The following is a 57,671-nucleotide window of genomic DNA, read 5'->3' as shown; positions in this document are numbered from 1 at the left end:
AGGCGACCGCCATTTTGCTAACCATCTGTTATTACAGGAAATATTAATATTCTTCAGTAGTACTCACCCCGCCGGGCTGCTTTCAAAAAGGGGAAACTTTAGGTATTATATGTTGGCGGTATTATTTTGGCGTCCTCGTGATAATCTGGCTAATCGCGGTGCCGGTCAGCACCGCGATTCTCGGCGGCGCAGCCGCCGAGAACGCCGCAAATAACCGGCTGGCGTATATAAGCGGCAAAGGCTGAAAAGGAAATAAAGTTTGTGAAACTAAAGTGTTGCAAAAAGAGCCGCAGTAAGCCAGTCCGTGTTAATTTGTCTTGTTGGGCTATTTTTTTGCTGTGATTTTTTATACTTATAGGTAGTTATGAATGCATCACATTTTGAGCAGCATGAGTTAAAAATGATGACCGTGACATACCTCTTTTTTTTGCAGTTACATCTATTTGATGCAATATATTTTCCGGTAATGTGATATTCACTCGAACAGTTTTTGATTTTACTTCTGGGGCAGATACAACAAAAAAAGCAATTGCATCCGAATAATCTTGATCTGCAACAATGTCATCTAACTTTGTTGGATTAGGGATTTTTTCTCCGAACTCTCTCATGGTCTGAATATGGCCAGATAATGCTTCACTTGAAAGGTCTTTCACTGTATCAATAGATTTATCTCCTGTTATACAACCAGGAAAATCAGGAAATGATACCCCATAATCACTTGAAGAATTTTTATGCACTACCGCGATATAATTAGACATTACGAACCTCCTGCTTAAATTCCATATTGGCTTGTTTCTCAATACTTTTTAGGGTGCCGATAGGAATATCTTTTTTGGGGTGGGGCACAGTGACAATTCCTGCTTGCTCAGGATGATGGAAATGCCAATGACCTCCAGTTGTACGGATATGCACCCAGCCTTTCTTTTTTATTGCCTTTATGATTTTTTTGCTATCCATATGTGTAATAATACACACCGAACACCAACTGGTCAATAAAAAATGAAGTTTTTGGAAAATTATAATTGTTTTTTGCTTGCTGGATTTTCAAGCCCAATCGGGATAGGGAGGAGCCTCACGACTCCCCTCCTCCCACACCACCGGGCATACGGATCACGTACCACGGCGGTTCGGTTGATTAAGTCGGTTTTACAAACAGTCTTGGCAATCCTAGACGTGCGAAATACTTTGCCGGTAATGCAAAAGCTAAACCCGGACTGCGGCTCAGCCTCCATGGACCATGCGCCGATTTCGACGTATTCCAAGCAAGATCTCTACTCACTCCACGCTTTCTCAACTCCCAATAGCCACGGCGACCCCATTGCTTCCAGAGGTAACACCGAAGACGTCTTTTAATCCAGGCGTCCAGTTCTCTTAGAACGTGCCGCACCTCTGTGAAATTAAAGTACGCATGCCGGCCTAACATAAACCGGCGAAGCTCCTTCACAATTACTTCGATACGTCTACCACGTGTTCGACAGGTGATTTCTCTAATCCTATCCTTGAAACGTTTGATCGCCTTCAAGCTAATGCGTCTGTTCTGGCGAGAGCTGAGAGTAAACCCTAGAAACTGACGTTTCCATGGCCGATCAACCGCACTTTTTGCCTCATTAACTGAGAGCTTTAAGTGACAATTCAAAAATCGGCTGATACTTCGCAAAACCCTCGTTCCGGCCCGTTTACTTCTGACATAGATGTTACAGTCATCCGCATAACGCACAAACCGGTGACCTCGTCGCTCAAGTTCACGATCCAGCTTATCAAGCAGAAGGTTAGCCAGCAACGGAGACAACGGCCCTCCTTATGCAAAGAAAGTAATTATGCAAAGTAAGCCATAAAATTCGTCTTAATTCAAGGGTTTCTTTTTGATTTAATAAGCATAATCTCCGCCAATGAGACTGAGCAAAAGCTCAAAAAATCATTATAAGGAGATACTTTTTATGCAAAAGAAACCATTGGAAGAGCTTTTACAGGATTTGGAGCAGGAGCTACTTCGGCTCGGTTACACCGAAGGCTCCATGAAGTTTTACCGCAACCGTTGGAAGAAAATTATTCAGTTCGCTGAAGGGCGGGATGAGATTTTCTATTCCGAGCAACTTGGAATCGACTATGTCGAACACCACTACCAGATCCTTGAAAAGGATTTTGATAAAACCCTATCCCAGAAGGATACGCAAGAACTCCGCATCATCCGTATGATTGGAGACTTCCAACTCCACCACACTGTTCTTAGACGGTACTATAAACATAGGAAACTGCTTACAGATTCCTATTACATAGGTGTCATCAAGGATTTTAAAAGATACTGTGAGCACAAGGATTATTCCAAAGTAACCGTAAATCATTACGTGAAGCAATCGGAGCGTTTCATGGATTATCTTGTTTCCCAGGGAATCCGTGATTGTCACGATGTCGAGCTTCCTGTTATCAACGGGTATATACGAACACTGGCCGGTTACACCTATAAGACTGTGGAACAAAACATCTGCTCCATACGTTCTTTTTTAAGGTATTTGCAGGAACAGAACATCCTACAAACGGATCTGGCTTCTAAAACACCAATGATTCAGGCTCGTAAACAGACACGCATCCCATCCGTTTGGACGAAAGAAGAGTTGGATGCACTGATAGGCGCCATTGATCGAGGAAATCCAAAGGGAAAACGGGACTATGCCATTATCCTCCTTGCCTGCGTGTTGGGTCTTAGAGTCACTGATATCAAAAACCTCACTTTTGGTTGTTTCGACTGGGGAACGAAGAAACTGACATTTATCCAATCAAAAACAAGGGAAACAGTAACCCTGCCGATTCCTTCCGAAGTTGGATGGGCTGTCATTGATTATCTGAAATACGGCAGGCCAAAAGTGGATTTGCCTGTTCTTTTTGTAAGGCACGTGGCGCCATTTCTTCCCTTTTCGGAAAATGATCATCTGTATCAGATAATCCGTGATTATATGCGGATTGCACATCTGCCTACTTTGAAGAAGCACCGTGGTATGCACTCTCTTCGTCATACGGCAGCTTCAAGAATGCTTGAGCATGACACACCGCTTGCTGTCATCTCGGATATTCTGGGTCATACGGACACGGACGCTACAGCAGTCTATTTGAAGGTGGGCATCAATAAGCTTAAAGAATGCTGTCTGCATACTCCGGAGGTGGGCTCATGAGAAACTACCCGTTCAGAGGTCCATTTGCAGAGCATATCAAAAACCATGTCGGCTTGAAGCAAGCGGTCGGGTATAAATATGAGGCAGAAACGGCGCATCTATCAAGATTTTCCTCCTTTACCGCTGAAAAATATCCCGAAGCATCGATCCTTTCAAAGGAAATAGTATTGGAGTGGTGCTCAAAAAGGAACTATGAGGCACAGGCCAATCAGTGTGCAAGAGCCTCTATCTTGCGGCAGCTTGCCGTGTATATGGAAAATATTGGAATTGGCGCATACGTCCTCCCAAAAGGATATTACCCGGCGGGACAGCAGTATGTTTCTCACATCTATACGGAAAATGAACTGAAACGATTCTTCCATCAGACGGATCAATGCTGCTACGTCGGTGAATGTCCATATCGCCATCTCATCATGCCGGTATTTTTCCGGCTAGTTTACGCCTGCGGCCTTCGGTCTTCCGAAGCAAGACTTCTGAAGGTCGAAAATGTGGATACGGATGCAGGCATACTGAGCATTCATCATTCAAAAAAAGACAATAGCCGTTTGGTTGCCATGTCAGACGAGCTTACCGGTCGATGCCGGAACTACTCTGAAAATGTGCATAACCTTTCAAAGGGGTCTGATTGGTTTTTCCCAGGACTTAAAGGAAAGCCAATGACTGTAGGAAATGTTTACCACAATTTCAGGCGATTCCTGTGGAGAGCCGGCATCTCTCATGGCGGAAGAGGAAAAGGTCCGAGAGTACACGATTTTCGTCATACATATGCCTGCCAGTGTCTGAAAAAATGGGTGATGGAAGGGAAAGACATTGCCGCATATCTTCCTGTACTGAAAACATATATGGGACACGATTCCTTTGAGGAAACAACCTATTACCTCAGACTTACAGCTGATATCTTTCCAGATATATCCATCAAACTCGAAGGGTGTTATCCTGATATCATTCCTCGACTGGAGGGTAATGGCTATGAAACCTACTGATTTTGCAACTCACCTTACTGGATTTCTTTCCGTGTATCTGCCTCGACAGAAAAATGCCAGTAACAATACGATAGCATCCTACCGTGATACCTTTAAATTGCTACTCCGTTACTGTCAGGAAGAGAAGGATATACCTGCCGAAAAGCTGAACATGGGCATGCTGACCCATGTAATGATTGCTGATTTTCTCGAATGGCTTGAAAAGAAACGTAAATGTAGCACTGCAACCCGTAACCAAAGGCTTGCAGCCATACATTCCTTTTTCAGGTATGCTCAATACGAGGAACCATCAGGAATCCTTCATTTCCAAAAGGTCATTGCCATACCGGTCAAGAAGGCCTCCAAGCCGTCGGCGCCACATCTGACACCGGAGGCGATGAAATTTTTGCTGTCACAGCCGGATAAAATGACCGTGAAAGGCCGACGAAACCTGACGCTTTTGAGTGTTCTTTATGATTCAGGATGCAGAGTGCAGGAATTAGCCGATCTCAGGGTACGGGATGTTGTAGTGGACAATCCGGCACTGCTTATCCTCACTGGAAAAGGCAATAAGATGCGCAGAGTTCCTCTAATGAAAAATACTCTGACCTTGCTTCAACATTACCTTCAGGAGCATTCCCTTGATAAAGATTGGAAAAAGGACTATCCGCTTTTTGTCAACAAGCATCGTAGCAAACTCACTAAGGAAGGCATTGCCTACATCATCTCTCAGTATGTTGTTTCGGCGAAAAAGATATCTGCAAGCATGCCGGAAAAAGTGACGCCACATATGTTTCGCCACAGCAAAGCAATGCACCTGCTGCAGGCTGGCGTTAGCCTTATCTATATCAGGGATTTTCTCGGACATGAGGATATCAAAACCACCGAAATTTACGCAAAGTGTGATACCGAATTGAAACGTCAGGCCATCGAAAACGCCTATCCAACTCTGGTAGATAGCAATCTTCCCGATTGGAATAAAGACGCTGCATTGTTGGAATGGCTTTCAAATCTGAAGTAGTCGTGATATTATGCAAAGTAAATTCAGTGCATGTGTTGGAAATATTGTACATTAAGCGATTTACTTTGCATAATCGCGAACTTCGCATAAGGCGGATTATGCAAAGCTTTGCATAACCCGCCTTGTGGAGTTCCCATTTCCGTTTTAACTAAACTTCCTTCATGCTCTACTACGGATCGTAGAAAACTTTGAATCAGATCATTTACCCGCCTATCTCTAACACGTTTCAGGACCACGCTCATCAGCTTATCGTGATTTACTCGGTCGAAAAACTTATCGAGATCCATGTCAACAACCCAGCGATATCCCTGTTTGAGATACCTTTGGGACTGTTTAATGGCTTGGTGGGCGCTCCTCTTGGGTCTGAATCCATAACTGAAATCAGAAAAGGTTGAGTCCCACTCTTCCTGCAATACCTGCAATAATGCCTGCTGGATAAATCGATCCAGCACGGTGGGGATACCAAGCTGTCGTATCCCTCCGCCAAGCTTAGGTATTCCTACTCGTCTTACTGGTTGCGGTTCATATGTCCCGCTCAGTAATTGACCACGGATCTTTGGCCACTTCCCTTCTCAGGGAACCGTTCGGGCCTTCGTCGGGTGAGTCCTCCGCTTCTCACGGCTCGTTTCCAATCACGCTTTGGCGTGACTTCCTAGACTACTATGCCTTCTGCTGACTTCTGTACAGCGCTCAGAGTGAATTACTCCACCCTCAGTCTTTATATTTCAAAAGACACCGTACAGATCTCCCGGGGTAAGACACAGAGCTTTCTGGTAACTTCTCAAAAAGTCCGGGTCAATAGGAGCACCTATGGGCCTGACTGAGCCACTTGAAATTTCATGAGATCAGAAATTGGAGGGATTTTATTTTTGTTTGAGATTCGATCATTGAGATAGTCCCAAAAAGAAATTTTTAGCTTCCGACAGGTTTTCTTTAGGCTGGTAAATGTGTCACGGCACTTTTTCCCGATGTCACTTCGAGTTGAACCACTTATTTTTCGTTTTTTTACGTATTCTCTGATATCTCGTTCACTTAAATTATTGTGTAGTGGGATATCCGGCCTTTCTAAAACCAATAAAAGTTCTGATTTGTTTAGATATATTCTTTTCAGAGCTAAATTCAGTGTGGCAAAATCGGTTTTGCGAGTAAAAAGTTCATCAAATCGATTTTCTAACTCAATTTTCATGTTGTTGTCCGGTTGAAGCTGATATTCTTTTAAATCTCGATACAGTTGCCAGATATCTGATCGAGTCGCTGTAAGGAGTTTCTGTTGCTCAGTTGTAAATCCAATTAGTTTATGAATAGTCCTTTCAGCGTGAACCCAGCACAGGGCATGAAGAAACACATTAAACTGTCCGGCATCATCGCTGATAATGGCTAAGTCTTTGTTGTAACCATGAGATATGATACTTCCGACAAGGGCGCCTTCTGTGGCAATCCGGATATGGAGGTTCGAGACAATCCTGTTAGAAGAAAGAAAAGCGCTCCACTGTTCTCTATCATTGAATGTTTCGCCTTTGATATGCATAAACTTGGCAACCTGGTAATCAGGAAGCCCATGGACGGACATATATTCTATTGCGTCGCTATTAATTACATAGTCCGTATGTTCAGCACGAAGAATTTCCAGAAAATTAACGCGATTTTTCTTTGGCGTACTTTCAAACCATGCAAAATATTCATTGCCTATATGAGTACAGTAACCATTTTGACCCTTATGCCTGGCACCGGTATCGTCAACATTGATATAGTTTGATATTTGGAGTCCAGTTGATAAAATTAGAGCCTTTTCGTTGTGAAATCGCTCTTTATTGTTGATTATGATGTTGTTGACTTGACCGGATGAGATATCTACGCCTAATTCATGTAATTGCTCAAGGATCAATGGTTGAGTCACGCAACAACCGTAATGCTGGTATAGAACAAACGAAACAAGGCTTGAGCTAAAGTGGCCATCGACATCTTTAGGCAATTGGCCGATGACGTAGTCTCCCAAAGGAGTTTGCCATCTTTCCCTTCGGTATCTGATATTCCAGCTTGCGAGGACAAGGTCTTGTACAACATAATCTTGATATCCTTTGAACTTACTGCCTGGAGGTAAATTTTCAGGTTTAAGAGGAATATCTTGATTGATTTCGAGTTTTTTGGTCTTTGATTTTTTATGAGACTTTGGCTTTTTTTTCGATGACTTCTTTTTATCTGTCTCCTTCTCAAGGTTGGAAGGTTTGATTTTAGGCTTAGGCTTTTGACACTTTAATCTGGCTATTTCATCTTTTAAAAGCTGCATCTCCTCCATTTGCAGTTGGATGGTTCCAAGCAATTCGGCAACGAGAGGAGTAAGTTGATCCGAAGGAATTTTTGGAAGTCGTGTTAATGGGTTCATGCATTGTTTTCATAATACAACGCATCGATGTTGTCCAGACTTTTTTTGCTCTTTACCCGGACTTTTTGAGAAGTTACGCTTTCTGCGCGTAAACGCCGGATTTATAAAGCACACCCCAATTGCGGATGGAGGACTTCGTGGTCACGTGCCCACTCGTCCCGGATGTACCACACCTCAGATCCGGTTCCTGTTCGTCGCCCCGCGCTTTCGGATTGGGCTTCCTCCAGACCCCGCCTCACGACGACGCCCTTGCCCTTCTCCTAACCTTAGGCTCCGCGATCACCTGGTACGAGGACTTGCACCTCGCTAGTTCTGTGCCATGCCCGGCACACACGCTTAAGTCACCTGCCGGCAAAGTTATGATGAAGCCGGCAAATGCAAAGTTTTGTGAACACAAGGTAACTACGGAAAATGCCACAAATTTTCCGGTCAGGTGAACTGATTTGTTCTACCTTTCTCTTCCTTCTCGAATAATATCCACTATTTCTTGTGTTGTAATACGCGCTTTAATTGAAGGAACATCTAAAGGTGAAGAAGCGATCTTTTCCGGAACCAATGCAAAAGTTCTTCCGTCTTTCCTCCGAATTAGTACCTTTCCAGTATTTTCAGCCTCTTCAAGAACTATAGCAAGCTTTTGTCTGGCTTCTGAATAAGTATAAACTTGCATTTTAAACCTCCATGGTTTCAACGTTGAGATTTTGAGAAGCTCTCTTTAGCTTTTGATCCAACGTTAATAGCGGTGCTTTATGCCTAATAGCACAATCCAGGAAATAGGCATCGTATGCATACATATTGGCTTGTTTGGATATTTTCAAGGCATTAACAAAATCTGGTTTAATATAGCGCAAAGGGATACTATCGAAAATCACAAGACCCTTCCGAGCTTCATCAAGTGTCAACCTGTTCTGCTTGAACATTGCCGAGAAGGCATTGCCGATTTCCCAGGGAATAGAACCAGGCCCGATAAGTGTATTTCCAGTAGTAAATTCGATAATCCTACGACGTTCAGGTTCGCCGGCAATAACTGCAATCAATGCAGATGTATCAATTACAACATCCATGTTTACCTCCAGAATATGTATTCTGGACAATTGTACAACAGTGAATTTGTTTGTCAAGTAGCAAGAGGTAGAACGCCGCAAATCAGCCGCGCGGTTTTTGCGTCGGCTGAATTTGCATGGTTGTGTGCCGGGCACGGCACACATCTTAAAAGTGAGCCAAGCATATCAGTCGGTTGGATCGCTTGGCAAGTCTTAGACCCAGCCCGATGGAGGCGAAGGGTGTAGCGACATGGCAACTGGGTATCCGGCAACGGTGCCTGGGGAGGAAGCCGCCCTGCTGCGGCAGGGCCGTCGCGAAGGTACGGGGTGACGAACAGAAATCGAGTCAGGCGCGCATCTGTGGGACCAGCCTGCAACACAAGGTTAAGTCCTCTATCCATCTCAGGCAGTGCTCGTATACTCGGCGCTTACGTACCGAAAGATGTGTGTTTACCCCGGGAGGCCCGCTGCATCTCGGGACTTGTCGTGTGAAATTGCCGGTAGGGGGGATTCCGGCCACCAAAACCCCCGGCATCGTCGGAAGACCGGCTCCTGACCGGCGATGAGCCAAACTCCGCTATGGAGAGGGACACGAAACCAAAGGATCCGGCGGCGGCAGATGATCCGAGTGAGCAAACCGCAAGGTGCGCCCACCGTGCAGCGGGAGTCAGCAGAGGGCATAATGTAACCGGAGGAAACGAGATGCGCGAGCTACCCGCGGGTCAAGCGTAACAGGAGGCTCACCCCGGTGAAAGGCCCGAACGGTGCCCGGCCCGAATGGTACGGGTAAATGAAAATGACCATTAGGAGACGTGTACTTATGAACATAAAGCCACAGCAGATGGAAATGTTTGTAGCGTCGCGGCTTGCCGAAAGTCTGGGAGGCAGAGAGCAGTTGTTGGAGTTGATTCTCGAACGACGTAATGTGCTCAGAGCAATGAACCAGGTCGTTGCCAATAAAGGCGCCCCGGGTGTGGACGGCATGAAAACCAACCACTTGAAAGGGTACCTGAAAAGGCACTGGCCGAAGATCAAGCAGGACCTGCTAAATGGGGATTATCGTCCCTTACCGGTCAGAAGGAAGGAGATCGACAAACCGGATGGCGGTGTCCGCCTGCTTGGTATCCCCACGGTATTGGACCGCCTTATCCAACAGACGATAGCTCAGGTATTGGAGCAGATCTGGGACCCGACCTTTTCTGAGTACAGCTACGGATTCAGACCAGGACGATCAGCCCATGACGCTGTCCTACAAGCCAAAGGCTATCTGCTGGACGGGTACACCCACGTGGTTGACATGGATTTGTCCAAGTTTTTTGACCGAGTTAACCACGACCGGCTTTTAAGCCGGCTGGCCACCAGGGTCCGGGACAAACGGGTCTTGAAATTGATCCGCCGGTACCTTACGGCCGGAACGATGATCGGGGGGCTTGTCAGTCCCAGCATAGAAGGAACGCCCCAGGGTGGTCCTCTGTCGCCGTTGCTCTCCAACATCGTACTCGATGAACTGGATAAGGAATTGGAGAAGCGGGGTCACCAATTCGTCAGGTATGCTGACGACTTCAGGATCTACTGCAAAAGCCGGAAAGCCGCCGAGCGTGTGAACAAGAGCATCACGAAGTTCATCACCGCGAAGCTCAAGCTCAAGGTGAACGAGGAGAAAAGCGCAGTGAGCCGACCATGGCTCCGCAAATTCCTGGGATTTACCTTTATCAGTATGTGTGGACAGACCAAGATCCGGATCCACCGGAAAACAATTTCACGTTTCAAGGAGCGAGTCCGGGAACTGACGAACCGTAATCAAGGGAGAAGTCTGAGCCAGATTATCAAAGATCTGAATCAGTACCTGATTGGCTGGTGGAACTATTATCGCCTGACAGAAGCCAGGCACCTGTTCAAGTCACTCAATGGCTGGATCATCCGCCGGCTGCGGTGCGTTGTCTGGAAACAATGGAAAAACCCCAGGACCAAGGTCCGAAACCTCAAAAAGCTTGGCATTGCGCATAAGGACGCCATGCTTTGCGGTAACGCCCGCAAAAAGTACTGGCGCATGAGCAAGGTCAAGTGGGTGATATTTGCTCTACCAAACCGTTACTTCTTCGAACGAGGACTATTCCTGCCTGCTCAATAACCTTCCTGATCAGCCGAACCGCCTTGGTACGCGATCCGTATGCCGGGTGGTGTGGGAGGGGGTGGCCGCGAGGCTACTCCCTATCCCGATAGGCAAAGATTTTTCCAATCCACGCTATTGACAAGACAACACCTACAGATATCAAAAGCACAACCATCATGACAGAAAGACATCCTTTTGGCTCACTTCTATCCTTTTGATTTCCATCTCTTGCGTGAGCTGAAGAACGCACCTTTTTTTGTTCATTTTTAGGGAATTGTGCTCGTTCCTTAAGCATTGAAGATACTTGTTTATATGCTGCTGTGCGATTACTTCCTCCCGTATGCACATAACCATCAGGTGAAGTCCATTCACCGAACCAAATTAGCTCACTACCTTCATAGCGGCGAACTGACTTTAAAATTTTTTCGTCAGTTACAAGTTCTTCTGCAATTTCTTCAATTATTGGGTCATCAGGAGCGTCAATTGGCGCGTTGTCAGCGCCGCTTATTAGTTCTCGATAAACTCTGAACGTAAACCATGAAAGAAGTTTCTTTTCACGACCTGGAGAAACCAATGCTGCTTGAATTCGATTAAATAGAGCTTTCTTTCCAATATAGTCTGTGAATTCGATACCATACGCTCTTGCGAATTTTTTATGTCTCTCGGTAGAAGGTTTATCTCTATCTACTTTTAGAGAAATCAGATCGCTCACATCATCTTTCGTTGCGTTTGCAGGAATGGATATACCTAGGTCTTTTGCGTAATCGATCTGCCTCTGCGTTGGGGGATCAGGCGGAATTTCGGTGACTTCTTCAATCAATGTGCCATCCTCTTCAGCTAGTTGCCTTGCCTCTGATTCACTCGCAGCGGAGTAGGTACGCTTTCTTTTTCGCCCGGTATCCTTGCCCTTACCTTGTATTTCATATCTTGGCATAGTTACTCCTACTTGGTGTTTTCCTAACGGGGAGCTGAGGGGCCAGGCTTTTAAACCCAAAAAGCTCCGATAAAAGTTTAAATTTTCCTGAAGCAGGGACTTCCGAAAGGCCGCTCTGTAAGCCTGGTCCCTCTCCAGCGTTTTGTTGTGCAATATTTTTCCGTAACAATCATGAAAATAATGTATGATCCTTAATTTCAGCTAATCAATCTTTTTATAAGCTTGATTCCAATTCTTTGCTTTTGATCCATTGAAAATATTCTTCATACAATTTTTCAATAAAAGTGGAAGCAACCTCTAATGTTTCATCAACAAATTCCTTTTCAAGCTCTAAATGCCGTTTCCCTTTGAGTGACAACCATTTTGAAGTTTTGACAAGATCTTCTAATACAGAGATCTCTTTTTTCTCTTTGGATAATTTTATATCCCCGCCACAATGGATGATACAATTCCGAATTTTACATAAATTTTTCAATTTGCTCCATTCAGAATTGAACTTTAAAAAATCCATTTCAGTATAAGTTGTAATATATTTTCTGGCCTTTGTAATTCCTGTGTCCTTTTTTAAGTCTGTGTGTTTTTCAGGGTAATTGTTTTTTTATACAAGCTCCGGCAAAGACCATTTAACTTTGTTTCTATGAAGGAGCAAAGCGATACTATCATGTTCTTTCTGTGCATTAACATATAGGTTTTTATTGCTAAAGTTTCTCCTCCCAAAAAATCTGCCAACTCCTTTTTTTGTGAGGCATTTAATTCTTTTATTTGATTCTCATATTTTCCAGATATCTGCACAATCTCACGTTTAAAGTTACTTTCAATTTGTAAATGAAACTCTTTAAGTTCGAAAAGATCCAATAGCGCAATATGTCTGCTTATTGATAAACCGACTGCAGATCCAAGGGGCTTCCGTTTTTGCTTCATTGGTTAACTCCATATTTTGCGAATCTGAAAATAAGGATTATTGGATTATCCGCTCCCGTTTGAAAGCACAACGTCTAAATCAGCGGCGCAGCTTTTTGCGTCTGCTGAATTTATTGGTTATGTTTTGCTTTTACCTATCCATTTTGATGTAGACAACCGCCCAACAAACATAGACGACATATATTGTGTAAGGTCTGGTGGTTCTATAAATGAGTTAGTAATGTGCAACAAAAGATTGTAGTACAATAAGCCCAAATGGTTTCCTTCGGGAGAACCAGTTTCACTCTCGCCATTTAGATGATAAAAAAGCCAATCAAACTCACTACCATCCTCTTCATCAGGGTACCTTGCGGTTTTTAGGCCGTTTTCGGATAAGCTAGCGTAGCAAATGGCACCCCTGTCAAGGAGTACGGTCAAATTTGGTAAATAGCTCAATGGTGTGGTTTGGTAGTGCTCTGCTATTTCGTCTGGGTTAAAGTCGCCGCCATCAATATAGATCATGAATGAATAGAGTTTATTTAAAGTTTTGTTGGCTGAGCCTATATACATATCTCGCATAATTGTGTCATCATTAAGAACACCATTGTATGCAGTATTGGGAATTTCTTGATGAGCCATCTCTGTTTTGATTTGAGTGACTACTTCACAAAATCGTTTTTCATATTTTTTGTTCTTATAGTAAGTCGATTTTATTTCACCGATAGCATAGATGCTATCAATAGGTATATATTCAGTACCATCCTTGGTTGTAAGCAGTGATGGCAAGCTTGTTTTTTCTGCAATTATTACGTCCAGCTGGGGGCTAACAAAACCATTTCTGTCAATCAGATGACCTTGTGTAACGTAAAGACTTTTAGGTAGCATTCTTTTCAAAAAGCTGCGCACTTCCATCTCAATTTCATTACCGGCAGCTTTAATGTCAGCAGTTCCATGAATTTGAATAGCTGTCTCTCTGGCCTTTATTAAGTCATTAGCCTCTGATTTGAATATGTGTGGGATATCAAGCTTATTCATTTAGAACCTATATTACACATAACGGTTGAATTCAGGGGCAAGCGGGATTTACAGCTATGAATTTTGAATAATTTGGGAGTTGGCCAGCAAGACTAAATTTCAAAAAACCACGCTGTCCGCTTGTCCCTTGTAATGATTTGTTAGCAACTTTATTATATCACTATGCCTTTGATTTAATAGTACTTTTTTATTTTTTTTGAATATTTTTGTTGTGCGATAACCTTTGCATCACCGTGTATTTTTTTGTAAAAGTATTCTTGGAATCAGAAAATATTTTTTTATTTCCTTTGGTCTATTGAGATTTTTATATTTGCGAATTCCTTTCGCTCTACTGCAATTTTTTTTTCGTTTTGCTTCAAACGTTGCAGGAGAATTCTTTTCGCACTATTTTTTTTGTTTTACTTCAAACTTTTTTTGAAAGAATTCTTTTCGCACTATCTTTTTTTCTTTTGCTAACGGCTGAGTTCAGGGGCAAGCGGAATTTACAGCTATGAAGTTGAATAACCTGGGATTTGGCCAGCAAGACTGAATTTCAAAAAACCACGCTGTCCGCTTGTCCCTTGAAACGATTTGTTAGCAACTTTATTATATCACTATACCTTTGATTTAATAGTACTTTTTTATTTTTTCCTGAATATTTTTGTTTTGAAAAAATCTTTGCTTAACTACGAACTTTAATTTTTTCGTTTCATCAAGACCTTCGCCAAATTGAAAAATAAGAGAAAATCAACTTTTTTGTAATTTGTAACCTATTTGATTTTGTTTGTTTTTTCAAAAGTAACTTTTGATTAAGATCAGCCAAAATGCAAAGTGACAAAGGTATTGTTCACCGTATATTTTTTGTAAAAGAATTCCATGGAATCCGAAAAGATTTTTCTTATATCCTTTGATTTTATCGAGATCTTTATATCTGCGAATCCCTTTCGCGCTGCTACAATTTTTATTTTTTTGTTTTACTTCAAACTTGTTTAGAAGAATTCTTTTCGCGTACCATGTTTTTTATTTGCTAACGGTTGAATTCAGGGGCAAGCGGGATTTACAGCTATGAATTTTGAATAATTTGGGAGTTGGCCAGCAAGACTAAATTTCAAAAAACCACGCTGTCCGCTTGTCCCTTGTAATGATTTGTTAGCAACTTTATTATATCACTATGCCTTTGATTTAATAGTACTTTTTTATTTTTTCTGAATATTTTTGTTGTGCGAAAACTTTCGCTTTACCTTATTTTTTTTGTAAAAGGATTTCCTGTAATCAGAAAATATTTTTTTATTTCCTTTGGTTTACCGGGATTTTTATATTTGCGAATTCCTTTTGCTCTACTACAATTTTATTTTTTCGTTTTGCTTCAAACTTTTTGTAAAAAAATTCTTTTCGCGTATTTTTTTCATTTGCTAACGTATAGAGTTTTATCCGTCGTCCCGCCAACCATTGAAACGACAGACCCCCCAACAGATGACGGTGCTGATTCAATGCCGAAGATCTTTTAGCGCGATGCGGGATGATGGATAAAACTGGTTGGACTAAGACAATTTGGAACACATTCTTGAAATGACTACCATTTAATATGGGGATTGTAAACAGAGGACTGCCTCGCTGGTTCTGGTGCAAGGGCAGAATCAGAATCCTGGGGGTGATCGTGATTGTTGAATGGGTGAAAACACCGGGTAACCAAGCCTTTTCGGCATCACTCACAATTTATGGGAATGCCGATTTCGATCGTTTCATGACCTGAGGGCAAACCGATCCCATCACTTTCAGCGCCTTGGAAATGCACGCTCAAGCTATCCCTGGAAAACAAGCTCGTGGATCGATTTGCTAAGGATCCTTATCGGTTACCGACACCGGCCTCAAAATATGGAATGAACTGTTTCCGGACCCTTCCGGGATTTCGTATATCTTTCTCATCATTCCTTGTTTGCAGCTTGGGCACCTCAATATGTCGATACCGGCCTGTGCCATCATGATTGCCTGGACGGACTGATCCCGCACCTCGGGGATATCGGGGGACAAGTTCATCAACAAACGGCACAGGCCAATGTTCTTTTTCTTGCCACGGTTGGCCAAAAAGCCATAATGCCGGATGCGTACGAACCGCTTGGGCAGTACATGCAACAAGAACCGCCGGATGAATTCGACCGCATCGAGGGTGACGGTTTCAGTCGTCTTGCGTTTTCTGTTTTTGATCGTGAACGTCACACGGCCGTCAGAAAAATCAGTGATGCGATGATTCGATATGGCAATGCGATGCGTATAGCGCCCAAGGTAATCGAGCACCCATTCCGGGCGCTCAATGGGCGGCTTGGTATAGACCACCCAGTTTTTCGACCACAGCTGTTTGATCAAGCGCCGGAACCCTTGGCGGGTCCCTAACGCACGGGTATTGCCGGGAAAGCACAACTGGTTCTTGCTATATGCATCTTCCAGATACGATATGAACTTTCCCCGGAAAACCTTCGAAAGCGCTTTGACCGGAAAGAGAAACTCCCCTTTGCTGCTGATCCATTCCTTTCCATTGCCAGCAATCGCACCGCCAGGCACCAGGCAGTGCAGGTGAAAATGATCCATCAATGTTTGCGTCCAGGTGTGCAAAATAGCGATGATCCCCAACTGGCCACCGAGTTCGTTCTTCGGATTTTTGCCGAAATCGAGTAACGTCTGGCTCGCGGCCTGAAACAGGAATCCCAGCATGAGTGGTTTGTTGCACAAAATCAAAGGATTCAATTCATGGGGAAGGGTAAAGACATTGTGAAAATAGCTAACCGGCAAAAGTTCAGCCTGCCGGGCGGACAACCAGCGTTGCTTGGTGATGGTCTGGCATTTCGGGCAATGCCGGTTGCGGCACGAGTTGTAAAGGATGCGTTCGGCTCCGCATTGATCGCACATTTCAACGTGCCCGCCAAGATAAGCGGTCCGGCAATTTAAAATGTCGTATACGACCCTGTAATGCTCCGGCGGCATATTGTATCTTTTGAGATAGTCACCGATGTGGCAGCGCAAAATATCCGCCACTTCCACCTGTCGGTTTGCTGGTTGAGGATAATTATTGATTGGATTCATCGTCATCCTCCCACGGCGGCGCCTGTTGTTCCGGCTCTTCGATGAAATCCAGCGGGCTCTGGACCTTGGCCAACCCGTTTCTGGAAACGTGAAGATAGACCATGGTGGTGGACAACGAGCGATGCCCCATGAGAAGCTGTATCTTGCGCACATCATAGCCGGCTTCCAGCAGATGAGTGGCAAAGCAATGGCGAAGGCAATGAATGCCCTTGCCCTTGGTGATGCCGGCGTCGCTCTTGGCACGGCGGTACATTCTCTGAATCGATGTGATGCTCATGGGAGTGTCGCGACGTTTACCGTAAAACAGCCAATCTGTCGGGCGATAGACCTTCCAATAGCCCCGTAGTTCCTCCAGCAGTTTTTTAGAAAGCAGCGTATCGCGGTCTTTCATGCCTTTGCCCTGATAGACCCGGATCACCATCCGTGCACTGTCGATGCTTTTGACTTTCAGTGCTGCCACTTCACTGACTCGAAGCCCTCCAGAATAAGCCGTCATCAATATCAGCCGATGCTTAAGATCCGCCGGAGTATCGATGATCATGCGAACCTGCTCTCTACTGAGAACTTCAGGTAGGATTTTTGGTTTACGACGACTTGGCATATTCAATGCGATTTCGCTGTTTATCAGTGTATGCTGGTAGAAAAACTTCATCCCGGAAATGATAACATTGCGTGTGCTTGCGCTCTTCCCTTCATCTTTAAGGTGAAGCACGTAGTCTTCGATTTCTGTTTGCGTTAGACGATCCGGTGACTTCCGATGAAATTTTGATAGGCCTTCAACAGCAGACAAATAGGATTGCTGAGTCCTCGGTGAGAAATCCTTAAGTTCCATTGCCCGGATCATCTTTTGACGTAGTTCAGACATGAGTTCCCTCCTTTGATTAATGAGATAAATATGAGATTTTCGGAGTTATACCGATGGAGGGAATTATAATAAAATCGGAGAAAAACCGGAAATGAGGAAAGAATTACAGAAATTCTGGTGGGTTAGCTGCCGCGTAGCGGCTTAGTCCAACGTTCAGGATATGCTGCAAGCCGGGTTTAATAGTAGGTCTATGCCTTTTGGAAACAGCTTGCAATAAATCCTCGATTTAGCAATTAAGAACCAAGACCAGGCTTGTCAGTATCATCCTGTTGGTTGGACGATGCGTCAAACGGGAATCCAGTATATGGATTTTTCTGAAATCCACAATCTCCCAAAACAAGCTCTTTCTGATGCCATGCCTGCCAGTTTCACACAATGTTGATCCATGTTTGAGGAAAAATCATTTAAACGCGGGTGAACTTGTGTAAATGCAGCCGGCTTCTTCATGTTTTTGGCGCAACGATGCCATATGCGATCTGCATCGGTTGAAAAAGTGGACGTTGATGGTGTCATGCGGCCAGCCTCCAGGGCTCGGTATGGCCGCCACGGTAGACAAAAACGGTGCGAAGTATCTCCCCGCAATGCGGACAACGGGTTTCAGAAAGATCCGGGAACATTTGGCGCAGCAACTCAATGGTCGTCGGTCGCTCGATTCCGGGGACATACGCCTTTTGGCCCAGACACGCTCGTGCCAGATTCAGTTTTTCCAACTGGGTTGGATGGAAAAGACCGTAGGATCTGACCAGATGCGTTCCCTTCTCCGGTACATGATCCAACAGGCGACGGATAAATGTCTGTGCATCCAGCTTGAAGGTCGGCCTCTCATGCTTTTCCGGATGCGCATAGGCGATGGTTACCTTATCCCCATCATAACCCACAATCCGCTTTTCAGAGATCGGTCCCCGGCGGATGTACCGGCCGACGTATTTGAAAATCCCGTTGGCATGCTCGTAAGCCGGCTCGATGTCGGCGTGCCAGCGAACCCGGCCGAGCTTGTTGAGTAGATTCAGGCATTGTTGAACCCTTTTGCCAGGCGGCGGAGACAGTAACTGCTCCGACGGCTTCGGCCGGCCGGTTTTAGTCAGGGGGTTGAATCCTTGCCTGAGGGAATCCAGAAACTTGCCCCTGAACTTCGACGCGAGCACCGGCGTGTATACCAGCATGTCTTTCCTGGCGCTCACCCACCGGCCATCGGGGGTCAAGCCGCCGGCGGTCACGATTAAATGAAGATGGCAATGCTCGCGAAGGTCATCGTCCCAACTCTGAAAGACCGCGATCACCCCGGGTAGACCACCCAGCCAGCGACAGTCACTCAAAAGCTCCTGCAAGGAACCCCATGCGCTACGCATCATATGCCCCGTGAACAGCTTTCGATTGGCCCTCCAGATGCCATGCAGATCATGACTGATCGTTATCACCACATGAAAATAGGGACAGTCAAGGGCTTGAGACCGTCTGCGCTCCAGCCACAATTGGGTCTCGGTCGAACCACACCGCGGACACGACCGGTTCTTGCACGAATTGGGCAGGATCACCCGGTAATCGCCGTTCGGGCATTCATCCACATGGTATCCCTTTTCCGGCGTCTGGCAGGTCATGATGTCCCAGGCCGCCCGCCATTGCCGGGCATCTAAAATGCGGCCTTTCCGGTATTCCTCGAAATGATCGTTGAATATCTGCTGAACAATCCCGGCTTTCATTTTATTTCCATGTCTGTCTTTACTTCCGCCTTGCATTCCCTGATGAGTTCCAGGGCACGTTTTTCACCATACTGGGCAACAATTTCATCCCACAATTCGGAGTTTTTCAACTCTTTCTGGAAGTTCCTGGTAAACGTCTCCTGAAACTTATCAGAAAAGGATGCTTCGGATGTTCTTCTCAACTTCTTAAGTCGCTTTCCTTTGCCCATTCTTTCAATCTACTTCCTGCTGCTCGGCAGCATTCGTCCAACGATTGCTTCACCGGCCGGGCGGTGGGTAAGGGGGATGGGTCAAAAAACTTTAGAAATAAATGAAAAAAAGGCTACCCAAAAAATGCCTGGACCCGCCCGGTCGAGTGTGAAAGCAGTGGTTATACGGAAATTAATAATACTCATCAAAAGCTTGCTCAATAATTTCTTTTCTTTTTTTCATCTTTTCCATTCTTTTATCAATGCTATCAGTGTATTGCTTTAATTCAGCCTCATCTTTAATAAGATAATATCCACGGCTACTACCTCCGATTGGTATCCTTAATTTCTCAATGGCTTCGCGAATGAGGTTTCGTACTTGAACGTGGGTTGCATCCTCTTGGATACCGATTTGGGGGCCAATATCTCCAGAACTTATCTGATTTTCTTTTCCGACATGATTTTCAAGTATTTCTTTTATTTTGTTTAGCTGATCCATAGACATTTTCTCTACCCCCCTATTACTTTTTGGTACGACGTATAACGATTTAATCAGCCGCCCGGCTTTTGGGGTCGGCTGAATTTATTGGTTGGTTGCCCTTTGTTCTTTGAATCTTTGCATAATATGATTGATTCTATCCCCGATCTTATTGAAACGTTCCAGATCTCCGTTAAGGATGTCGGTCCCATGGTCTTTGAGCAATACTGCTGACCGCGCGATCTGTTGGTCTTGGTTTAGGATGTTTTTCTTCTTTTTCTTTTTTCGTTTTGCGAACGGTTTCCAGCCGGGTACCAAGCATCTGACTCCAACCGAACGATCGTGTTTGTCTTCAAGGGAAACCATGGCATCCATTCCGTAACTAACGCCCTCAACAACTAAAGTGATGGCCCCATTAGACAAGCGAAACTGGAACTGATTTACATACTTGCCTTTAGGCAGGGGCGCCGAAGCAAAGCCGAATTCGTCAATAAGAAACTGGAACTCACGCCTGCAAACAGATCTGAAATGTTGTAAAGCTTGTTCATTCATTTTTCATGCAACCAACGCCAGCATCACCAGCCGGTGTGGAGCGGCAGCGTAACACCGGTCTGAGTGAATGCATTTGTTGGCCGTTTAAGGCTTCTTTAAGGCTTGAGCGATTTTTCTTCCCAGTTCGGTTGCGGCTTCAACTGCTATTGATTGATCTTCAAATGTTTTTATGCCAACGGTATCGACGGTTGCGTTTTCTCCATAAAGCATTTTTATGCCAGACATTTTACATTCGTCTCCACTTCCACATTTTACACATGGGACATTCCCTTGAACTTTCACAGCACCTACAAAGTTCATTCCTTCTTCCATCATGTAAAACTGGACAGCGTTAACACCCATTTGGCATGCGGGAGGTAATGCATCATTACCTTCTGAGACACAGCACGTAATGACGGCACCTCCTGGTTTGGTAGCCATAAATCCATTTTTATGACGTAATGGATACAACCGTTCGATAAAAGCTTTGGTGCGTGAATCGAGCGAGGAGTATGGGGTGAACCCCGCGATTACTAACGCATCTGCATTTTTTGCTTTCTCAGCTAATTTAATACCATCATCTTTTATAACGCATTGATTGGTTTCGAGACACCCTAGACAAGCTCTGCAAGGAGCAACGGTGTAATCTATTAGCTTAATAAATTCCGATTCACATCCTGTTGCTGATAGGACTGCTTTAAGCGCTCTATCAGTGTTACTGTTTTTTATAGGCGACCCTGACACACCTAATACCTTCATTTTTCCTCCTTTATTATTTACGGTCTATGACTGCGGCCAACCTAGTTTAGACGGCCTAATAGCCGCCTTGTAATACGACCATTTTGCAGACGAAATCGGTTTAGAAGCCCAATTGGGCTTCTATTTCCAGCACACGCCGGATTAGCAGCCCAAATGGGCTGCTAATAGTTTGACTATTGGGGCCACTTGGTCTACCATGTGAACAAATGTTACCATTCGGTCTTTACAAGAATGAATTATTGGAACGAATCGGGCATATGTAAAGTACAGTTATACCAATTTTCCCCATAATTCAATAACATTATAGGCATGATACAAATCCCGGAGGCGCCATGGCAACACCGTTAAAATCATCAACCCTGCAACGGCCTGAATCCGCAATTGACACTGACCGAACCGGACTTAAGCCGAGGCTTCTCGATCAGGTACGTGATGTCATAAGGTGCAAGCATTATAGTATTCGCACCGAGAACACGTATACAGAATGGGTAAGACGCTACATCCTATTTCATAACAAACGGCATCCCAAGGACCTTAATGAAAAACATATCAGTGCGTTCTTAACCCATTTGGCCGTTAACCGAAAGGTAACTAGTTCCACCCAAAATCAAGCCTTGTGCGCCCTCGTTTTTCTATATCGGCAGGTGTTAAAGATGGATCTCGGCAATTTTGAAAATGTTATTCGGGCCAAGAAACCGTCCAAGCTTCCAGTCGTTTTCACCTGTGAGGAAGTGAGACAGATCCTGCTGCAGCTCAATGGCGTCCACTGGCTCATGGGGCAATTATTATACGGTGCCGGATTAAGGGTAATGGAGTGCGTTCGATTGCGGGTTAAGGATGTGGATTTCGGCTACCATCAAATTGTTGTCAGAGATGGTAAGGGGCATAAAGACCGTGTGACCATGCTTCCCAAAATCATTGTCGATGAGCTAAAGCGGCATTTGCAACGGGTTAAAAAGATTCATGAAACCGATTTGGCTGATGGCTTTGGGGCCGTGTATCTGCCATATGCACTGGAAAGAAAATATCGCAACGCCAATCGGAGTTGGCCGTGGCAGTATGTTTTTCAGGCCTCTCGTCGATCCATCGACCCGAGAACCGGCATCGAACGGCGGCACCATATTTCCGAAACCGTCCCCCAACGGGCAATAAGGAGCGCTATCCGCAAAAGCGGAATCACCAAGGCCGGAAGTTGCCATTCGCTACGCCACAGCTTCGCCACCCACCTGCTGGAAAGCGGGTATGACATAAGAACGGTTCAAGAGCTCCTCGGACACAAAGACGTATCCACCACCATGATCTACACCCATGTGCTCAATCGTGGCGGTAAGGGCGTGCAGAGTCCTGGAGATACCCTTTTCAATAAAGAAAGCATGGCATCCGTATGACATCCGATCTCACCCCCAGGCAGCAAAGCGTATTGGAATTCATTATTACTTTCCAGCAGGAGCATCGCATGGCCCCCACGGTGCGCGAAATTTGCGCCCATTTCGGGCTGAGCGGTCCGGCCGGCATCCACCGCATCCTGAACCTTCTCGAGGACAAGGGCTACCTTGTGGCCGAACCGGGGAAAAACGCGCCTGGCGGTTTAACAGAGATGTGTTCGGTCCCGGCATTCCGTTGATTGGAACGATCGCCGCCGGCCAACCCATGGAAGTCATCGAAAACCTTGAAAAGGAAGATAGGGGGTTAGGCCGTAGGTGTTTAGGGAAAAGATTGGTCGCGGTTAAGAACCGCTCCTACAAGGCACGGCAGGTTAATGCAGCGCCGTCGTTCATTCATGCTCCGGTTGTAGGAGCTGCCCCTGGCTGCGATAAGAATAGATAGGCAGGGGTTCCAGGCTGTAGGCATTTAGGGAAACGATTTGTCGCGGTTAAGAACCGCTCCTACAAGGCACGGCAGGTTAATGCAGCGCCGTCGTTCATTCATGCTCCGGTTGTAGGAGCTGCCCCTGGCTGCGATAAGAATAGATAGGCAGGGGTTCAGGCTGTAGGCATTTAGGGAAAAGATTGGTCGCGGTTAAGAACCGCTCCTACAAAATACGGCAGGTTAATGCAGCGCTAAAGTTCATCCTTGCCTCGGTTGTAGGAGGAGCTGCCCTTGGCTGCGACAAGCTTTTTTCGCGGCCATGGGCCGCGCCTACTGCGTAAGGCGGAGATAGGCGGCTTCGGCTGAAGGAGGTTGAGGCAGGCGGTAGGAACTGGCCACGCCTGCGACCGATCAAATTTTCGCGGCCAGGGCCGCTCCTACGGGTCCGCGGTAGACTGGGTTTCCGTTTTTGGTGACACAGGTGGCCTTATCCCAATCCTTTGCTTGAGTTGAACAAAGCATCCCCGCCGCTGGTCACCATCCATGGTTCCGGACACGTCGACGGCCAGCGGACCATCCTTCCTAATACGGATCAACGACCGTTAAAAGAAAAGCACCGGGAATCATGACGCATGGCTTGATTTCACCGAGAGATATACCGTATAAGCCACTGTTGACGATTTCAGGGGATATTTATTGTTTTCCGCGACCCTGATCTTTCCGGCAACCGGTCCCACACGCCGTGCCGGACAATGCTAACCACTGAAACCAAAAACAGGATGGATTCATGTCCAAACAGATCGTTCTGACCGGTATCACCACCACCGGCACACCGCATTTGGGAAATTACGTCGGCGCCATCCGGCCGGCCATCGAGGCCAGCCGGGATCGCAATGTGCAAAGTTTTTATTTTCTGGCCGATTACCACAGCCTGATCAAATGCCACGACCCCGAGCGGGTCAACCAGAGCAGCATGGAAGTGGCGGCGGCCTGGATCGCTTTGGGGCTGGACACGGACAACGCCATTTTTTATCGCCAGAGTGACATCCATGAAATTCCGGAACTGACCTGGATACTGACCTGTATGACCGCCAAAGGTCTCATGAACCGGGCCCATGCATACAAGGCCGCGGTGGCGGAAAACGAAACCGCCGGCACCCGTGACCCGGACCAGGGAATCATCATGGGATTGTTCAGCTACCCGATTCTCATGGCAGCGGACATCCTCATGTTCAAGGCATCCAAGGTGCCGGTCGGCCGCGACCAGATCCAGCACCTGGAAATGGCCCGCGACATTGCCCTGCGCTTCAACCATCACTTTGGCGAACTGCTGGTTCCGCCCGAGGCGGTGGTGGATGAAGACTCGGCGGTCCTGACCGGCCTGGACGGCCGCAAGATGAGCAAAAGCTACAACAACACCATCCCGTTGTTCCTACCGGAGAAAAAACTGCGCAAACTGATCATGAAGATCAAAACCGATACGTCTCCGCCGGAAGCGCCCAAGGACCCGGATACCAGCAGTCTGTTTTCCATCTACCGGGCCTTTGCCGATGCCGATGCGGTCGCTGCCATGCGCCAGCGCTATGCCCAGGGAATCGGCTGGGGTGAGATGAAACAGATTCTGTTCGAAACCATCAATGCGGTTCTCGAAGCGCCCCGGCGCCGCTACGAGGAACTGGTCGCCGACCCGGGCTATATCGAGTCCACCCTCCAGAAGGGGGCCCAGCGAGCCCGGGAATACAGCGTGCCTTTTCTGGCTGAAATCCGCCGGGCAACCGGAATTCGACCCATCGGGGGATAGTCCTCAGAAAAATCAGCCATAGAGAAACTTGGAATTCGGCATGTAAAAAGCCTTTTCGAGTTGTAAAAAGATCTGACGATATCTCGGATATATTGTTCCGATCATTTACAACCTGTAAAAATTTCTGACAGTCAAGTTCTTTTACACTTCACCAACCTATCGCGGAACATTTAATTTTATAAATATTTTTCAAATAGTTACAATTATAATCGGTTTTTTTCGGATATGGCATCGAACTTGATTGAGTAAGAAGCGGCGGAGGTTGTTAACCATTTACTCAGAATAGTTTTACACCAGGATGGCCCATGAACCAGAAACCCAAATCCTTATCCCCGTACTACCGATCACTGACCCGTAATATGGTGCTTCTGGTGATGATCATCTCCCTGGCACCCATGGTTATCGTCACCGCAATTATCCTCAACCAGTTCAGTGCCTCCTATCATGAGAAAGTTTTTGACCATCTCGAAGAGCTGGTTCTCAAGCACAAGCAAAATATCGACGGGTTCCTGGAAGAGAAACTTCAGAATATCCGTTTTCTCGCCGACAACATCGACTTCGGCCAGCTTGAATTGAACGGCATCATCGGTAAACATTTCGCACGCCTTCAAAACGTCTACGGAACCGTCTTTGTCGACCTTGGCATCATTAACGAGCAGGGTGACCAGATCGCTTACGCCGGCCCCTTCAAGCTGGGGAAAGCGCGTTACGCCGATGCCGACTGGTTCAAGAAAGCCATCGAGAGCCGCTATTTCACCAGCGATGTATTTCTGGGACTGCGCGGCACCCCCCACTTCATTATTACGGTCAGAAAGACCTGGCAGGGTCAGAAATACATTATCCGGGCCACCATCGATTTTGTATCCTTCAACCGTCTGGTGGAGAACGTGCGCATTGGTGAAACCGGATTTGCCTATATTCTCAACCGGGAAGGCCGTTTCCAGACCAAACCGATTTTCGATTTCACGCCCACCCTGGATATCTACACTCGCTACTTTTCCAGCCTTGAGCGCATGGCCAAAGACGTTGAGATCGAGGAGCGGCTGGACGGCGCGGGCGTGAAAAGCCTCTATGTCTCCGCTCTTCTGAAGGATGGCGACTGGCTTCTGGTCTACAAACAGGCCAGCCGGGACGCATTTTCCGATTTGGGTAACGCCCAGCTAATCGCCATCGTTTTTTTCGTTCTGGGTGGCATCGTGATCGTTGCCCTGGCCATCTCCATGTCCGCCAAAATGGTACGGCGCATCTCCACATCGGATCGTGAGAAAGAGATCATGAACCAGCAGGTCATCGAGACCGGCAAACTGGCCTCGGTTGGGGAGCTGGCCGCCGGTATCGCTCACGAAATCAACAATCCGGTTGCCATCATGGTCGAAGAAGCCGGCTGGCTCCAGGATCTCATGGAAGATGGGGCCTTTAAAAGCGAAGAAGATATCAAGGAGTTTGAACGCGCATTGAACCAGATCCGCACGCAGGGCCGGCGGTGCAAGGCGATTACTCACAAACTGCTCAGCTTTGCCCGCAAGACCGATTCGCGGATAGAAGACTTCGAGATCGGACCGCTTATCGAGGAAGTAGTTTCCCTGTCCGCCCAGCGCGCCAAATACAGCAATGTGGAGCTGGTGACCCACCTGGAGCCGAAACTGCCGGCCATTTCCGCCTCCCACTCGGAACTCCAGCAGGTTTTTCTCAATCTGATCAACAATGCGCTGGACGCCATGGACAAGACCGGCGGGAGCCTGGAGGTCAATGCGCGGCAGGAGGAAGGCAATATCATCATCGATGTGGCCGATAACGGACCGGGAATCCCCAAAGCCAACCTGGCCCGTATTTTCGATCCTTTTTTTACGACCAAACCGGTGGGCAGCGGAACCGGTCTGGGACTCTCTATCTGCTATGGCATCATCCATAAAATGGGCGGAGAGATCGTCGTAAAAAGTGCCGTGGATGTAGGCACCACCTTTCAGATACGCATCCCCGTGAAAACTGATGAGCCGGAAGCAAGCGATGCTCAAATCCAATCCGATGCCATTAATTAGGCCTAACCCAAAGAAAGGAGAACCCCCATGGCAATTGCAACCATTATGCTCGTGGATGACGAGGTCCCGTTTGTCGAGGCCATGACCAAACGCCTGACCAGGCGGGATCTTGAGGTCGACCAGGCATTCAGCGGTGACGAGGCGCTGAAGAAACTGACGGACGGAACCAAAACCGAAGTGGTCATCCTGGACGTGAAGATGCCCGGAATGGACGGCATTGAAGCATTGAAGGCCATTAAAACCAAGGTCCCGCTGGTGGAAGTCATTATGCTCACCGGTCACGCCACGGTCGAGTCGGCCATCGAGGGCATGAAGCTTGGTGCTTTCGACTACCTGCTGAAACCTTGCGACATGGATCACCTGATCGCCAAGGTGACCGAGGCCGCGTCCAGGAAGCGTCAACAGGAAGAGAAAATCATCAATGCCCGGATCAAAGAGATCACGGCGCGCCTCGCATAGGAATAAAATGGAGCCCAGGAACCAAGATCAGCACAGCGAAAAGCCTATTCGTCTGCTTCTGGTGGATGACGAGAAAGGATTCGTTGACGTGCTGGCCAAACGGCTGGCCAAGCGCAACATACGAACCACCCGGGCCTTTTCGGGAAGCGAGGGGATCCAGCAGCTCAGGCGATGCGATTTTGATGTCGCCGTTCTGGACCTGAAACTGGAAGATATGGACGGCATTGAAATTTTGAAAATTTTTAAAAAAATGGATCCTCATATGCCGGTCATTATGCTCACCGGACACGGTTCCGAGAAGGCCTCCAAAGAGGGCATCCGCTTCGGGGCGTTCGACTATCTGACAAAACCACACGAACTGGCGGAACTGGTGGACAAAATCCATGAGGCCGTCCGTCACAGGGAGAGTACCGATGGCACCGATGAAACTGCTTCTGGTCGATGATGAATCGGATTTTCTCAACACCCTTCTCAAACGCATGAAAAGGCGTGATGTGGACGTCCAAGGCGTTGATAGTGGGGAAGCCGCCTTGGCCTGGCTGGAAACAAACGCTGTGGATGTGGTCATTCTGGACGTCCGCATGCCCGGAATGGATGGCATTGAGGCGTTGCGGGAAATCAAGCAGCGACATCCGCTGGTTGAAGTGATCATGCTCACCGGCCACGCCAGCATGGAAGTGGCCATCGAAGGCATGGAGATGGGTGCCTTCGATTATCTGATGAAACCTATGGATATGGACGAATTGCTCTATAAGGCAGAAGACGCGTTCAAGAAGAAAACGATCCATGCGAACAAGATCCAGCGGATGGTCAAAGACCTGGTGTGAAAGCGGCTGCGGGTTTCGCCGCGACACTCCGTCGGCTGGTATCGTGTTTACTTATCATTATTAACCGTTCAAACCGGAAAAGTGAGGGGAGGATATGAATTTCTTCAAACAATGGGGTCGATTTATGATGGAGGGGGCCAGGGCTCATGCTCGCTGGGAGTTGCAAATGTCGGCGAATATCCTTGGCGACCGCAAGCGGGTAGTGGTGCTGCTGATGCTGCTGATACCGGTCATTTTCGGCGGCTTCGTATTCGCCGATCAGTTGGGAAATTCGATTCCGGACATTCTGGGGGGGAAGAAGGCTTATAGCCCGGCCTTTTACTCCACCGGGATATTTATTGTATCCATTCTCATCGGGCTGGGAGCCGGCCTGATCACCGGATGCATCGGTGCCGGTGGCGGTTTTATCATCGCGCCGGCGCTGATGAGTGCCGGCATCAAGGGGATCCTGGCCGTTGGGACCGATCTGTTTCACATCTTCGCCAAAGCGATCATGGGCAGTATTATTCACCGCAAACTGGGCAATGTGTCCGTCCCCCTGGCAGTGGTTTTTCTCATCGGAGCCATCCTCGGAGCCACCGCCGGGGGCCTGATCAACCGCATCCTGTATGAATTGAACCCGGTGCTCTCGGATGCCTTCATCACCACGATCTATGCGTTGATGCTGGGTTTTCTGGGATGCTATGCCATGTTCGATTTCATCAAGGCCCGCAAAGCAGGCGATTCGGGGGACGCCCATGGCGGCGGTAAATCCGAAGGCGCCGATATCGGGGGGTTGCCGAAAAAGCTCCAGGGGGTGAAAGTCCCGCCAATGATCGGCTTCGATTTTGATTTCACGCCCGGTGGCAGAAGCATTTCCTGGATCTTTCTGGTACTTTCCGGCGCACTGGTGGGGCTGGCTGCCGGCATCATGGGCGTCGGCGGTGGTTTTCTCACCTTTCCCATCTTCGTCTACATGCTGGGGGTGTCGTCCATGACCACCGTGGGCACCGACATTTTCCAGATTGTCTTCACTGCCGGATATGCGTCCATCAGTCAGTACGCCATCTACGGATTCATCTTCTATACCCTGGCCATGGGCATGCTGCTGGGATCGCTGCTCGGCATCCAGATCGGCGCCATGGTCACTAAGGTGGTGCCCGGCATCACCATACGCGGATTTTACGCCATGGCGGTCTTGGCCGGATTCGTCAACCGCTTCTTCGCCCTGCCGTCCAAAATGGGAGAAATGGGGGTAATCAAAATCTCCAAAGGGATGGCCGCCACGCTGGACAGCATCGGTGTGTGGGCCTTTTTCATCGTCATCGGCGGTTTCGGAATATGGGTCATCGGCACGTTTTTGAAAAACATCGGTACGCTCAAGGGGGAGGGAGAACACGTATGATTGCCCAGAAAAGCAAATTCGTCACCGGTATGGTGTTGATGATTTTTTTCGCTGTCGTTTTCGCCACCATCTTCATGCCGGTTTTCGACGGCAAAAACGGCCTGCAGTATCTTGACAACCTTTACAACTCGATCTCAAAAGGGTCGGCCTACTACATTGATCAGGTTCGCGAAGAGGTGCAGACCATTCAGACACCGGAGTTGACCCTCAACCTGACCATGAAAAGCGAGATGCAGGCCCAGCAGACCGTGCCTCTGTTCATGAAGGCCGGCGCCCAGGTGGGTCAGGATGGTGCCATTCTGACCGTCAGCGGAAATATCGTCCAGATCCTGGGCCATTGCCTGGACGATGCCCAGTATATGTACGACAACGACGGCGCGGCCGTAACAGCCAAATATGGATACGCCGAAAAGGCCGCCCTGTACAACTGGTGGAGCGCACTCAAGGCCATGGATTTCGACCTGAAAAAACAAAAACAGTTCAACGTGGCCAAGATCGCTGAAATGGTCAATAAAAAAGCGGTTGAAACCGCCTACAACTATTATGGTATCGAAGGCCAGCATATTTCCGAGCGCCTCGGGGTGGTGATTTTCTCGCTGATCTTTTACGTTATCTACACCCTGTGGTATGGTTTCGGCATCATGTACCTGTTCGAAGGCTGGGGGCTGCAGTTGGAGCATTAACCCAAGCGCCGCTGTATCCATCCACAAAAACCCCGATGATGCCGGACCGGCGGATGTTTTCCGGTTCGCCGATTCGGCATCCTTTTCCTTTTTTCCGGCGCTCTGACCAGCAAGGCTCCGGAAGGACGCAAGCATTCATCATGGGCCGTTGGCAACACGTTCTTAATTGGTTCCGATCCGGTAAGATACCACTCGACGAAGCCGAGGCCAATGCATTGCGCATTGATTTCCAGGCCCGTTATCACCAGTTCAAACTGCTGCTCAATGCCAACAACCGTGCCCTGGAAATCATGACCGAGCTTGAAAAGGCCCTTGAGGGCAACACGCCCTTCGGCATGAAATTCATCCGTTCACGGACCATGGGCGCCTATACTCGGGTCTACCAAATCGTCAAGCACCTGCATGCGCTGGCCCCGGGAAAATACAAGCCCCTGTCCGACCGGCTGCAGGCGATCCGTGTTGAGCTTGAAGCCCTGGTCAATCCTCACCTGGGCAGTGATTCGGAAGGCCCGTTAACTATTCCCTTTGCCACACTGGACAAAACCCAGGCCGACCAGAGCGGCATGAAAATGGCCGGTCTCGCCGATGCCGCCAACCATTTGGGAATCCGCGTGCCGGACGGTTTTGTGATCACCGCCAGGGCCTTTCGATATTTCCTGGCGCACAACGACCTGGCCACCGAAATCCAGCGCCGCATCCAACGCGCGGAAGAGCACGGCCATCACCGGTTTTACACCATCAGCGCCGACATTCGCGGGCTGATCGAAAATGCCCCCCTGCCCGAGGATCTCGAGTCGGCCATCATGGACGGATACACCGAGCTGGCCCGGCAATGCGCTGCCCCCCCCCACCTGGCCGTACGCAGCAGCGCGCTGAACGAAGATCGCGAAGGCGTTTCCTTTGCCGGTCTTTACCACAGTGCCCTGAATGTCTCCCGAGATCAGCTTCTGGATACCTACAAGCAGGTCGTCGCCGCAGCCTACTCACCAGCGGTCATGGCCTACCGGTTCAGCCGAGGGCTGGCCGATGAGGAAACGGAGATGTGCGTGGGGGTGATGGAGATGATCGATGCCGTCAGCGGTGGCGTGCTCTACTCGGTCAACCCCATGGACATCCGCGACCGGTCACTGACCATCAATTCGGCCTGGGGCCTGCCCAAGGCGGTCGTGGACGGCACCACGGCCACGGACCTGTTCTGCGTGACCCGGTCACCGGCGCTAAAGGTGACATCACGCACCATCGCCCGCAAGGAGCAGAAATATGTCTGCTACCCCGGAGAAGGCGTCTGCCGCATGGACGAAACCGGACCGGACCAAGCCATCCCGTCCCTGACCGACGATCAGATCCTGGCCCTGGCGGCCATGGGCATCCGCCTCGAGGCATATGCCGGACAGCCCCAGGACATCGAATGGGCCATTGATGCAGCCGGGGAAGTTGTCCTCCTGCAATGCCGACCACTTCAGACCATGTCGCCCTCACCCGATGGCGAATCACAGCAACCCATTGATGGCCTGCCGCCGGCGCTCTACCAGGGGGGGACAACGGCATCACCGGGTGTGGCTGCCGGCCAGGCGGTCCGGGTGCTGAAGGACGTGGACGCCCTGCGTTTCCCCGAAGGGGCGGTACTGATTACCGATCGGGCCCTGGCGCGCTGGGCCACCCTGCTCCCCCGGGCGGCGGCCGTGATCAGTGAGAAAGGCAGTCTCACCGGCCATCTGGCCAATGTGGCCCGGGAATTCAAGGTCCCGGCCCTTTTCGGTGCCGCCGGGGCGATCGAAAAACTGCCCGCCGGGGAGACAATTACCGTGGATGCGGACGGGGCCAGAATATACGCCGGCGTCATCGAGCCGCTTCTGGCCATGAACCGCAAAACCGATGGCCGTGGCCTGATGACGGGCACACCGGTTTTTGCCATTCTACAACAGGCCGCCGCCCTCATCACCCCCCTCACCCTGCTGGACCCGGACAGCCCGGTCTTCAAGGCGAAAAACTGCAAAACCCTGCACGATATCACGCGGTTCAGTCATGAGAAAAGTGTTCATGAGATGTTCCGTTTCGGCAAGGCGCATCGTTTTCCCGAACGCTCCTCCAAGCAACTGCGGGCCGAGATTCCCATGCAGTGGTGGGTACTCAATCTGGATGACGGCTTTCGAACCGACGTGGGTGTCGATCATTTTGTGGACATCGACAACATTGTCTCCCTTCCCATGCTGGCTCTGTGGGAGGGAATTACCGCCTTTCCCTGGGACGGGCCGCCGCCGGTGGACAGTAAAGGATTCATGTCGGTCATGTTCCAGGCCACCCAAAATCAGGCCCTTCTGCCCACGGTGCGAACGAGCATGGCCAACCGCAATTACTTCATGATTTCCAGCAACTACTGCAGCCTGCAATCGCGTCTGGGCTTTCATTTTGCCATCACCGAAGCCCTGGTCGGACAACGCAGTCTGGAAAACTATATCAGCTTTCAGTTCAAGGGCGGTGCCGCCGATTTTAACCGGCGCCTGAAGCGCGTCCTGTTTGTCAAGGAGATTCTCGAGGACTACGGATTTCACACGGAAGTGACCAAGGATGCCCTGCGGGCGCGCCTTGAACAGCATGATGCCGAAACCATGGCAGCCAAATTGAAAATTCTCGGATTCCTGACCATCCATACGCGCCAGTTGGACATGATTATGGCCAACCCGGCGATGGTCCAACACTACCGATCTCAGCTTCTGGAACGTATCAAAACGCTGTTGACGACGTCTATCGCGCATACGAGTGAAAGGGAATCGCATGTGGGCACGGATCAGCCTTAAAAACCGAATCTATGTTCTGCTTTCCGCCATTTTTCTGGTCACCTTTTCCGGTGCGGCGGTGATGTTCTGGTATTCATTCAGCATCGAAGGCGTACTGACCGAAATCACCGATAAAAACTTGGCGGCCTTTCAGAGCGCCGAATCCCTGGAGATCGCCCTGGTCAACCAAAAGGGGTTTGTCTCCTACTACTTTCTCGACGGCAACCCGGACTGGCTGGTCCAATTGGAGAAATACCGCCGCATCTTCAGGGAACAACTGGGTCAGGCCCGGGCCCTGGCCCGGTCTAAAGGGCAGCACGAAACAATCGCCCGCATCGGCGAGGAGTATGACCACTATATCCGCGAAAAGGACCAGGTCATTAAATACTATGAAAGCGGCCAGGACCAGTCCGGATCGGCGCTGCATCAGGACGTACGCAACCGTTTTTTTTCGATCCTGCAGATGTGCGAAGATTACAAACGAATCCAGACACAGTCGATCATAGCGGCCAAACAAGCGGCCCTGACCGAGGCCGCCCGGCTCCGGGATACCGCCACGGCGGTAATTGTGACCCATATCCTGCTGGTGGTGCTTTTGGCTTACCTGCTGATCAATCAGATTCTCAACCCGGTACGGGCCCTGATCCTGGAGACCAGCCGCAGTGACAATATCGAACTTACCGGCAATGATGTCAAAACCTTAAGCAAGAGCGTACGTGGACTGATCGAGGATGTGGGCCAAACCCAGGTCGAACTTGAGAAAAGCCGCGAAAATCTGCTCCAGGCCGAAAAGATGGCCATGGTCGGCAAGCTGGCCGCCGGCATGGCCCACAGCGTGCGCAACCCGTTCACCTCGGTCAAGATGCGCCTCTTCTCCCTGAGCCGGTCACTGAAGCTGTCCGGCACCCAGAAGGAGGATTTTGACGTCATCTCCGAAGAGATCGATCACATCGATACCATCGTGCAGAACTTTTTGGAATTTTCCCGGCCGCCCAAGCTGAAAATGCAGCTGGTCAGCCCCTCGACGGTGGTGGACACCGCGATTCAGTTGCTCTGCTACCGGCTGGAGTCGTATAATGTTCAGGCCACCGTCCATCGCGATAAGATCCTGCCGGCCATCGAAGCCGACCCGGATCAGCTCAAAGAGGTGCTGGTCAATCTGATGGTCAACGCCTGTGAGGCCATGCCCGGTGGCGGCAAAATCGGCATTTACGAGCGTGTCATCGAGTCTCCGGCTGCCTTCCGGCAAGCCGAAATCCGCATCACGGACAATGGATCGGGAATTGCTGCAGCTACCGCCAAAAAGGTGTTCGATCCCTTTTTTACCACCAAAGAAGAAGGCACCGGCCTGGGCCTCAGCATCGTTTCCCGAATTATCAAGGAGCATGGCGGGCACGTTGAGCTCAATTCCGTGGAAGGCCGGGGGAGCACCTTTATCATCGTTCTGCCGATTAAAGGAGGCAAGTCGTGAGTACCATTCTGATTATCGACGATGACGATCAGTTGCGCATCAGTTTCGAACGCTTGCTGAAGGAGGAAGGCTACCAGGTCTGCACCGCCGCATCCGGTGAAGCCGGTATTCGTATGCTGACCGAGTCGATTCCCGATCTTGTCGTTCTGGACGTGCGCCTTCCCGGAATCAACGGTCTGGAAACCTTCCGGCAGATCCATCAGATCGAACAGAAGCTGCCGGTGATCATCATGACCGCCTATGGGACAACGGAGACCGCCATTGAAGCCACCAAAATGGGCGCGTTCGACTATGTGATCAAGCCCTTTGATATTCCCCAGATGCTCTCCACCATCGCTCAGGCCCTGGAAGCCGGCCGATTCATGCGCTCTCCGGTGGACATGGATGTCGCGCCGGACAAAATCCACGGTGAGGCAATTATCGGAAAAAGTTCGGCCATGCAGGAGGTCTACAAGGCCATCGGCCGGGTATCGGCCACCGATGCCACGGTCCTGATCCGAGGCGAGTCCGGCTCCGGCAAGGAACTGGTGGCCCGCGCCCTCTACCAGCACAGCATCCGCTCTCAGAAACCCTTTCTGGTAATCAACTGTGTGGCCATTCCCGACACCCTGCTGGAGAGCGAGCTGTTCGGTTACGAAAAAGGCGCCTTTACCGGTGCCACGCACCGGCGCGTGGGCAAGATCGAGCAGGCCAGCGGCGGAACGGTGTTTTTGGACGAAATCGGCGATATGCCGATGGGCCTGCAGGCCAAAATGCTGCGGCTGCTTCAGGAGAGAAGCATCGAACGGCTGGGGGGTAGGGAAACCATCCCCGTGGATGTCCGCATCATCGCCGCCACCAACCGCGACCTGGAGGTGTTGATCACCAAAGGGCAGTTCCGCGAGGACCTTTACTACCGGCTCAAGGTGATCACCATCTGGCTTCCGTCCTTGAGAGAACGAACCGGCGATATCCCCCTGCTGGCGGATTACTTCATGACCCGTTTCTCGGGTGAACTGGGCATCGAGAATCCGGGGATCACCCGCGAAGCCATGTCCATGCTGGTCTCGAGCCCCTGGCCGGGGAACATCCGCGAGTTGGCCAACACCCTGCAGAAGGCACTGATTTTCAACCGTGGCGCCCCCCTGAGCCTTACCGACATCGCCCAGGCCACCGGCGGTGACGTCAAAAACCTGCACCTAACGGAAGACGCCTGTGACGACAGTATCCGCAGCTGGATTCGCGGCCTGCTGTCCAGGGGGACGCAGGAAAATCTGTTCGAAAACTGCATGGACCATTTCGGAAGCGTAATGGTGGCCGAAGCGCTGAATCTCACCGGTGGGAACCGCTCCCAGGCGGCAAAACTACTGGGGATGTCGCGGCCGACCCTGCATGCCAAGATCGACAAGTACAATCTGAAAATCGAAACCAGTGTGAAGTAACCGGCTTCGCATGGCGAAACCGTCAACTGGCCGGCAGCGTTCCCCGGGTAATCTGGGCGTAGGCACTGTGGTTGTGGATGGATTCGAAGTTTTCCGCACTGACGGCAAACCAGGTGATATTATCGTCGGCCATCAGCCGCTCGGCGATGTCCCGGACCACGTCTTCGACAAACTTCGGATTGGCGAAGCCCCGTTCGGTAACGTTTTTTTCGTCAACGCGCTTGAGCACCGAAAAAACATCGCAGGAGGCACAGGCCTCGACCATTTCGATCATGTCTTCCAGCCAGATGAATTTTTTAAACCGTGTCTGAAGCTGAACGACGCCACGCTGATTGTGGGCGCCCTCGTCGGAAATCTCCTTGGAGCAGGGGCAGACCGAGGTAATCGGCACGTTGACTTCGGAAACCAGGTCGATTTCGTTGTGCGAATTGCTCGACCCGATGATGCGGCAGTTGTAATCCATCAAACCTGGGGCGTTGCTCACCGGGGCCTGTTTTTCGATGAAATAGGGGAAACTGATCTCGATGTGGGCTGAGGCGGCATCCAGGTTCTGCTTCATGGTTTCCAGGAGCACGGAAAACTTTTTCAGCGATATTTCCGGCTTGATCAGGTGCAGCATCTCAACGAAGCGGCTCATGTGTGTCCCCTTGTACTCCTGGGGAAGGTCCACGTACATGTTGATGGAGGCGATGGTACTCTGGGTACCGTCGCGGCGGTCTTTGACCCGGATGGGATAGCGGAGATTTTTTATGCCGACCTTATCGATCGGGATGTTTCGGTGATCCCGCTCATTTTGCACGTCTTTCATGGTTAGCTACCTGGCGGCGGACAAGCGCACAGTTGAAGTTAATAACGGACCCCGAAGAGCCCGTTTGATAAATCCGTCTAAGGTCCGCTAACGGCGTTGGAAAGTATCTCAAAATGCTCACATATTACATATATGCTCCGCTTTTGAGCCACTTTCCGCCTTGTTATCGGGCCTGATCCAGACTTCTCAAACAGGCTCTAAGCCCAGTTCTATTTCAGCAAATACTCCATCTTCACATGACTCATGGACCGGTAAATATTACCTTTGATCTTGCGGTTGGTCCGGTACAATCTTTCGAGCATATCCTTGATTTCTGAACGTTTGGTAACACCGGCCGACGGACATGGATTGTCGAACCGGGGAAACTGCCGCTCGCTGGCAAAACGCCGGATACGCTGCTCGTCAACCATGGCCAGGGGGCGGATAACCGTAAATCGGCCACGAAAGAAGGCCTGACGCGGCACCATGGTACTAATTTCTCCGGCGTAACAGATGTTCAGAAACAAGGTTTCAATGACGTCATCCTTGTTGTGTCCCAGAGCCAGCTTGGTGATTCCCATGCTGTCGGCAATTTCAAAAAGCCGCTTGCGTCTCCATCGGGAGCAGAGAAAACATGGATTTTCGCGGTTTGCCGAACTGTGAGCCACAAGCCCGTGGTCCGTTTTATCAACCGTCAGCAAAAAACCCATCTGACGGCAGGTTTCGGCCAGTTCCCCGCCAAAACCGCCGCTGAACCCCGGGTCGATATAGATGGGAAAAAGGTCGTAGTGAACGCGTATCCGTTTGCGCCGTTCAGCCAGTGCCCACAGGAGGGTAAGGCTATCCTTGCCTCCGGAGAGCCCCACGGCAATGCGGTCACCGTCCTGAATCATGTCATAGCGATGAATCGCCTTTCCCACCAGACTGTTGATGGTCTTGTATGTATAGCTGTACCGGGGCAAAACAGATGTTTCCGCTTCAATGGCCTATTTTTCCGTCTCTTTTTGCTCAATGACCTTACCGGCGGCGATCTCCCGCAATGCGACGACGATATCCTCGTTTTTCGGTGAACTCACCAGATACTCCGAGCCTTCGCGAATCTGCCTGACGCGGGCCGCTGCCATGTGAACCAGCTTGAAGCGGTTCGATACTTTCTCCAGACAATCTTCTACGGTAATTCGTGCCACGAAATTTCTCCTGTTTTACAGTATGTCTACCAGTTCATAGACTCTTTTGCCAGCCGGTGCATTGAGCACGATCTCCTCCCCGGGCTTCTTGCCGATAATGGCCTTGCCGAGCGGTGAGGTCACCGAGATGCGTCCCTGTTCGATATCCGACTCCTCCGGGCCGACCAGCTGATATTCCACATCCTCGCCGGTATCCACATTTTCCAGGACCACGGTGCAAGCAAAAACCGCCCGATCCTTGGGCAGACTGTCAACATCAATAATATCCGCGTTGCCCAGTTTGTAGCCCAGCTCGCTGACCCGGCCTTCAATAAATGCTTGGCGTTCCTTGGCAGCATCATATTCGGCATTTTCGCTGAGATCGCCATGGGATCGCGCCTCTTCAATGGCTTTGATGACATTCGGCCGCTCGACGGATTTAAGGTGTTCCAGCTCTTTTTTCAAGGTCTGGTAGCCTTGTCTGGTCATGGGTATTCTTTCCAATGGACGACTCCTGAACGATTCACGCGTTTTTGTTTAAGGTTTGTTTTTTGTACCCGGCAACAAAAAAAACAGATCCCCATGGCAAATGCCATGGGGCAGTCATTCGTTCCCGGATGTAAATAATGGGTTTAGGCAGTCCTTACCATTTGCCCAAAATCGTGGTGCCGGCCTGGACCTTTTCACCGACCGCCACACGGATTTCGGTATCGACCGGCAGGTAGACGTCAAGCCTGGATCCAAAACAGATCAGCCCGAAACGCTGGCCCCTGCCGATGGAATCACCCGCCTGAACCCGGCAGATAATCCGTCGGGCCACCAATCCGGCAATCTGGACAACCCCGACCGGTTTTCCATCCGGGCTTTCCAGCAGCAACGCATTGTGCTCGTTGTCCGCCGAGGCCTTGTCCAAGTTGGCAGAGAAAAATTTTCCCGGGTGGTAGCTTACCTGCCGGATGGTTCCCTCGTGTGGCGCCCGGTTGACATGGACATTGAAAATGGACATAAAAACACTGACGCGGATACAGGCGCCTTCAAAATAGGGCGTCTGCGCCACCGGTTCGACTTTAATCACCTTGCCGTCGGCCGGGGAAACAATCGCCCCCGCTTCACCCGGTACCAACCGGTCCGGATCCCTGAAGAAAAAGCAGATGAATCCGGTGACCAGCAGCCCCAAAATAGCCAGGAATCCCACACCGAGCAAAGCGAAAACCGCAGTGGCGAAAGCGGATGCAAAGATAAATGGATATCCCGCCTTGGCCACTGGAAATGCGGTCTGGCTGGGTGGATCGGACCAGTTTAATTGTGTCATCGTTTTCTCCCCGGCTTCATTCGATGCCGGCCAAAGGCTTTTCTCAACCCTTTTAAAGGGTTATCTATATCCAAAGCCAGCAACCATGTCAACAGGAACCCGACACGATTCGTGCTGACACCGACAGCCCTGCCGGCCGCTGGCAAAAAATGTGCAATCACATAATTTTACAATAGGTTACCAGTAAACCAACCTCCAAACGAGGCTCGACAGCGACTAGTTTTGGATCTGGGCGTCGGACTTGCGGATATATTGCGGAACCAGACGGTCAACGGCATCCACATCGTCTCGTTCCAGACGATCCATGGCCAGAAGGCCCGCCCAAACCGCTCGGATGACATCTTCGGCCGGATCGGCAAAGCGGATGTCGGTAAATCGCGCCTTAAACACGTCCCGATAGAGCGCGGCCCCAGATCCCACCAGAATGGCATTCGGGGGAACCTGCAAGGCTGGCGAATCGGGAGCGCTCACCTGAACGGGTACTACCTTATCCGGTATGTACGAACCGTGGTCATAGCAGGTATGGTAGACCTCTCCCCGCCGGGCGTCGATCATGGAAACCACCGGCCCGTCGTAGTGACGCAGCGGAAATGCCAGGGCGGCCAGGCTGCTGACGCCCACCACCGGCACATGCATGGCCGCAGCAAGCCCCTTGACCGTGCTGATGCCGATACGCAGGCCGGTAAAGGTCCCCGGCCCGCGGGTAACGGCAATGGCCTTGATATCACCCGCCATCAGGCCGCACTGGCCGAGAAGTCCGTCGATCATGCCCATCAGGTGCCGCGAGTGGGTCCTGCCCCCGGCAAACACACTCTCGACCAGCAACCGCCTGCCACGCAACAACGCCACACTGCAACTGGTCGTGGCGGTATCGACTGCCAGCAGCATCATGACCGGTGTCTGCTTCTTGCCGCCGGTTTTTTTGGCTTGGACGCTTTTTTCGGCGATGCCGGTTCAAGGGCGATGTCCAGCACCTCATCCATGTTGGCCACCGGAATGAATTTGATCTTGCGTTTGACGTTCCTGGGAATTTCAACCAGGTCTTTTTTGTTCTTCTGGGGAATGATCACCGTGGTAATTCCGGCCCGCAGGGCCCCCAGGGCCTTCTCCTTCAGCCCGCCAATGGGCAGCACGCGGCCGCGCAGGGTGATCTCACCGGTCATGGCCACATCTTTGTTCACCGGCCTTTCGGTCAGGGCCGAAATCAGGGCCGTGGCCATGGCAATACCGGCCGACGGCCCGTCTTTGGGAATGGCGCCCGCCGGCACATGGATGTGGATGTCACGATTATCGAAAATCGCGTCCTTGACCTTAAACTGGGCGATATTGGCGCGGGCATAACTCAGTGCGGCACGGGCGGATTCCTGCATGATCTCCCCCAACTGCCCGGTCAAAATCATCTCTCCCTTGCCATTGATCAACGAGGCCTCGACATAGAGCACCTCTCCCCCCACCTGGGTCCATGCCAGACCGGTGGACAGCCCCACCTGGCTCTCTTCCTTGTCCATTTCGGGATAATACTTGGGCGGCCCGAGGAATTTTTCCAGGTTCTGGCGGCTTACCTGGAAGGGCCCCTTTTCGCCTTCGGCAATTCGCCGGGCCACCTTGCGGCAAAGGGTTCCCAATTCGCGCTCGAGATTGCGAAGGCCCGCTTCCGAGGTATATTCGCTGATCACCTGAACCAACGCACCCTCGCTGAAATGAATCTGGCGCGGTTTGATTCCGTTTTCCTTGACCTGCCGGGGAATCAGGTGCGTCTGGGCGATGATCTTTTTCTCATCTTCGGTATACCCCGAAAGATAAATCACCTCCATGCGATCCAACAAGGCCGATGGAATGGTGTCGGAAATGTTGGCCGTGAGAATGAACATCACCTTGGACAAATCGAAACTGAGGTTGAGGTAGTGGTCACTGAATTCAGCGTTCTGTTCCGGATCCAGCGCTTCCAACAGCGCCGATGAGGGATCGCCCCTGAAGTCGGAACCCAGCTTGTCGATTTCATCCATCATGAACACCGGGTTGTTTGATCCGGCCTGTTTCAACCCCTGGATGATCCGTCCGGGAAGTGCTCCGATATAGGTTCGCCGATGCCCCCGAATTTCGGCTTCGTCCCGGATGCCGCCCAGCGAAACCCGGATGAACTTCCGTTTCATGGCATTGGCAATAGCCCGCCCCAGGGATGTCTTGCCCACGCCGGGGGGGCCCACGAAACAGAGAATGGGGCCTTTGGTCTTGGGGTTGAGCTTGCGCACGCTCAAATATTCGAGAATGCGGTCCTTGATTTTATCCAGGCCGTAATGATCCTGGTCCAGAACGGTTTTGGCCTTTTTGATGTCGATCACATCGGTGGTCGATTTGCTCCAGGGCAACTCCACCATCCAGTCCAAATAGGTCCGCACCACCGATGACTCGGCCGAATCGGGGTGCATCTGCTCCAGCCGGCGCAACTGTTTGTCCGCTTCGGTCTTGGCCGCCTGGGGCATGCGGGCGCGTTTGATCTTGTTCCTGTACTCTTCGATCTCCTGGGTGCGTTCGTCCAGCTCACCAAGTTCACGATGAATGGCACGCACCTGCTCACGCAAAAAATAGTCCTTCTGGCTTTTGGAAATCTCGTCTTTGACCTCGGATTGGATCTTGGCCTGCATGGCCGACAGCTCGACTTCACGGAACAGCAGGTCGTTGACCTTTTTCAGACGCTCAAGGGGATCGATGGTTTCGATGATGGCCTGGGCCTCTTCAATTTTCAGCCGCAGATTGGAGGCCACCAGATCGGCCAGGCGCCCGGGCTGCTCGATACTGGTCAGGATCGACCCCACTTCATTGGTATACTCGCCGCGCAAGGTCAGTATTTTTTCGGAATATTCACGAACATTACGCATCAGTGCTTCGGCTTCGACATCAATATCGATGGATTCCGGCTCTTCGAGCAGTTCGATCTTGACCCGGTAGACGGACCGTTTGCGCACGTATTTGAGGATGCGGGCCTTGGCAATTCCCTGGACCAATGCCTTGACCCGCCCATCGGGAAGTTTGAGCATTCTCAGAATCCGGCTGACCGTGCCCAGTTGGTAAATCTCTTCGGGCTTGGGGTTTTCGGTTCCCGGATCCATCTGGGTCACGACAAACAGGTAACGGTCCTTGGCAATGGATTCTTCAATGGCATTCACCGATTTTTCACGTCCCACAAACAGCGGCAGCAGCATGTCGGTAAAAATGACCACATCGCGCACCGGCATCATGGGAAGGGTCGTCGGGATCGCCGCTTCCGGGTCATCCTCTTCGATTATACTGATCAGGTCGTCCTTATCTGTCTCGCCCATCTTTACTCCTGAGAAATATTGATATTGGCTCCCTGCATCGAAGCCGCTTTGCAAAATGACATTTATAATAAGCCCGAATTTTTCTTTGACAATTGCAGGCCGGTTCTTTTAAAACCGGATAATCATGATATCACCTTTTGCGTTTGACCTTATTGCTTTCATTTTCGGTGCCTGTATCGGCAGTTTTTTAAACGTCTGTATCTATCGCATACCGGCCGGCTTGTCCATCGTATATCCGGGTTCAACCTGCCCCCGTTGCAAAACCGCAATTCCCTTTTACGACAACATTCCCATCGTGAGCTATCTGGTGCTGGGACGCAAGTGTCGGACCTGCAAACTGCCCATCGCCGTTCGTTATCCCTTGGTGGAGCTTCTGGGGGGGCTTTTCGCGCTGGCCTGCGTCCGCGTGTTCGGCCCGACGCTCCATGGTTTGGTGGTCTTTGCGTTCATCGCCATCCTGATCGTGATCAGTTTCATCGATCTGGACCATCGGATCATTCCTGACGTCATCTCGCTTCCGGGCATTCCGCTTTTCTTTGTCGCCGCCTTTGCCGTTCCGGCCGTCACCTGGCAGGCGCGGGCTATCGGAATCCTTGCCGGTGGAGGCAGTCTTCTGGCCGTGGCCTGGGGCTATCATCTTTTTACCGGAAGAGAAGGCATGGGCGGTGGAGACATCAAGCTGCTGGCCATGATCGGGGCCATGATCGGCTGGCAGGGAATTTTGTTTACCCTTTTTGCCGCATCGGCCATCGGCACCCTGGCCGGTATTCTGGCAATGCTAAAGTCCGGCAAGGGGATGAAACTGGCCATCCCCTTCGGCCCCTTTCTGGCCACCGGCGCCACCCTGTATATCTTTTTCGGGGATACCCTGATCGAGTGGTACTTCCATTTTTTATAAGTATGGATGGGCACTAGTTGATGGAAAGCAGGTAGGTACGCAGGTTGACTTTTTTGCCCTTTATGCCCAAGCGCTCACGAATGGCGTAACGATACCCCTCGACCGTGCGAATGGAGATGTTCAGCAGGCGGGCGATCTCTTTTGCCTTTTTGCCCTGCTTCACCATGGTGGCGACCTTGATTTCGGTAGGGGTGAACCCCAAATAGTCAAAAGAGAGTTTACGGCTCAGCGGAGATACGATTTCGTCCAGGTTGGATTCGATGATCTCCAGATAGGCTTTCTGCCGGGTGTCCAACCCACTGCGTTTCATTTTCTGGACATACGGGCGAATCAGGGCTTTAACATTGTACAGGACCTTGTCCTCCAGCGCCTTACGATCTTCATCACGCTTTTTGAGCAGCACCTTGAGTGCGGTATTCACCTCGTACAGGTTGTCCGTACGGGTTTCCAGTTCACGCCCCTTGGCCGCCAGGGCCTCATTGCTGCGCATCTGATCGGTGATATCAAACATGATGCCATTGACAAACGAATCCCGCCCTCCGGAAACCCCCGTGGCAATCACATGCAGCCAGCGCCACTGGGCCAGCCGCGGGTGAAAAATCCGGAAGCGTTGATTAAACTTGAGATGCTTGTGGGCGCGCAAGAAAGCGTAACGCACCGTCTTGCGATCATTGGAATGGATCTGAAACCACCGTTTCAATGGTTGATCCGGCGTAATACCGGCAATCTCCCTGGCCGATGGACTCACAAAAACGACTTTCAATTCCCGCGGGTGAACCATTTTCACCTGAAAACGGAAAAATGCAAAATCCAGGGCGGTCTCAATGAGCAGTTGCTGACTGGCACGACTCTTTTCCAGGTCTTTGCGGATCTGTTGTTCACGGGTGATATCACGACCACAGCCCACCGTACCGAGCAGGTTTCCCGATTCATCCAGAAGCGGCGCCTTGTGGACGTCCAGAACCAGGTACTGTCCCCGTACCAGGCCATCCTCCACAAACCGCATGGCTTTGCCCTTCTCTTTTACGATATCGTCCGAATTCTCACAAATTTCGCCGAAGGTGTGCCGCTGGCCGTTGCTGCGCTCCAGTTCGGCAAAATAGAGGTCGTTCTTCCCCACGACCGCCTCGGGATTCTGGCACATCAGCAACCGGTCGCAAAGAGCGCGGTTGGCGAACAGGTAGCGATTATCCATATCCTTGGCCCACATCAGATCCGGCACATTATCAGCGATCCGCCGGGCCAGTTTAAACAAGGCATCAAAATCCTCTTGGCGCTTGTCGGCCAAACTCTTAAGCGTTTCATTCTCTGCTTCGAGCGTCTGAATCCGTTTCAACAGGTCGCGGCGATCACTTTTCGTGTCTGATGGCATGGGGCCCCCGAATTCAGGCGATACCGATAAAATCAAAGTTCATTTTCCCCTGGAACTTCTCCACCCGTTTGAAGATCTCTTTTAGCATGGTCTGTTCGATATGGGTCAGCTTTTTGGGATTGATGTAGTTGTCCGGACGAACCTTGTCGTCCATCACCGCTGTAATCTGGCGCACAAACCGAAGCTGCATGAGAAAACTGTAAGCTTTTTCCAACTCTTCATATTCAGGAGGGGTGATCACTTTCTGAATTCTCAATTGAGCCAACCGGTCGAGGGTGTTGGTCTCCTCGATACCATTTTTCAGGGCATAGACCCGGGCGAAATCGACAATCGGGGTCATGGCGCTTTTGATATCAAAGGCGTTGCGGTGCCGCCCTTTGGATTCAACCACAAAATTGCGGAAAAACCCCAGGGGCGGTTTGAAATTGAGTGCATTTTCCGTCAGGTGCCGGAAGAAACCGGACCACCCGTCAAGGGCACTGAAGAGGTGCTGCCGCAACTCGGTAATGATTGAGGCATCCCCGTAACCGCAACGGAAGTCGAAAAAGATACTGGCCTGCAGCAGATCTTCGGCTTCCGCAGCGTGAATCCACTCACGAAAGTAGTTCTTCCACTGCGACAGGGGCTGGCACCACAGGGGATTCTTGGCCATCACATTGCCCGTACAGAAATCATAGCCCGCCTGATTCAAAAGGCCGCAGGCAATCTCTCCAAATTGGAGGAAGAAGGCATTCACCGCTTCGGCCATGTCCGGTTCAGGATCCTGGTAAACAATGGCGTTATCCTGATCGGTCTTCAGGGTCTGCTCCTGCCGTCCTTCACTGCCCATAATCATGAAAACAAACGGCAGCGGCGGCGGCCCCATCTTGTCGATCGTCATGTGGATCAGCTTTTTCAGCGTCGTATCGGCCACGGTGGTGATAAAACGGGTCACATTGCGGGCATTGGCGCCGTTGTTGATCAGGCTGCGGATCAGACCGGCCAGTCGATCATGTTTCTCAATGATCTTATCCATCCCCTCGGCCAGCTGGATTTCGCGCAGCAAAAACAGCGGTGACTGCCCCTGGAAAGCCAGGATATCCCTGCTGGAGAGCATTCCGACAACGTGTTGATTGGCATCGACAACACCGACATGCTGGAAATCTTCCTCCATCATGGTCATCATGGCTTCGAAGATCATGGCGTTCTCCGAAATGGTGCGCAAGGGCGAAGACATGATCGTGGAGACGGGCTGATCGATGGGAAGGCCGCGGGCAATGACCTTGCGGGTAAAATCCTTTTCGGTAACGATCCCCACCTGTGAAGCGACTGGGTCGCTCACAAAGGCATAGCTGCACTTGTTACGGTTCATCAGGCCGGCGGCGTCGCGGATGGGAATCGAGGCATCACAGAAAAGCGGGTTCTTCGAATAAATTTGTGACAGGGGCTGATTGAACAGTTGCAGGTTATCCGCTTTGGGTTGCAGCGTCTTGGCGATAATGGATGCATACGATCGGCTGAGCATCCGCTTGCCAAACGTGTCGGAGAAAAAATCCGAAAAGGCACTATTCCTATTGCACAACGCCTGAAACAACGATTCCGGCAGGACATAGAACAATGCGTCTTCGACCACCTCCATGGTGCGTACGGACAGGCCTTCGTTCAGAAGGATCGAGATGCCGCCGTAAATGTCACCTTCGGCCAGCAGCTCTTGCATTTTCTTCTCACCGTCTTCTTCGTAATAGCGCTCGGCAGCCCCTTTTTGCAGGATATACAGATAGCCGACCCGTGTTCGGCCCTGAACAAAGAGAACCGTTCCCTTGGGGTAAGAAACCCGGGACAGCGACGCGGCAACCCGATCCAGATCTTCTTCCAACAGGAACGTAAATGGGTCCACACCGGGTAAGAACAGCCTGGCCTGTGCGGCCCGGGTGATCGCATCCAAAGATTCGTCAAAGATATTATGGCTGAAGTTTTCCAGAAAGTACTCGTGAAAGGCCTTGTTTTGGGCACACAGATCGTTGATCAGGCCCGCGGGGATGGCAATGGCGGCGACTATCGTATCGGCTTTTGTGGTTCGGAGGGAAATGCCTGCGTTGAGCATGACGGAGATGCCGCCAAAAACCTCCCCTTTTTTTATGTACCCGGTCAGAAGCTCTCCCTCGGCTTTTTGCTGATAGAGGGACAATCGGCCGTCTAAAACCACCAGCACATTTTCTATCCGGGTCTTGCCCTGGGTGGAAACCAGCGTCCCTCTGGTCAGACGGGTCGGGGTTGCCTGGGCCACCACCATCTCCATCTCCTTTTGTGTGAGAAAAGAGAAGTGGGGCATGGATGAAAGAAGGCGAAGCGTTTCTGGCTTCATCGAAGCATCCTGTTTGTATTGAAACCAGTACACAGCAGGCAGTCGATAGCATTCAAGATAATGTTTTTGGGCGGCGTTATCGGTCGAAAGCGGTATGGATGATACAGCTTCCTCCCTTAAGGCCTTGCCAAAAACATTATCTTAAACACTGATATGGAAATCGCTTGATGGGAATGATTAAACCATCAACCCGGATCAATGTCAACGTCGGGATCACCTGGATATATTTTTATTCGAGTAGGTTAGTCAAAATCGACAAGCAGGCTGGAGGCAATTTGGAAGTGGTTTTCAGCGACGGGGGGCACGATGCCCAAGCAGGCATTTTTGGGCATCGTGCCATGCAACGACAACAATTACAGAAGACCGGCCATTTTCTGTGCTACATCCGTAAACGCCTGGGAGACCGGTGAATCACTGTGCTTTTGCTGATAGGAAACCCCGGCATCGCCGCAAGCGACCATTTCCGAGTCGAATGGAATTTTTCCGAGAAACGGAATGCCTGCGGCAACGGCGGTTTTTTCCCCGCCACCGGACCCGAAAAGATCGATCACCGCCTGGCAGTGGGGGCAGGCAAAACCGCTCATGTTTTCAATAAGACCGAAAATTTCCATTTTAACGACTTTGCAAAAATTGATCGATTTTCTGACGTCGGCCAGCGAAACTTCCTGGGGTGTGGTCACAATGATGGCCTTGGCATCGGGGATGGTCTGGGCCACGGTCAGCGGTTCGTCACCGGTTCCCGGAGGTGCGTCGATAAGCAGAAAATCCAGAGCCCCCCAATCCACATCGCCGATAAACTGTTGAATCGCCGAATATTTGACCGGTCCCCGCCAGATGATGGCGTCATCCTTGGTGGGGGTCAGGGATTCAATGGAAACGGCACTCAAATTCTCGGAAAACGGCATGGGTTTCAGTTTTCGTTCAGGGCTCAGTTCGAGCATTCCGGACAGGCCGAGCATGCGGGGCACGTCCGGTCCGTGCAAATCCACATCCATGATCCCGACCTTGTGGCCCAGGTTGGACAGGGCCAGGGAAAGATTGACCGAGGTGCTGGTTTTCCCCACCCCGCCTTTTCCGCTCATGATGATAAATTTATGTTTGATACGACCCAGAACATCTTTTACCGCAGCGTCTCTTTGTGCCTGGGGATCTGCCTGTTTCTTCGCTTCGTCCATGCTGTTTTGAATCTGTACCATCGCTTCTCTCCCGTTCAGGCCGAGCCTTCAACCGTTCGGTCTCGCATGCTTACCCCATGCCCTGTTACGGGCGGGTCTGTGGGGCAAAAAGGAATCATCGAGCGTGTCACCGGCGTGCCCACTTAATCGTTTAGGAATCGGTGAAAGTCATCCTGCCCGCACTCCGGGCAGGCTTCCGGCCGTCCAGTGCCCAGCGGTTCATCCCACTGGTGCTGGCATTTGCGGCAGGAAAACTGACGTTTTTCATCAACCATTTTGTAATTACCGCCATCGACTTTGATGGCTTTTCCATTAATCAATGCATCCGCAACCGTCTGCCGCGCTTTGTGGAGGATACGGCCGAACGTCGCCCTGGACACCCCCATGCATTGTCCCGAATCTTCGTGCGATAACCCGTCCAGGTCGGCAAGCCTGAGGGCTTCCCGTTCATCCACGGTAAGACAGACTTCCGACAGCTCTACCATGGGGATCCCCCGGGGCTTGAAGTAACTGATTTTCGGGTTAAACGCGACGAGACGATCTTTTCTGGGTCTTCCCATGACTCCTCCAATAAAGCATATGCTCGATTATGAGCTGTTATTCTTTCCACCCGCCCTTGTCAAGACAAATGTGGTCGGCCGAAGGGGTTCGAGCTGCCGTGCAGGGAATCTGATAACCCTTTCACAGCGACAATTCGAGGGTGAAAGTAAGACGTATGGAAACGGTCGACGGCATCAACCCGACCAAAACAGAAGCACCGCAAGCGTCATTCAGCCCCCGCGCGGATCCTGGGATTCGGTTTTTGGATTGAGCTTGGTAAAGTAGTCCCGCGATGCTTTGTCGAAAAGCTGGTAGGTACCGGTAATCGCCAACAGCACCACAACGACGCAAAGCAGGGTCGCGATTTTGTTGTGCGGGGCGAGCGCAAAATAAAAAAGGTCGTTGATCACAACGAACAGTGTCCCCACCACCACCAGCGCACGGGCCCATTTCTTGATTAAAAAAAGAAGGGCCAGAAGACTGATGCTGACGATGGCCATTTTCATAATTGCTTTGTCGGCACCTTCCACTACCGGGGCGTTGAGAAAAAGGGAGTAAAGAAAAATCGGATGGCAGATCCAGGCCACCGTCAGCATGGCAAAGCTCTTTTTAAAACTTTTCGGTGCTGCAGCAAAACGGGCAAGGTAATCGTTCATCGATGCTCTCTTTTCTCCGTCAGTTAAGGCGATTTCTGTCAAAGAATATACCCGCCTGCTTGTCTTTTCATCCGTCTTCTGCGTTGGGCTTTTCCACACATAGCCCCACTATGCGTAAAAAAGCCCGCCTTGAATACGAATGAAAATCATGCGCATCCTGGTATATTCTTATCCGCCAATCGCCTAATCAATCGCCAGGCACGCTGACAGTCAGCGTCTGCCCCACGTGGATGACGTCCTCCTTATTGAGGTTGTTGATCGACCGGAGTTGTTCAACGCTGAGATGATATTTCCGGCTGACGCTGTAAAGGGTGTCCCCGGCGGTCACGATGTGCGTCTTTACCGCAGCCGTTTTTTTAACGACGGGTGGACTGGCCGTGTTGGTCCGCGGCGACGGGGCTTTTTCCAGCCGGCTCACCTTCTGCGCGACGGTATCGGTCTTCTTCTGCAGGGCATCCAGGCTCATGGCCAGATGGTCCATTCTAAGGGATGTGGACGCTTCCGACCGGTCAAAACGGGTTTTAAAGGTTTCAAAGGCTTTGGCCTGCTCCCAGATGCGGGTCACCTTTTCATCCACCCCCTCGACCTTCTGCAGTTGCTGTTCCAGCTGTTCAATGCGTTGCTCAAGTTCGGCAATGCGATCGGCGCCAACGGGGTCCCCGCCATAGGAAAAAAGCAGGATGACCAGCAATACAACACCGATGACCAACGCAATGCCAAGCCCCCAATACAGATAATGCACTGGATTGGCAGACAAAATACCCGATGTTTTCAAGCCTTTCTCTTTAAAGGATGGGTAACCGTCGTCCTCATAATAGGGATCTTTCGGTTCGGGAGCCGGGCTTTCTGCCCCACCCGTATCTTTCCACTTCATTTACCAGCCTCCACAACATGCGTTGGTCAAGAATGAAAAGTTTCAATAAATACCAATGAATTTACTCCTCTATAAACCAAAAGGCCGATCGACATCAACCCCAATCAATGCACCGTGCAGGTAACCGCATTTGGATGTATGGATAGAATACCACCAGTTGTCATTTTTCATTGGACATTTGATATCTCTATCGGGTGGCATCAGAGGAGCCGGTGCCGGCCTGGAAATATCTTCCAAACCGCAGGACGCCCGTTGGACCGGATGCAACCGTATTGACCCGCCGCCCCATTTTGAACTATTGTATGGCATTTACACAGTGGATTGAATTTCGACCGTTTCCGGTTTCCAATTACCCGATAATCGTCAGGAAAGTCGATGACCACCCACTCACACCAGTTCGTAGAAAAATTTGATGGTTTTGTCGGATTTGGCCTTAGTGCTGAATCCGACATGGATACCGTAATCTATTATCTGCAGAAATTTTCCGACGACCAGTTGATGGCGCTGCTCAGAAAACGCCTGACCGACGAGGACCGGGAGGCCATTTTTGACCTGCTGTCCGGCCTGCTCCGCCGGCATCTCTCGGAACCTGAATATCATCGTTATTTCCTGAAAGAATAAAACACCCACCATCCGTGGAGAGACCATGCTAACCAATGTCCAATTAGAACGTTATGCCGAAGTGTTGCTGTGGGGGCTGCGTACCGCCCGGCGCAAACCCTTTAAAAGAGGGGATGTCATCCTGGTGCGATTCAACCTGGATGCCGTTTCCCTGGCAGAGGTGCTTGAACGCAGATTGCTGGAAATGGGAATGAATCCGGTGCGCCGTCTGAATCCGACGCCGGCGATGGAGAGTAATTTTTTTCAACTGGCCAATCGCCGGCAATTGGTCTTCGATCCGCCGGGGGAGTCCGAGCTGTACCAACACCTCAACGGCTCCATTTTCCTGCATGCGCCGGCATCCATCACCCACCTGTCCAAGATCGATCCGAAAAAAATAAGCCGTTTCACCCTTTCCAAAAAATATTTGCGGGACATCCTTGAAGAGCGCGAGCAGACCGGTGACTTCAGCTGGACTCTGTGCATGCTGCCAACCGCAGAACTGGCCAAACACGCCCGCATGGAGAAATCGGATTATGCCAAACAGATTATCAAGGCCTGCTTCCTGAACCGCCAGGACCCGGTGGCCCAATGGAAATCCGTTTTTAAAAACGCGGCAGCGATCAAAAAGTGGCTCAATGGCATGGACGTCACCCATTACCATGTTGAATCGGAAAATGCGGACCTTGTCATCACCCCGGGTAAAAAACGAAAATGGATCGGGATTTCCGGGCACAACATCCCCAGCTTTGAATTGTTTATCTCGCCTGACTGGCGAGGCACCCGCGGAGTCTACTATGCCGACCAGCCTTCCTATCGCAGCGGGAACCTGGTCCGCCAGGTCCGCTTGACCTTTAAGAAGGGGGTTGCCGTCGACGTGGAAGCCGAGTCGGGCAGTAATTTTGTAAAAAAACAGCTCTCCATGGATCGCGGGGCATCCCGCATCGGAGAATTCTCGTTAACCGACAAACGCTTTTCCAAGATCGACCGATTCATGGCCAATACGCTGTTTGACGAAAATTACGGGGGGCGCTGGGGAAACTGCCATGTCGCACTGGGATCGAGCTATGCCGATACCTTTGACGGGGACATCCAATCACTGACCAAAGAGAAAAAAAACCGTTTGGGCTTCAATGATTCGGCCCTTCACTGGGACTTGGTCAACACCGAAAAAAAACGCGTCACCGCACACCTTTCTGATGGCCGGAGAACCACCATTTATGAGGATGGCTGTTTTGCCTTCTGACGGACATGATCGCATGTTCGCCGATCAGCAAAACCGGATTGAACACACCCGCTGCAATCGGAAATAGGGCTGTCACGTTCAAAAATGTCAGCCGGTCAGGGTTTTTGCCGTTTTCAGAAGGTTATCGATCTGAAACGGTTTTGGCAGCACGCAGTCAAAACGGTGGTTCCCCAGCTTCCAGGGGGTTCCGGACATGCCGACCACCGGCGTGTGGTTTCGCGGTGATCTGCGGATATGCTCAACGACTTGGTTCCCGTCGGTTTCCGGCATGCTGATATCGGTGATCACCAGGTCAAAATGGCCGGTATCAAATTTATCGATTCCCGTGCGGCCGTTTTCTGCGGTCTCTACTGTATAATCCATACGCTGAAGTACCTGTTCAACAAGGCTCAAGATCATCTGCTCGTCATCAATTACAAGAACGCTGCGCATGCGAGACACCTGGATTGGTTTGACGGTTCATTATTCGGGGATGTGACAAAGCGGCTTAGACCTACCCCAAGGCTGGAAATTTGTCAACACCATATAGTATTTTCAACAGCCGCCACCACCACATATGGTAATATATTATTTTTTTTAGAAAAACAGAGCCGTGGAATGGGAAACAAGGCAAATCCGGTAAACATAAAAAAACCCGGCGCATCGGCTCCGGGCTCATCTGGGATGGGGGCAGGCTTCAGACTTGCTATGGCGGGTCAGACTTTATACTTGCCAAAATCCTCAGGGTTTAGTTTTTCGAGGTATTCGGCCCATTTTTTTCCTTCTTCGCTATTGTCTATGGCTTCGCCGTCGTCTTGGCCCGACCGGGACTTCTCAATGACCCGATCATCGACAAAAATGGGTGCCTGAAAACGCAGGGCCAAAGCAATGGCATCGCTGGGTCTGGCATCCATGGTAAACGAGCGCTCCTTTGAGGCAAAATGGATCTCCGCGTAGAAGGTATTTTCCTTTAAGTCACAAATATCGATCCGGTCGATCTGGAAGCTAAGCATCTGGGTCAGGTTCTTGAACAGGTCATGGGTCATGGGACGGTCAAATTGAATTTCCTGCAGCGCGGACGCAATCGAGGTGGCCTCCAGAAGACCGATCCAGATCGGCAGTGTCTGATCCCCCTGCTCTGTTTTCAACAGGATGATGGGCGTGTTCGATGCCGGATCCATGGCCAGTCCCGTAATGGTTACTTTATGCAGCAATGGGCTTTTCTCCTTTCTCCGGGGTGGCACCCATCGGCCCTTGAACCAGCCGACCCCACAGGGAGTGGGCGTGTGCTCTCTCTATCATGATATTCGCAAAAGCACCTGTCAACAGTTCTTTACCCGTTGCCTGATCGTCCGGAACCGCAAAATGGACAATATGATTGCTCGACGTACGGCCGGTCCACTGGATTGTGTGGTCGACAGAGGCCAAACCATCGGTGTCAAGGCTGCGGCTGGTTCCTTCCACCAGCACTTCCCGGATCTGGCCCACCAGGGTCTGGTGCTTTTCGCGGGTAATCCCTGTCTGCAGGGCCAGCAGGGCCTGGAGTCGCTCTTTTTTCACGGATTCGTCGATTTTTCCCGAAAAAGCCGTGGCCGGGGCGCTGGGCCGATCGGAATACATGAAGGCGAACAGCCCGTCGTAACGCACCTTTTCGATCAAATCGAGGGTGGCCTGGAACTGCCGATCCGTCTCACCGGGAAATCCGACAATAAAATCCGAGGTGATCGCGATATCCGGACAGGTCGTTCTGAGCCGCTCGATCTTATCCAGGTAGCTGTCGCGGGTATAGCGCCGGTTCATTCGTTTCAGAATCCCGTCGTCACCGGATTGGACCGGCAGGTGCATATGATGGCAAAGCTTTTCCAGACGGCCGAAGGCATCGATCAGTTCCCGGGACAGGTCCTTGGGATGTGAGGTGGTAAAGCGAATCCGGCTAAGGCCGTCGATACCGTTCACCCGTTCGAGCAATTCGTAAAAACGGCACAACCCCTCCTTGTTTCCGTAACTGTTGACATTCTGGCCCAACAGGGTCACTTCACGGACCCCTTGATCCACCCGCATGCGGATCTCATCGAGAATCCGGTCCGGATGCCGGCTGGCCTCGCGTCCGCGCACGTGGGGAACCACACAATAGGTACAAAAGTTATCGCACCCGCGCATGATGGTCACAAAAGCCGATACCTGCCCGTCGGCCAAGGGCCCGGCCACCGGGCCGTCGAATTCGATGGTATCCGACAGCCGGACGTCCACGATACGGCAACGACTCGCTTCGATGCGGCGAACCATCTCCGGCAACCGGAAGATGGCGTGGGTACCGAAGACCAGATCCACATGGGGCATCCGTTTCAGGATTGCCTTTCCCTCCTGCTGCGCCACACAGCCGCCAACGGCAACGATCATCGCCGGGTTGGCGGCCTTTAATTTGGCCAGACGCCCGAGAAAACTGAAGGCTTTCTGCTCGGCCTTCTCCCGGATCGTACAGGTGTTGACAATAACCATGTCGGCCGAGGCGATATCATCGGTTCCGCAATATCCCATGGGGGCCAGCACACCGGCGATCTGATTGGCGTCGTATACATTCATCTGGCAGCCGATGGTGCTGATATGAAGCAATTTTGAATTCATACAAATAACGATTCGTTCCCTTCCCTTTTAGTGACCGGTTGATCCCTCCTCCGGCAGTGCCGGCGGATTCATCCACAATCCGGTTGATATCGGCGGATCGACGGCGGCCACCGCGAAATCATCGGCAAGGCTGCCCATGATCCGGGTCACCAGGGATTCGCAGCCCGGGGCGATGGTAATCTGGACCAGGGCTGTGGTGGGATCCAACGTAGAAACGACGGCCACGTTGTCATAGGCCTCGAGAATAAATTTCACGAAACTGATCTGACGCCGGTCCACCCGGTAGCAACGCACAATGGTTTTCATTGCCTCTATCAAATCCCCGTTTGGGTTGACAACCCCGAAAACGGACACCGCCACTGACCGAACAGCACCCCTTTCGATCCCTTATGGTACAGAGGTCAATGGAAACGCTTGCGCAGCCGGCCATGTCTCCTCGGTTTCGGTCTTGTTCCTTTGCGTTGAATAAGATATGCCCCGATCATGAAAAAACAATGGCAAATTATAGATCCAGATCCGCAAACCGTCGAACGCCTTACCCGCCAGCTTTCGTGCCACCCCTTGATGGCAAGGCTTTTGGCCATTCGGGGCATTCAATCCAAGCCCCAGGCCACCCGTTTTCTGGCGCCCGCCCTGGGGCATCTGGCCTCCCCGCTGGAGATGACCGATATGGATCAGGCTGTCCAACGGATCCAGCGGGCACTGGCCGGAAACGAAAAAATCCTCGTCTTCGGGGATTACGATGCTGACGGGATCACCGCCACCGCCGTGCTGGTCAGCTTTTTGCGGCACTGCGGCGCACGCGTGGGCTACTATATCCCCCACCGTATCACTGACGGGTACAGCATGAGTTCCCGTTTTGTCACCGACCGCGCCAAACCGGCCGGTGTGGGGTTGATCATTACCGTGGACTGCGGTACCAGCAGTGCCGAGGCGGTGACCCTTGCCCGTCAGTTGGGGATCGACACCATCGTCACCGATCATCATCCCGCCGGCGACCTGCCCGAAGCGGCGGTTGCGGTGGTAAACCCCACACGGCCCGACTGCGCCTCGGGCCTTTCGCATCTGGCCGGCGTGGGTGTCGCCTTTTACCTGGTCATTGCCCTGCGGGCATATTTGCGCAAAATCGGTTTTTGGCATCACCGCCGCGAGCCGAACCTGAAGAAGCTATGCGATCTGGTGGCCCTGGGCACGGTTGCCGATGTGGTACCGCTGATTGGTGAAAACCGGGTCCTGACCAACGCCGGCCTCGACCAGATCAACAATGGCACCCGTCCCGGCATTGCCGCCCTGATGGCCCTCGCGGGGTCCCCGGATGCGCCGGTGGACGCAGAGGCGATCGCGTTTCGTCTGGCTCCGCGGATCAATGCGGCCGGCCGTCTGGCCCACGCCCGCATCGCCTGCCAACTGCTGCTGGCCGAAAAAAGGAAAAGAGCCGACCGGCTGGCAAGAGCCCTCTGTCGCCTCAACAGCCGCCGCCAATCCATGGAAAATGAGCTCTTTGAATCCATCATCGAGTCGTTTGAGCATGATCCCAAGCAGCTGACCGGATCGGTTCTGGTGGTTGACGGGCCCGGCTGGCACGAAGGAATCCTGGGGATTGTGGCCTCCCGCCTGGCCCGGCAGTTCAATCGACCGGCCGTGGTCATCGGAACCGCCAACGGGACCGCCAAAGGGTCCGCCCGCAGTGTCGAAGGGATCGACGTGTCGGCCTGCCTGGGTCGTTGCGCCGATCTGTTGAGCCGGTTCGGCGGACATCCCCAGGCCGCCGGCCTCTCCCTGGAGGCAGCCGATATTCCCCGGCTGCGCAGTCGCCTGAATTCAGTCATCGAAACACTGGGCATCGATCCCGATCTTGCCCCGCCCCTGCGCATTGACGCCGAGCTGCCACTGCATCAGGTTACTCCGGACCTGATGGCCCATCTGGAACAGCTGGAGCCATTTGGGCAAGGCAATCCCTCTCCGGTCTTCATGGCCACCGGTATCCGCACCCAGGCCTGCAAGACGGTGGGCCATCGTCACCGCCAGATGACGTTCACCCACGCAAAGGGGAAAAACGGGCTCATCCCGGCCATCCAGTTCAATGTCACCGCCCCGGCAGGCGGTGTGCCGCACTTTGAGAAAATTGCCTACCGCCCCCAATGGAACTACTGGAACGGAAGAAAACAACTGCAACTACTAATCGAGGATACCGATCCGGGCACATGATGGCTGCCGCAGGGTTGTCAGGCACCCGAAACCTTGATTGCAGACTCTTTGCATCGATTTTAAAAATCGACAGCTTACTCTTTTTTTGCTTGCATTGCCCCAGGCATCTTTTTATAAAGGACCCAACTTATAAATCCCCAACAACGGCCGATGACCAATCCCCTTAACAGCAGGTGACCATAATGGCAAAAGTGTTCAGACCCAGTAACCGCGAATCAAGTATTCTTTCCAGAATAGAGTCCGGCAAGGAGCAGGCCCGTCGGGTGGCCATTAATACCGTGCGGGAAGATCCGGCTCGATTCGCCAACCCCATTGCCATGAAGCTCGTGGAAGAACACCTGGTCGAGACCACCAATAAGAATACCCTTGAGGAGCAAATCCAGAATTGCCTGGAAACCCTCAGCCACGCCGATGAGTTCGATGTCGATTACATGATCGCCCCGTTTCGGAACCTGGTTCAGCAGCCCAATGTGGTCAGCCTCTATCTTACCGCTTTTGTGATCGAGAAACTGATCAATCACAAATCGGTAGTGGACATCTTTGGGTCGGATGCGGACATTTACATGTGTATCCACAAGCAGGTCGCCAAACTCCTGGCCTGACCGCTGCAAAATGGGCCCGAGCTTTCTTCCGCGGCTGGTCAACGGCCCTTTCGACGATCCGGCCCTGTTCGTTCAGTTCCGCCACCGTAACCGGGCCATCCTTTTTGACCTGGGTGATGTCGCCGCTCTCGCCTCCCGTGACATTCTCAAAATCACGCATATC

Annotated in this window: 59 protein-coding genes (1 of these 59 cut by a window edge); 22 read left to right on the top strand and 37 right to left on the bottom strand. The window is 50.9% G+C overall.

Annotated elements, in window-relative coordinates; translation table 11 throughout:
* Positions 1–362: 362 nt before the first annotated feature.
* The 3 genes from GN112_RS01080 to GN112_RS35025 all read right to left on the bottom strand — a co-directional run bounded on the left by GN112_RS01080 (position 363) and on the right by GN112_RS35025 (position 1,789).
* Positions 363–758, bottom strand: coding sequence for a type II toxin-antitoxin system HicB family antitoxin (locus GN112_RS01080; RefSeq protein WP_155308528.1), 396 nt, complete (start codon positions 756–758; stop codon positions 363–365).
* Entirely contained in the window at positions 751–957 is a 207-nt protein-coding gene (locus GN112_RS01075; RefSeq protein ID WP_155308527.1) for a type II toxin-antitoxin system HicA family toxin, read from the bottom strand. Before GN112_RS01075 ends, GN112_RS01080 begins: the two co-directional genes overlap by 8 nt.
* A gap of 178 nt (positions 958–1,135) precedes the next feature.
* Positions 1,136–1,789, bottom strand: a complete 654-nt coding sequence (locus GN112_RS35025) for a group II intron maturase-specific domain-containing protein (protein ID WP_155308526.1) — start codon at positions 1,787–1,789, stop codon at positions 1,136–1,138.
* Between the two features lie 148 nt (positions 1,790–1,937).
* Between GN112_RS35025 and GN112_RS01065 the strand changes: the two genes are divergently transcribed.
* From GN112_RS01065 to GN112_RS01055, 3 genes are read left to right on the top strand one after another with little or no spacing between them, the layout of a single operon-like run.
* Positions 1,938–3,167 (top strand): site-specific integrase, encoded by a 1,230-nt coding sequence (locus GN112_RS01065; RefSeq protein ID WP_155308525.1) that lies wholly within the window; start codon positions 1,938–1,940, stop codon positions 3,165–3,167.
* The gene (locus tag GN112_RS01060) at positions 3,164–4,150 is read left to right on the top strand and encodes a tyrosine-type recombinase/integrase (RefSeq protein WP_155308524.1); all 987 of its coding nucleotides are present in this window, start codon (positions 3,164–3,166) and stop codon (positions 4,148–4,150) included. The genes GN112_RS01065 and GN112_RS01060 overlap by 4 nt, the downstream gene beginning before the upstream one ends.
* Positions 4,137–5,150 carry a site-specific integrase gene (locus tag GN112_RS01055; protein WP_155308523.1) on the top strand — a complete coding sequence of 338 codons (1,014 nt, stop codon included), beginning with the start codon at positions 4,137–4,139 and terminating at the stop codon, positions 5,148–5,150. The genes GN112_RS01060 and GN112_RS01055 overlap by 14 nt, the downstream gene beginning before the upstream one ends.
* 23 nt (positions 5,151–5,173) lie before the next feature.
* Here GN112_RS01055 and GN112_RS01050 read toward each other — a convergent pair whose 3' ends face one another.
* From GN112_RS01050 to GN112_RS01035, 4 genes are all read right to left on the bottom strand, one after another.
* Complete coding sequence (locus GN112_RS01050; RefSeq protein ID WP_269434967.1) at positions 5,174–5,647, bottom strand: reverse transcriptase domain-containing protein; 474 nt, start codon at positions 5,645–5,647, stop codon at positions 5,174–5,176.
* A gap of 311 nt (positions 5,648–5,958) precedes the next feature.
* On the bottom strand, positions 5,959–7,533 hold the full coding sequence (locus tag GN112_RS01045; protein ID WP_174247654.1) for an IS66 family transposase: 1,575 nt from the start codon (positions 7,531–7,533) through the stop codon (positions 5,959–5,961).
* 448 nt (positions 7,534–7,981) lie between these two features.
* Positions 7,982–8,200, bottom strand: a complete 219-nt coding sequence (locus GN112_RS01040; RefSeq protein ID WP_155308521.1) for a type II toxin-antitoxin system Phd/YefM family antitoxin — start codon at positions 8,198–8,200, stop codon at positions 7,982–7,984.
* 1 nt (position 8,201) lies between these two features.
* A complete protein-coding gene (locus tag GN112_RS01035) occupies positions 8,202–8,594 on the bottom strand; it encodes a type II toxin-antitoxin system VapC family toxin (RefSeq protein ID WP_155308520.1) in 393 nt (130 codons plus the stop codon).
* 799 nt (positions 8,595–9,393) lie between these two features.
* Between GN112_RS01035 and ltrA the strand changes: the two genes are divergently transcribed.
* Entirely contained in the window at positions 9,394–10,704 is a 1,311-nt protein-coding gene (gene ltrA, locus GN112_RS01030) for a group II intron reverse transcriptase/maturase (RefSeq protein WP_231716902.1), read from the top strand.
* Between the two features lie 73 nt (positions 10,705–10,777).
* Here the strand turns inward: ltrA and GN112_RS01025 are convergent, their stop codons facing one another.
* The 13 genes from GN112_RS01025 to GN112_RS00965 form a co-directional block, all read right to left on the bottom strand.
* Entirely contained in the window at positions 10,778–11,620 is an 843-nt protein-coding gene (locus tag GN112_RS01025) for a hypothetical protein (protein ID WP_155308518.1), read from the bottom strand.
* Positions 11,621–11,834: 214 nt separating this feature from the next.
* The gene (locus GN112_RS01020; RefSeq protein WP_155308517.1) at positions 11,835–12,095 is read right to left on the bottom strand and encodes a hypothetical protein; all 261 of its coding nucleotides are present in this window, start codon (positions 12,093–12,095) and stop codon (positions 11,835–11,837) included.
* 89 nt (positions 12,096–12,184) lie between these two features.
* A complete protein-coding gene (locus GN112_RS01015; RefSeq protein WP_155308516.1) occupies positions 12,185–12,541 on the bottom strand; it encodes a hypothetical protein in 357 nt (118 codons plus the stop codon).
* Positions 12,542–12,658: 117 nt separating this feature from the next.
* The gene (locus tag GN112_RS01010; protein ID WP_155308515.1) at positions 12,659–13,555 is read right to left on the bottom strand and encodes a DUF6602 domain-containing protein; all 897 of its coding nucleotides are present in this window, start codon (positions 13,553–13,555) and stop codon (positions 12,659–12,661) included.
* Positions 13,556–14,821: 1,266 nt separating this feature from the next.
* Positions 14,822–15,247 carry a hypothetical protein gene (locus tag GN112_RS01005; protein WP_155308514.1) on the bottom strand — a complete coding sequence of 142 codons (426 nt, stop codon included), beginning with the start codon at positions 15,245–15,247 and terminating at the stop codon, positions 14,822–14,824.
* Between the two features lie 123 nt (positions 15,248–15,370).
* Entirely contained in the window at positions 15,371–16,612 is a 1,242-nt protein-coding gene (locus GN112_RS01000) for an IS91 family transposase (protein ID WP_197743228.1), read from the bottom strand.
* Positions 16,596–17,477 (bottom strand): tyrosine-type recombinase/integrase, encoded by an 882-nt coding sequence (locus GN112_RS00995; RefSeq protein WP_155308513.1) that lies wholly within the window; start codon positions 17,475–17,477, stop codon positions 16,596–16,598. Before GN112_RS00995 ends, GN112_RS01000 begins: the two co-directional genes overlap by 17 nt.
* A 285-nt stretch (positions 17,478–17,762) precedes the next feature.
* A complete protein-coding gene (locus GN112_RS00990) occupies positions 17,763–17,990 on the bottom strand; it encodes a hypothetical protein (RefSeq protein ID WP_155308512.1) in 228 nt (75 codons plus the stop codon).
* Entirely contained in the window at positions 17,987–19,177 is a 1,191-nt protein-coding gene (locus GN112_RS00985) for an IS91 family transposase (protein WP_162458720.1), read from the bottom strand. Before GN112_RS00985 ends, GN112_RS00990 begins: the two co-directional genes overlap by 4 nt.
* Positions 19,174–19,386, bottom strand: a complete 213-nt coding sequence (locus tag GN112_RS00980) for a hypothetical protein (protein ID WP_155308510.1) — start codon at positions 19,384–19,386, stop codon at positions 19,174–19,176. The genes GN112_RS00985 and GN112_RS00980 overlap by 4 nt, the downstream gene beginning before the upstream one ends.
* Positions 19,387–19,558: 172 nt before the next feature.
* The gene (locus GN112_RS00975) at positions 19,559–19,870 is read right to left on the bottom strand and encodes a hypothetical protein (RefSeq protein ID WP_155308509.1); all 312 of its coding nucleotides are present in this window, start codon (positions 19,868–19,870) and stop codon (positions 19,559–19,561) included.
* A 78-nt stretch (positions 19,871–19,948) separates the two neighbouring features.
* Positions 19,949–20,395: a hypothetical protein gene (locus GN112_RS00970; RefSeq protein WP_155308508.1), complete on the bottom strand. Its 447-nt coding sequence runs from the start codon at positions 20,393–20,395 to the stop codon at positions 19,949–19,951.
* Positions 20,396–20,479: 84 nt separating this feature from the next.
* Positions 20,480–21,133, bottom strand: coding sequence for a flavodoxin family protein (locus tag GN112_RS00965; RefSeq protein ID WP_155308507.1), 654 nt, complete (start codon positions 21,131–21,133; stop codon positions 20,480–20,482).
* 332 nt (positions 21,134–21,465) lie between these two features.
* Here GN112_RS00965 and GN112_RS00960 point away from each other — a divergent pair, with 332 nt between their 5' ends.
* The 12 genes from GN112_RS00960 to GN112_RS00905 all read left to right on the top strand — a co-directional run bounded on the left by GN112_RS00960 (position 21,466) and on the right by GN112_RS00905 (position 35,804).
* The gene (locus GN112_RS00960; RefSeq protein ID WP_155308506.1) at positions 21,466–22,521 is read left to right on the top strand and encodes an integron integrase; all 1,056 of its coding nucleotides are present in this window, start codon (positions 21,466–21,468) and stop codon (positions 22,519–22,521) included.
* Positions 22,518–22,757 (top strand): LexA family protein, encoded by a 240-nt coding sequence (locus GN112_RS00955; RefSeq protein ID WP_155308505.1) that lies wholly within the window; start codon positions 22,518–22,520, stop codon positions 22,755–22,757. The genes GN112_RS00960 and GN112_RS00955 overlap by 4 nt, the downstream gene beginning before the upstream one ends.
* A 972-nt stretch (positions 22,758–23,729) precedes the next feature.
* Positions 23,730–24,743, top strand: a complete 1,014-nt coding sequence (locus GN112_RS00950; RefSeq protein ID WP_155308504.1) for a tryptophan--tRNA ligase — start codon at positions 23,730–23,732, stop codon at positions 24,741–24,743.
* Positions 24,744–25,048: 305 nt separating this feature from the next.
* Positions 25,049–26,782, top strand: a complete 1,734-nt coding sequence (locus GN112_RS00945) for a sensor histidine kinase (RefSeq protein WP_155308503.1) — start codon at positions 25,049–25,051, stop codon at positions 26,780–26,782.
* A 27-nt stretch (positions 26,783–26,809) separates the two neighbouring features.
* Positions 26,810–27,241 (top strand): response regulator, encoded by a 432-nt coding sequence (locus GN112_RS00940; protein WP_155308502.1) that lies wholly within the window; start codon positions 26,810–26,812, stop codon positions 27,239–27,241.
* Positions 27,242–27,248: 7 nt separating this feature from the next.
* A complete protein-coding gene (locus GN112_RS00935) occupies positions 27,249–27,686 on the top strand; it encodes a response regulator (RefSeq protein WP_155308501.1) in 438 nt (145 codons plus the stop codon).
* The gene (locus GN112_RS00930) at positions 27,655–28,068 is read left to right on the top strand and encodes a response regulator (RefSeq protein WP_155308500.1); all 414 of its coding nucleotides are present in this window, start codon (positions 27,655–27,657) and stop codon (positions 28,066–28,068) included. The genes GN112_RS00935 and GN112_RS00930 overlap by 32 nt, the downstream gene beginning before the upstream one ends.
* A gap of 166 nt (positions 28,069–28,234) precedes the next feature.
* A complete protein-coding gene (locus GN112_RS00925; protein WP_331457506.1) occupies positions 28,235–29,452 on the top strand; it encodes a sulfite exporter TauE/SafE family protein in 1,218 nt (405 codons plus the stop codon).
* On the top strand, positions 29,449–30,135 hold the full coding sequence (locus GN112_RS00920; protein WP_155308498.1) for a hypothetical protein: 687 nt from the start codon (positions 29,449–29,451) through the stop codon (positions 30,133–30,135). The genes GN112_RS00925 and GN112_RS00920 overlap by 4 nt, the downstream gene beginning before the upstream one ends.
* A gap of 140 nt (positions 30,136–30,275) precedes the next feature.
* On the top strand, positions 30,276–32,933 hold the full coding sequence (locus GN112_RS00915) for a PEP/pyruvate-binding domain-containing protein (protein WP_162458719.1): 2,658 nt from the start codon (positions 30,276–30,278) through the stop codon (positions 32,931–32,933).
* Positions 32,911–34,383, top strand: coding sequence for a sensor histidine kinase (locus GN112_RS00910; protein WP_155308496.1), 1,473 nt, complete (start codon positions 32,911–32,913; stop codon positions 34,381–34,383). Before GN112_RS00915 ends, GN112_RS00910 begins: the two co-directional genes overlap by 23 nt.
* The gene (locus tag GN112_RS00905; RefSeq protein WP_155308495.1) at positions 34,380–35,804 is read left to right on the top strand and encodes a sigma-54-dependent transcriptional regulator; all 1,425 of its coding nucleotides are present in this window, start codon (positions 34,380–34,382) and stop codon (positions 35,802–35,804) included. The genes GN112_RS00910 and GN112_RS00905 overlap by 4 nt, the downstream gene beginning before the upstream one ends.
* 22 nt (positions 35,805–35,826) lie before the next feature.
* Here the strand turns inward: GN112_RS00905 and folE2 are convergent, their stop codons facing one another.
* The 7 genes from folE2 to lon form a co-directional block, all read right to left on the bottom strand.
* Positions 35,827–36,612 (bottom strand): GTP cyclohydrolase FolE2, encoded by a 786-nt coding sequence (folE2, locus tag GN112_RS00900; RefSeq protein WP_155308494.1) that lies wholly within the window; start codon positions 36,610–36,612, stop codon positions 35,827–35,829.
* Between the two features lie 209 nt (positions 36,613–36,821).
* Positions 36,822–37,553: a tRNA lysidine(34) synthetase gene (locus GN112_RS00895; protein ID WP_231716901.1), complete on the bottom strand. Its 732-nt coding sequence runs from the start codon at positions 37,551–37,553 to the stop codon at positions 36,822–36,824.
* 24 nt (positions 37,554–37,577) lie between these two features.
* Entirely contained in the window at positions 37,578–37,778 is a 201-nt protein-coding gene (gene rpoZ, locus GN112_RS00890; RefSeq protein WP_155308493.1) for a DNA-directed RNA polymerase subunit omega, read from the bottom strand.
* Positions 37,779–37,793: 15 nt separating this feature from the next.
* Positions 37,794–38,261 (bottom strand): transcription elongation factor GreA, encoded by a 468-nt coding sequence (gene greA / locus GN112_RS00885; protein WP_155308492.1) that lies wholly within the window; start codon positions 38,259–38,261, stop codon positions 37,794–37,796.
* Positions 38,262–38,400: 139 nt separating this feature from the next.
* Positions 38,401–39,069, bottom strand: coding sequence for a phosphatidylserine decarboxylase family protein (locus tag GN112_RS00880; RefSeq protein ID WP_155308491.1), 669 nt, complete (start codon positions 39,067–39,069; stop codon positions 38,401–38,403).
* A 216-nt stretch (positions 39,070–39,285) separates the two neighbouring features.
* On the bottom strand, positions 39,286–39,960 hold the full coding sequence (gene tsaB, locus GN112_RS00875; protein ID WP_155308490.1) for a tRNA (adenosine(37)-N6)-threonylcarbamoyltransferase complex dimerization subunit type 1 TsaB: 675 nt from the start codon (positions 39,958–39,960) through the stop codon (positions 39,286–39,288).
* The gene (gene lon / locus GN112_RS00870) at positions 39,957–42,389 is read right to left on the bottom strand and encodes an endopeptidase La (RefSeq protein ID WP_155308489.1); all 2,433 of its coding nucleotides are present in this window, start codon (positions 42,387–42,389) and stop codon (positions 39,957–39,959) included. The genes tsaB and lon overlap by 4 nt, the downstream gene beginning before the upstream one ends.
* A gap of 124 nt (positions 42,390–42,513) precedes the next feature.
* Here lon and GN112_RS00865 point away from each other — a divergent pair, with 124 nt between their 5' ends.
* Entirely contained in the window at positions 42,514–43,287 is a 774-nt protein-coding gene (locus GN112_RS00865; protein WP_155308488.1) for a prepilin peptidase, read from the top strand.
* 13 nt (positions 43,288–43,300) lie between these two features.
* Here GN112_RS00865 and GN112_RS00860 read toward each other — a convergent pair whose 3' ends face one another.
* The 6 genes from GN112_RS00860 to GN112_RS00835 all read right to left on the bottom strand — a co-directional run bounded on the left by GN112_RS00860 (position 43,301) and on the right by GN112_RS00835 (position 50,248).
* Positions 43,301–44,659: a PAS domain S-box protein gene (locus GN112_RS00860; protein WP_155308487.1), complete on the bottom strand. Its 1,359-nt coding sequence runs from the start codon at positions 44,657–44,659 to the stop codon at positions 43,301–43,303.
* Between the two features lie 13 nt (positions 44,660–44,672).
* Positions 44,673–47,003, bottom strand: a complete 2,331-nt coding sequence (locus GN112_RS00855) for a DUF294 nucleotidyltransferase-like domain-containing protein (protein ID WP_155308486.1) — start codon at positions 47,001–47,003, stop codon at positions 44,673–44,675.
* Positions 47,004–47,356: 353 nt separating this feature from the next.
* Positions 47,357–48,199, bottom strand: coding sequence for an Mrp/NBP35 family ATP-binding protein (locus GN112_RS00850; RefSeq protein WP_231714036.1), 843 nt, complete (start codon positions 48,197–48,199; stop codon positions 47,357–47,359).
* 122 nt (positions 48,200–48,321) lie between these two features.
* Positions 48,322–48,738, bottom strand: a complete 417-nt coding sequence (locus GN112_RS00845; protein ID WP_155308485.1) for a DUF134 domain-containing protein — start codon at positions 48,736–48,738, stop codon at positions 48,322–48,324.
* Positions 48,739–48,948: 210 nt separating this feature from the next.
* Positions 48,949–49,374: a hypothetical protein gene (locus GN112_RS00840; RefSeq protein ID WP_155308484.1), complete on the bottom strand. Its 426-nt coding sequence runs from the start codon at positions 49,372–49,374 to the stop codon at positions 48,949–48,951.
* Between the two features lie 187 nt (positions 49,375–49,561).
* The gene (locus GN112_RS00835; protein WP_155308483.1) at positions 49,562–50,248 is read right to left on the bottom strand and encodes a LysM peptidoglycan-binding domain-containing protein; all 687 of its coding nucleotides are present in this window, start codon (positions 50,246–50,248) and stop codon (positions 49,562–49,564) included.
* A gap of 375 nt (positions 50,249–50,623) precedes the next feature.
* Here GN112_RS00835 and GN112_RS00830 point away from each other — a divergent pair, with 375 nt between their 5' ends.
* Together GN112_RS00830 and GN112_RS00825 are read left to right on the top strand one after the other, a co-directional pair.
* The gene (locus tag GN112_RS00830; RefSeq protein WP_155308482.1) at positions 50,624–50,869 is read left to right on the top strand and encodes a cytoplasmic protein; all 246 of its coding nucleotides are present in this window, start codon (positions 50,624–50,626) and stop codon (positions 50,867–50,869) included.
* A gap of 25 nt (positions 50,870–50,894) precedes the next feature.
* A complete protein-coding gene (locus GN112_RS00825; protein ID WP_155308481.1) occupies positions 50,895–52,094 on the top strand; it encodes an aminopeptidase in 1,200 nt (399 codons plus the stop codon).
* A gap of 87 nt (positions 52,095–52,181) precedes the next feature.
* On the opposite strand, the gene GN112_RS00820 is transcribed toward GN112_RS00825, so the two are convergent.
* The 4 genes from GN112_RS00820 to GN112_RS00805 all read right to left on the bottom strand — a co-directional run bounded on the left by GN112_RS00820 (position 52,182) and on the right by GN112_RS00805 (position 55,004).
* Positions 52,182–52,526, bottom strand: a complete 345-nt coding sequence (locus GN112_RS00820) for a response regulator (RefSeq protein ID WP_155308480.1) — start codon at positions 52,524–52,526, stop codon at positions 52,182–52,184.
* A gap of 263 nt (positions 52,527–52,789) precedes the next feature.
* The gene (locus GN112_RS00815; protein WP_155308479.1) at positions 52,790–53,287 is read right to left on the bottom strand and encodes a bifunctional nuclease family protein; all 498 of its coding nucleotides are present in this window, start codon (positions 53,285–53,287) and stop codon (positions 52,790–52,792) included.
* Positions 53,277–54,698 (bottom strand): tRNA (N6-isopentenyl adenosine(37)-C2)-methylthiotransferase MiaB, encoded by a 1,422-nt coding sequence (gene miaB / locus GN112_RS00810; RefSeq protein ID WP_155308478.1) that lies wholly within the window; start codon positions 54,696–54,698, stop codon positions 53,277–53,279. The genes GN112_RS00815 and miaB overlap by 11 nt, the downstream gene beginning before the upstream one ends.
* A gap of 27 nt (positions 54,699–54,725) precedes the next feature.
* A complete protein-coding gene (locus GN112_RS00805; RefSeq protein WP_155308477.1) occupies positions 54,726–55,004 on the bottom strand; it encodes a DUF4911 domain-containing protein in 279 nt (92 codons plus the stop codon).
* Between the two features lie 177 nt (positions 55,005–55,181).
* Here GN112_RS00805 and recJ point away from each other — a divergent pair, with 177 nt between their 5' ends.
* The 3 genes from recJ to GN112_RS00790 all read left to right on the top strand — a co-directional run.
* The gene (gene recJ, locus GN112_RS00800) at positions 55,182–56,906 is read left to right on the top strand and encodes a single-stranded-DNA-specific exonuclease RecJ (protein ID WP_155308476.1); all 1,725 of its coding nucleotides are present in this window, start codon (positions 55,182–55,184) and stop codon (positions 56,904–56,906) included.
* A 182-nt stretch (positions 56,907–57,088) separates the two neighbouring features.
* Positions 57,089–57,508 carry a hypothetical protein gene (locus GN112_RS00795; RefSeq protein WP_155308475.1) on the top strand — a complete coding sequence of 140 codons (420 nt, stop codon included), beginning with the start codon at positions 57,089–57,091 and terminating at the stop codon, positions 57,506–57,508.
* A gap of 10 nt (positions 57,509–57,518) precedes the next feature.
* Positions 57,519–57,671, top strand: partial view of a ribonuclease Z gene (locus GN112_RS00790; protein ID WP_155308474.1) — the beginning only. It continues 870 nt past the right edge of the window; 153 of the gene's 1,023 nt are visible here — the first part of the coding sequence; the start codon lies at positions 57,519–57,521; its stop codon lies beyond the right edge, outside the window.

The sequence above is a fragment of the Desulfosarcina ovata subsp. ovata genome, assembly GCF_009689005.1.
Classification (GTDB): Bacteria; Desulfobacterota; Desulfobacteria; order Desulfobacterales; family Desulfosarcinaceae; genus Desulfosarcina; species Desulfosarcina ovata.
Note: the sequence above shows the minus strand (reverse complement) of the source record. Positions and strands in the feature narration are given on the sequence as shown.

Coding starts and splice junctions, on each gene's coding strand:
- GN112_RS01065 (WP_155308525.1), top strand. CDS start 1,938: ATGCAAAAGAAACCATTGGAAGAGCTTTTACAGGATTTGGAGCAGGAG.
- GN112_RS00940 (WP_155308502.1), top strand. CDS start 26,810: ATGGCAATTGCAACCATTATGCTCGTGGATGACGAGGTCCCGTTTGTC.
- GN112_RS00985 (WP_162458720.1), bottom strand. CDS start 19,177: ATGAAAGCCGGGATTGTTCAGCAGATATTCAACGATCATTTCGAGGAA.
- GN112_RS00840 (WP_155308484.1), bottom strand. CDS start 49,374: ATGAACGATTACCTTGCCCGTTTTGCTGCAGCACCGAAAAGTTTTAAA.
- GN112_RS00990 (WP_155308512.1), bottom strand. CDS start 17,990: ATGACACCATCAACGTCCACTTTTTCAACCGATGCAGATCGCATATGG.
- GN112_RS00920 (WP_155308498.1), top strand. CDS start 29,449: ATGATTGCCCAGAAAAGCAAATTCGTCACCGGTATGGTGTTGATGATT.
- GN112_RS00865 (WP_155308488.1), top strand. CDS start 42,514: ATGATATCACCTTTTGCGTTTGACCTTATTGCTTTCATTTTCGGTGCC.
- GN112_RS00795 (WP_155308475.1), top strand. CDS start 57,089: ATGGCAAAAGTGTTCAGACCCAGTAACCGCGAATCAAGTATTCTTTCC.
- GN112_RS00845 (WP_155308485.1), bottom strand. CDS start 48,738: ATGGGAAGACCCAGAAAAGATCGTCTCGTCGCGTTTAACCCGAAAATC.
- recJ (WP_155308476.1), top strand. CDS start 55,182: ATGAAAAAACAATGGCAAATTATAGATCCAGATCCGCAAACCGTCGAA.
- GN112_RS00945 (WP_155308503.1), top strand. CDS start 25,049: ATGAACCAGAAACCCAAATCCTTATCCCCGTACTACCGATCACTGACC.
- GN112_RS00975 (WP_155308509.1), bottom strand. CDS start 19,870: ATGTCTATGGATCAGCTAAACAAAATAAAAGAAATACTTGAAAATCAT.
- GN112_RS00860 (WP_155308487.1), bottom strand. CDS start 44,659: ATGCCATCAGACACGAAAAGTGATCGCCGCGACCTGTTGAAACGGATT.
- GN112_RS00970 (WP_155308508.1), bottom strand. CDS start 20,395: ATGAATGAACAAGCTTTACAACATTTCAGATCTGTTTGCAGGCGTGAG.
- GN112_RS01055 (WP_155308523.1), top strand. CDS start 4,137: ATGAAACCTACTGATTTTGCAACTCACCTTACTGGATTTCTTTCCGTG.
- GN112_RS00955 (WP_155308505.1), top strand. CDS start 22,518: ATGACATCCGATCTCACCCCCAGGCAGCAAAGCGTATTGGAATTCATT.
- GN112_RS00835 (WP_155308483.1), bottom strand. CDS start 50,248: ATGAAGTGGAAAGATACGGGTGGGGCAGAAAGCCCGGCTCCCGAACCG.
- GN112_RS00805 (WP_155308477.1), bottom strand. CDS start 55,004: ATGAAAACCATTGTGCGTTGCTACCGGGTGGACCGGCGTCAGATCAGT.
- GN112_RS01035 (WP_155308520.1), bottom strand. CDS start 8,594: ATGGATGTTGTAATTGATACATCTGCATTGATTGCAGTTATTGCCGGC.
- GN112_RS00830 (WP_155308482.1), top strand. CDS start 50,624: ATGACCACCCACTCACACCAGTTCGTAGAAAAATTTGATGGTTTTGTC.
- GN112_RS00965 (WP_155308507.1), bottom strand. CDS start 21,133: ATGAAGGTATTAGGTGTGTCAGGGTCGCCTATAAAAAACAGTAACACT.
- GN112_RS00960 (WP_155308506.1), top strand. CDS start 21,466: ATGGCAACACCGTTAAAATCATCAACCCTGCAACGGCCTGAATCCGCA.
- GN112_RS00820 (WP_155308480.1), bottom strand. CDS start 52,526: ATGCGCAGCGTTCTTGTAATTGATGACGAGCAGATGATCTTGAGCCTT.
- GN112_RS00995 (WP_155308513.1), bottom strand. CDS start 17,477: ATGTCTGAACTACGTCAAAAGATGATCCGGGCAATGGAACTTAAGGAT.
- GN112_RS01040 (WP_155308521.1), bottom strand. CDS start 8,200: ATGCAAGTTTATACTTATTCAGAAGCCAGACAAAAGCTTGCTATAGTT.
- GN112_RS01010 (WP_155308515.1), bottom strand. CDS start 13,555: ATGAATAAGCTTGATATCCCACACATATTCAAATCAGAGGCTAATGAC.
- ltrA (WP_231716902.1), top strand. CDS start 9,394: ATGAACATAAAGCCACAGCAGATGGAAATGTTTGTAGCGTCGCGGCTT.
- GN112_RS01080 (WP_155308528.1), bottom strand. CDS start 758: ATGTCTAATTATATCGCGGTAGTGCATAAAAATTCTTCAAGTGATTAT.
- GN112_RS01075 (WP_155308527.1), bottom strand. CDS start 957: ATGGATAGCAAAAAAATCATAAAGGCAATAAAAAAGAAAGGCTGGGTG.
- GN112_RS00910 (WP_155308496.1), top strand. CDS start 32,911: ATGTGGGCACGGATCAGCCTTAAAAACCGAATCTATGTTCTGCTTTCC.
- GN112_RS00825 (WP_155308481.1), top strand. CDS start 50,895: ATGCTAACCAATGTCCAATTAGAACGTTATGCCGAAGTGTTGCTGTGG.
- GN112_RS01060 (WP_155308524.1), top strand. CDS start 3,164: ATGAGAAACTACCCGTTCAGAGGTCCATTTGCAGAGCATATCAAAAAC.
- GN112_RS00980 (WP_155308510.1), bottom strand. CDS start 19,386: ATGGGCAAAGGAAAGCGACTTAAGAAGTTGAGAAGAACATCCGAAGCA.
- GN112_RS01015 (WP_155308516.1), bottom strand. CDS start 12,541: ATGAAGCAAAAACGGAAGCCCCTTGGATCTGCAGTCGGTTTATCAATA.
- GN112_RS00925 (WP_331457506.1), top strand. CDS start 28,235: ATGTCGGCGAATATCCTTGGCGACCGCAAGCGGGTAGTGGTGCTGCTG.
- tsaB (WP_155308490.1), bottom strand. CDS start 39,960: ATGATGCTGCTGGCAGTCGATACCGCCACGACCAGTTGCAGTGTGGCG.
- GN112_RS00880 (WP_155308491.1), bottom strand. CDS start 39,069: ATGACACAATTAAACTGGTCCGATCCACCCAGCCAGACCGCATTTCCA.
- GN112_RS00950 (WP_155308504.1), top strand. CDS start 23,730: ATGTCCAAACAGATCGTTCTGACCGGTATCACCACCACCGGCACACCG.
- folE2 (WP_155308494.1), bottom strand. CDS start 36,612: ATGAAAGACGTGCAAAATGAGCGGGATCACCGAAACATCCCGATCGAT.
- GN112_RS01045 (WP_174247654.1), bottom strand. CDS start 7,533: ATGAACCCATTAACACGACTTCCAAAAATTCCTTCGGATCAACTTACT.
- GN112_RS01000 (WP_197743228.1), bottom strand. CDS start 16,612: ATGAATCCAATCAATAATTATCCTCAACCAGCAAACCGACAGGTGGAA.
- lon (WP_155308489.1), bottom strand. CDS start 42,389: ATGGGCGAGACAGATAAGGACGACCTGATCAGTATAATCGAAGAGGAT.
- GN112_RS00915 (WP_162458719.1), top strand. CDS start 30,276: ATGGGCCGTTGGCAACACGTTCTTAATTGGTTCCGATCCGGTAAGATA.
- GN112_RS00930 (WP_155308500.1), top strand. CDS start 27,655: ATGGCACCGATGAAACTGCTTCTGGTCGATGATGAATCGGATTTTCTC.
- GN112_RS01025 (WP_155308518.1), bottom strand. CDS start 11,620: ATGCCAAGATATGAAATACAAGGTAAGGGCAAGGATACCGGGCGAAAA.
- GN112_RS00850 (WP_231714036.1), bottom strand. CDS start 48,199: ATGGTACAGATTCAAAACAGCATGGACGAAGCGAAGAAACAGGCAGAT.
- GN112_RS00935 (WP_155308501.1), top strand. CDS start 27,249: ATGGAGCCCAGGAACCAAGATCAGCACAGCGAAAAGCCTATTCGTCTG.
- GN112_RS00855 (WP_155308486.1), bottom strand. CDS start 47,003: ATGAAGCCAGAAACGCTTCGCCTTCTTTCATCCATGCCCCACTTCTCT.
- miaB (WP_155308478.1), bottom strand. CDS start 54,698: ATGAATTCAAAATTGCTTCATATCAGCACCATCGGCTGCCAGATGAAT.